This window comes from Solihabitans fulvus (assembly GCF_008386585.1).
Classification (GTDB): Bacteria; Actinomycetota; Actinomycetes; order Mycobacteriales; family Pseudonocardiaceae; genus Solihabitans; species Solihabitans fulvus.
The window spans coordinates 1-55,486 of the sequence record NZ_VUOB01000023.1 but is presented as its reverse complement, the minus strand read 5'-3'; the positions used below and the strand labels follow the sequence as shown (position 1 = coordinate 55,486).

Sequence of the window (55,486 nt, the reverse complement as noted above, 5' to 3'; positions counted from 1 at the left end):
GCCTTCACCCTGCCGGCCGACTACGACACGCGGCAGCTCCGCGAGCGCGTCGGGGCCGCCGTGCACTCCCTGGACGACCGCGCCGGCCTCGGCCTCAAGGCGTACCTCTTTCGCGACCGGGGCGTCGACGGCTCGCCGGTCAACGAGTACGCCTGCGTGTACCTGTGGAACGACACCGCGTCCATGAGCGATTTCTTGGTCACCGGCAGCGGCCGGTTCCAGAACATCATCCGCTTCTTCGGCCGCCCGAGCGTCGACCACTGGACCGGCATCGCCGCCGTGGCCGGGCCCGCCAGGGCCGCCGCGCCGAAGGCGGCCTCGCGGCGGCTCACCGCACTGCCGACCGACGCCGACGACACCGGGCTCGGCCTGGCCGCCAGGATCGAGCGGGAGACCGAGGAACTGGCGAAGCTGGCTCGACGCGAGGACGTGCACACCGCCGCCCTCGCCGTCGATCCGCGCGACTGGCGGCTGCTGCGGTTCGTCCTGTGGGCGGACGCGGTCCCGCCGGAGGAGGACGCGACGGAGCGGTACGAGGTGCTGCACGTGTCCACACCGGAGTTGGCCGAGCTTCGATAGCGTTGCGCGGTAAGTATGATCGTGAACCCTATGTCTGGTGTGGGTGGCGCATGCGGCCGTCTACGGCGGTCAGCAGGAACACGTCGCGCTCGACGGACTTAAGGCCGAGCGCGTCGGCCAGCGACCGCAGCGTGGCCACCGTGAGGCCGCCGTGGTCGCCGGACTCCAGTCGGCGCAAGGCACGCACGGAAACCCCGGAGCTTACCGCCAACTGCTCCTGCGTCAGCCCCGCACGCCTCCGCTCCCCGTAGAACATCGCACGGATCCACTCCTGCACGCCCTGCGCGCTGAACCCTTCCTCCATGTCCGCGCTTTCTCCGAATCCGGGCGTCTGGTGGAGGAGTCGCGGGCGGTCGTCTGCGGCGGCCAGCAGGAACGTGTCGCGTTCGGCGGGCGCCAGGTCCAGCGCCGTTGCCAGCAACCGCAGTGTGGCCACCGTGAGGCCGCCTCGTGCGCCGGTCTCCAGCCCGAGAATGGCGCGCGGGGACACCCCGGAGCGTTCCGCCAGCTGCTCCTGCGTCAGCGTTTCCCGCTCCCGCGCCCACTGGAGCAGCGCACCGAACTCCAACGCCCCTGTCGGATCCAGCCCGAAACCGGCCGTCCGGCGGAACCGGGCGCGTTCGGCGGGCTCCAGGCCCAGCGCCTCGGCCAGTAACCGCAGCGTGCTCAGCCGGGGGGTGGATTCGCCGGTCTCCAGCCGGCGGATGGTGCGCCCAGATAATCCACAGCGCCCCGCGAGCTGATTCTGCGTCAGCGCCCGCCGCTCCCGCGCCCGCCGCAGCAGCTCGCCGAACCTCTCCGCCTCCTCGGTGCCACCCTGGCCAGACTGAGGTCCCGGCTGCGGATTGGTGTTCCCCGGCGAGCCGCCCCAGGAACTGGCTTGGCCAACGGCCTTCCCGCCGTCCCCCGCGCTCGCCTCGTCCACCCTGGCTTCCTCTCCCGCCAGCGCAAATGCCCCGGAACGACCCGCTAGGACCGCAAGGACAGGAACGTGAACCGGCCACATATGGCGGGTGTTTGTCCGGTCTTTTTTTTGCCGGGCTTCAACTCCGAGCACCATGTCGCGAGGCCAAGCGCCGAGGTCATCGCCCCCAGCCAGACGAAATGCGCCACCGACAGCTGCCCGGTGTATGCCGCCAGAGCGCCGAACGTTGGGCCAGCGGACGCCAAAACCCCCATCACGGGCGCAGGAGGCCGACGCAGCTTCACTTGGCCAGTGTGTCAGATCACCACGTCACCACGCGCGGAATCGGCGCGGGTGTCGAGTACCCGGCGCTCCAGCAATCGAGCCCCGCTACCCGGCGTCGCGCGGCGGCAGCACCGCTGCGGGAGGCTCCCGGCTAGGCGGTCGCGCCGAGCAGGCGGCGCAGCTGGGTCAGCAGTTCGCCTCGGCTGGTGCAGCCGAGGCGCTGGCGCATCCGTGCCATGTGGTGTTCCACGGTCTTGGCGGAGATGAACAGGCGGTCGCCGATCTGCTTGTAGGTCAACCCGGACAGCACGAGTTCGGCGACCTCCCGCTCGCGGTCGCTGAGCCTCGTCGCGGCGAGGTCGTCGGTGGGGGCCGCGGCGCGCGCGGCCCTGTGCTCGTCGGCCGGGGTCGCCTGCGCGGCCCGGCCGGTCGCCTTGCCCTGCAACAGCCGCGCGCAGTCCAGCAGGCTCACCATCGCGGCACGGTCGGACGTGCGGATCGCCGCCTGTCCGGCCAGCCGCGCGCCGTCCCACCACAGGCCGACGCCGTGCAGCCCGCGCGCGGCGTCCTCCACCCGCGCGGGGTCGACATCGCCGCCGACCACGGCGATCCAGCTGTCGGCGGCGGCGGAGATGACCGCGCCGTAACGACTGTGGCCCGCGCAGGCGGTCAGCGCCCGCGCGTGTTCGGCCGCCGCGTCGGGCTGCTCGGCGATGATCGCGGCGTGCAGTCCGGCCCAGTGCAGGGTCGTCGCCCACAGCGGCGCGCCGCCGAGCCGCGTCACCAGGTCGAGCGCCTCGTGCAGGTGCGGCGCGAGGCGGTCCTGGTCGCGCAGGCGGGCGGCCACGATGACGAACTCGCCGAGCGGCAGCAGGGTGAACAGGTCGACCGGGTGCCGCATGACGGCCTCGCACGCGGCGCCCCAGGTGCGGTGCAGCGCGGCAAGGTCGCTGGTGCGGCGGGCCAGGCCGAGTTCGAGCGCGGTCGCGAACAGCCAGTCGCGCGGGCAGAGCGTCGGGGTCTTCGCGGTGGCCGAGGTGAGGAAGTCCCGTGCCGCCACGGTGTTTCCGCGCACCATGGCGATCCAGCCGAGCAGCAGCAGGTGCCGGACGGACATCAGCGGGCCGCCGGTGTTGGCCGCGACCGCGCGCTGGAGCACGGATTCGGCGATGCTCAGCTCGCCGCAGTGCACGGCGACGACGGCGGCCAGCGCGGCCGGGCTGTCGGGCAGCAGCGCCGCCCTGCCTGCGGGCTCCAGCAGCGCGGCCGACCGGAGCAGCGCGGACAGCGCGGTGGTCGCCGATCCGGTGACCGAGTCGTGAATCCCTTGCGACATCAGGGATGCCGCGCCGGCGAGCAGGGTCGGCGGCCCGTCGTCCGCCGAAGTCTCGGCGAGTTTCGCCGCGCTGTCGGGATGTCCGGTGCCGAGCAGGCCGACCGCGGCGAACGCGCGGGCGGAGTCCGTGCCGGCCCACCGGTACAGCTCTGCGCTGCGGCCGAGCTGTCCGCAGTGCGCGAGGGCGGCGGCGGCGACGTTCGCGCCGGCCGCCCGGTCCACCGGGTCCGGCGCGGCGATCAGCTGGTCGGCCAGCCGCAGCGCCGCGTCGAGGTCGCCGGACAGCGCGGCCGCGCCCGCCCAGCCGACCTTCACGGCCGAGGGTGGCTCGCCAGCCGCGACGGCAGCGGCGAACAGCCGCGCGGACAGCGCCGGTTCGTCCGGCAGCGCCTCGCGGGCCGCGACGTGGAAGACGGTGGCCACGCTGCCGCCGCTCGCGCCGCTGTCCAGCAGGGAGCTGGCAAGGCCGAGGACGGGCGCGCCTCGGTCGAGCTGGAGTTCGGCGAGCCGCTGCCGGACGCCGATCCGTTGTTCGGCCGGGATGAGCGCGGCGACCGCGCGCCGGCCGATCGGCAGCAGCGTGCCGTCGTTGCCGAGCAGCCCGGTCGCCCGGCAGGCCTGCATGACGTCGCTGACGGCGTCCTGGTCCCGGCTGAGGAGCTGGCCGAGCAGGTCGATGTGCAGGCCGACCCCTGCCTCGACCGCGAGCAGCAGCCGCTGCGCGTCCGGGTCGAGCCGGTCGAGGTCGGGGCCGAACGCGGCGATCGCGGCGGGCGGGAGGTGCGCGGCGGGCTCACCGGACGGGTCGAGCGCGGCGACGACGCGGTCCAGAAACCCTGGCACGCCACCGGTTTGGCCGCGCAGGAACTCCACGACGGCCGGGCCGGGCGGCAGGTGCAGCCGCGCGGCGAGGAAGTCCTCGGTCTGCTGGTGGTCGAGCGGCCTTGGTAGCAGCGGCGGACGGGTGCGGCTCAGCGCCGCCGTCAGCTCGGTCAGCGCGGCGGGCCTCGGCCACGGCCGGCAGGCCACGGCGATCCGCAGGCGTCGCGTGTCCACGAGTCCGCGCAGCTCGTCCAGCGTCGCGTCGTCGAGCAGGTGCGCGTCGTCGACCAGCAGCGCGGCGTCGTCGTCGGCTGCGGCCACCGCGTCCGCGAGGGACTCGAGCACCGGCACGCCGGCACCGCGGTAGACCTCGCCGAGCTCACGCAGGAACGTGGTCTTGCCGTGCCCGCCCGGCGCGAGGACGGCGACGCGCAGCGGGGCGAACGGGTCGGCCGCGATCTCGTCGACCAGTCCCCTTGCGGTCGCGTCGAGGATGGCCCGGGTCATGGTGCGCTGGCTCAACGGCCGCTGTCCTTGGTCTGGGAGGACTGCGCCGACGATGGCTGGATCGACGACGACAGCATCGACGGGTCCGCGACGGGGGTCTCCGGCGCCGTGTTCAGCACGGGCTTGGCCGGCCCGGCGCCGGACGTGCCGGCCGGCGACTGCTTGGGCGAGGTGCCGGCCTGGAAGAAGATCGTGAGCGCGACGCCCGCGACGACCAGCACCGCGCCGATCGCCTTCAGCGCGGCAGGCCGCACGCCGGGCACGAGCCGCGCAAGCGACCGCTTCTCCGGCAAGTCGAGCGGGGTGAGTTCGAAGGAGGGGCGCGGCGGCGGCACGTCCAGCTCGTCGTCGGGCCGCCGGACGAGCTCGGGCAGGTGCGGCGGCTCGGCCTCGACCACGGCCGGCAGCACGGTGGTCGGCTCGGCCGGCAGCGGCAGCGCGGCGCGCCCACCAGCCGACCTGGCCAGGCGGCAGGCGGCGAGGGCAGCCCCGCGCGCCACGGTGCCCTCGGGGGCGGCCTCGACGGCGACCCGGCAGGACAGCCGCGCGGCCACCAGCTCCGCGATCAGCGGGATGTTGGCCGAGCCGCCGACCAGCACGACGACGCGGGGCCGCGTCGCGGCGGCGCGCACGGTGCGCAGCAGCTGCGCCACGGTCGTGTCCACGGCGGGCCGGATCAGCTCCTCGAACTCGATCCTGGTGATGGTCAGGTCGGCGCGCAGTCCGGGCAGGTGGACGGGGATCGTCGCGGTGGGGGCCGTGGACAGGGCCTCCTTCGCCTCGACGCACCGGTCCCGCAGGTCGGCGGCGGCGAGCAGGGCCTGCGGGTCGGCGGGGTCGAGCGCGTCGATGGCGCGGCCGAACTCGCCGCGCAGCCGCTCGAACACGACGTCGTCGAACTGCGCCCCGCCGAGGTCGTCGGCGCTCTCCGCGCTCGCGACCAGCTCGAACGCGCCGCTCTCGGTCCGCAGCACCACCGAGGACTCGAACGGCCCGCCGCCGAGCCGGTAGCTGGCGACGGTGTCGCCGGACTCGACGCGGTCGCGGACGGTGAGGCTCTCGGCCGCCGCGATCGGCTCGGGCAGCAGGGTCGCGCCGCCGAGGCCGACCCGCCGCAGCGCCTCGTGCAGCAGGCCCCTGCGGTAGCCGCCCCAGCCCGCGCGGTGGGTGACGACGACGTGGTCGGCCGCGCCGCCCTCCCGCTCCGCGACCCGGTCGGCGATCCACCGGACGAACGCGGCGGTTAGGTCCTGGGCGGTGTCGCCGGTGGCCGCGGCGACGTCGTCGCCGACGCGACGGCTGAAGCCGCGCACGATCCGCTCGGGTTCGGCGAGGGACAGCCGTTCCGCGTCCTCGCCGACCAGGGCCGAGCCGTCGGCGGCGAGGTGCAGCACCGAGGGGACGGTGGCGGAGCCGACGCCGAGCCGGACGTCCTCCACGTCACCCCAGGTGGAGCCGCGCCGTCTGCTGACGGCAGCGCTCGCACGGCTGGTGCCCACGTCGACCCCGAGGACGTACGGCATACAGGTGATTCCTCCAGGTTTCGCTTGCGTCGCGCCGGTCGCATACCCAATCGGACCTCACCCGTCAGAGTGATGCCCGTGGACCCGATGTTCGTACCAGGGGTCGGCTCCCGAGGGGAACCTAGGTTTCCCGGATCCCAAAATCCCCTAATCCCCTAACGGGTGAGATCCCCTCACCCCATAGGGGAACGGATCCAAACTCGGAGTAATCCCCGATGTCCTGTCGCGGCGACCCGCCGTAGCGTCCCTACCTGCACTGGACCGGCACACGTCCAGCCCTCCCCCCACCGGCACGACTTCCTCAGGAGTAATTCCCCGATGGTCAACTCGGACCAGACCCTGCACGGCTTCGTCCTCAACCTGCTGAGCGACCCGCAGGCGCTGTCGGCCTTCCAACTCGACCCGGAGGGCACCCTCCACCACGCGGGTCTGAGCGACATCAGCGCCGAGGACGTCCAGGAGGTCATCCCGCTGGTTGTCGACTACGCGCCGGTGCACGGCCTCGGCGGCCTCGACCACGCGCTCGGCGACCTGCACGTCGACACGCTCCAGGCCGGCCACTCCGGAGCCGTCGCGCACCTCACCTTCGTCACCAAGGCGCTCAGCGGCCAGCTGCCCAGCCCCGAGTTCCGGGTCGGCGGTGTGGCGCACTTCGGTGACCACACCCATGGCTTCGACGCTGCCGGCGGGGTCAGGACTCCGCTCGGCCATGCCAGCGGGGTCGTCGGGTTCACTCCCGGCCACGGCCTGCACGCCGGCTTCGAGGCGGCGGGCGACGTGACCGACACGCTGGACTCCGGCGCGTTCGGCACTGCGGCCTCCACCGTCACCAGCGCGCTGGCCAACCCGACCGGCACCGCGCAGACCGTCACCAACGCCGTGACCGGCGCCACCGACATCGCGGCCGGCGCGCTGACCAACCCGGCGTCGGCGTTCAACGCGCTGGCCAGCCAGGTCGGCCCGCTCGGCGCCGTCACGCCGTTCGGCGTGCCGAGCCTGCCCGCCGCCGCGCTGCCCGCGCACCTGCCCACCGAGCTGCCGAGCAACCTCCCGGTGCACCTGCCGGCCGGCGTGCCCGCCCTGCCCGCCGACCCCGGCCAGGCGCTCCAGGCCGCGCAGCACGCCGCGAACGACGCCCTCAGCCACGCCCAGCACGGCTCGGTCACCGACCTGGTGACCAGCCACCTGCCGGTCGGGCACCTCCCGACCGACCCGACGCAGCTCGTCCACGACGTCACCTCGACCGTGACCGGCGTCGTCGGCCAGACCGGCCTCGGGGACGCCGTCGCGCACAGCCCCGTCGCCGACGTGGTCAACCACAGCCCGGTCGCGGACGTCGTCAGCCACAGCCCGGTCGGCGACTCGGCCAGCGCCTCCCCGGTCGGCACCGTGAACAGCGACGCGCACGCCGGTCTCGTCGACCACACCGTGCACGGCGTCCTCGGCGTTGACCTGCACCTCGGCCTCTAAGACCCCGTGGCGAAGGAGTCGGGTCCGCCTCCCTGGACGGGCCCGACTCCTGTCTGGCAGGGAAACGCACTGTTACACCTGAACGGGTTAAGACGGCACACTGACCGGGTGACAGCACCGCCCTGGCTCGAACTCCTGGACGACACGATCAGGGCATGCGCCGCGCACGCGCGCCCCGACCTCGCCCAACGGCTGCGCCGGCAGCGGGCGAGACTCCTCGATCCCGCGCTGCACATCCTGGTCATCGGCGAGTCCGGCCAGGGCAAGAGCCAGCTGATCAACGCGCTGGTGAACGCGCCGGTGTGTCCGGTCGGCGACGACCTGACCACCACGGTCCCCACCTTCGTGCGGCACGCCGAGTCGCCGGGCGCCACGCTCGTGCTCGACCCGGCCGCCCTCACGCCGAGAACCGCCACCGGGGCACTGCCCGCGCTGCGCCGGGTGCCGGTGCCCATCGACGAGATCCCCCGCCAGGTCGGCCGCAGGTCCGGCGCGCACCGCGACGCCGAGCTGGTCAGCGCCGAGATCGGCATCCCGCGCAAGCTGCTCGCCGCCGGGCTCGTCCTGATCGACACCCCGGCCTCCGGCCACCCGCACACCAGGCCGGCCGTCGACAGCCTCGCCGCGCTCGACCAAGCCGACGCCGTGCTGCTGGTCTCGGACGCGACGCACGAGCTGTCGGACACCGAGCTGACGCTGCTCCGCCGGGTCGCCGCGACCTGCCCGAACATCCTCGTGGTGCTCAGCAAGATCGACCTGTCGCCGAGGTGGCGGCAGGTCGCCGAGCGGAACCGGGCGCGGCTGGACAGCAACGGACTGCCCGTCACGCTGGTGCCCGCGTCGGCGACGCTGCGGCTGGAGGCCACCCGCACCGGCGACGCCGCGCTCAACCAGGAGTCGGGCTTCCCCAACCTGATCGGCCTGCTGCATCAGGAGATGACGGGCAAACCGGACGTGCTGGCGCGCCGGTCGGTCGCCGTCGTCGGTGGTTCGGCGCTCGCGCAGCTCGTGGTGACCCTGCGCGAGCAGCAGGCCGCCTCGGACTCCTCGCCAGCCTCCGCCGCGCTCGCGGACCGGGGCGACGTGCAGCGCGCGATCGACGAGCTGCGGCGGCGCTCCACCCGGTGGCAGACCATGCTGGCCGACGACATGGCCGACCTGGTGTCCGACGTCGAACACGACATGCGCGACCGCACCCGCAAGATCCTCCGCGAGGTCGACCGGGTCTTCGACGACGCCGACCCCGTGCTGTCCTGGGACGCGTTCGAGGACTGGCTGGCCGAGCACCTCGCGGACGCCGCCGACACGAACTTCGCCTGGCTGGTCGAGCGGTCCCGGTGGATCGCCGACCGGCTCGCGCAGTACTTCCCCGGCCGCCCCGGCGGCGAGACGTCGGCGGCGCGGCTGGTGTTCCCCGAGGACCTGACCGGCGGTGTCGGCGCGCTGGAACGGCCGCGCCTCGAGCGGTTCACCGCAGGACAGAAGGCGTTCACCGCGCTGCGCAACTCCTACGGCGGTGTGCTGATGTTCGGCCTGATCACCAGCCTCGCCGGGATGCCGCTGCTGAACGCGATCTCGCTCGGGGCCGGCGCGGCGTTCGGCGGCAAGGGCATCAAGGACGAGGCGGACAGCAGGCTCAAGCGACGCCAGGCGGCGGCGAAGGCCGCGGCGCAGCGGCACGTCGACGACTTCTTCCTGGCCGTCAGCAAGGACAGCAGGGACACCATCCGGCGAGTGCAGCGCACGCTGCGCGACCACTTCACCGCGCTGGCCGAGGAACTGCAACAGGCGCTCGTCGAGGCGGCCACCGAGGCGCGCAGGGCGGCGCTGACCGAGGCGGCGCAGCAGGAACGGCGGCAGCGCCAGGCGCAGCAGGGTGTCGCCGAGCTTGTCGCGCTGCACCAACGGGTCCAGTCGCTGGCGGGCCAGCAGGCCGCGCCGCAGCACCACGGCAGCCTGGAGATCTCCGCGTGACGCTGGACGAGGCGGTGTGGGGCGCGCTGAACGAGGCCGCGGCGCTCTACCGGGGGAACCCGAGGGCGACGAACTGGCTCGGTCACCAGCTGGAGCGGTTCGCCGAGCCGGTGCGGATTGCCGTTGCGGGCCAACAGAAGTCGGGCAAGTCGACGCTGGTCAACGCCATCGTCGGCGAGCAGATCGCGCCGATCGAGCTGTCCGACGGCACACAGGTGCCGACCTGGTACCGGGACGGCGCTCCGCCGAGGGCCAGCCTGGTCACCCGCAACGGCGCGGCGCAGGACGTGCCGGTGGACCGGGTGGACCGGCGGCTGCGCATCGACCTGCGGTCCTGGCCGCCGCCGCAGGTCGAGCGGATCTCGGTGGACTGGCCGAGCCGGGCGCTGCGCGGCGCGACCCTGATCGACACGCCGGCCTGCCCGCCGAGCGCGGCGGAGCGGCTGGCGCGCGAGGCGGACGCCGTGCTGTACCTGACCAGGCACCTGCACGGCACGGACACCCAGTCGCTGGAGTCGTTGCAGCATCCGCCGTTGGCGTCGGCCGGGCCGGTGAACGCGATCCTGGTGCTGTCGCACGCGGACGAGCTCGGCGCGAGCCGGATCGACGCGCTCAGCGCGGCCAAGCGGGTCGCCCGCCGCTACCGCGCCGACGTGCAGGTGAGCCCGTTGTGCCAGAACGTCGTCGCGGTGGCCGGGCTGCTCGCGCACACGGCGAGAACGTTGCGGGAGCACGAGTTCGGCGCGCTGAGCGCGTTGGCCGGCACACCCCGTGCCGCGCTGGACGGCGCGCTGCTGTCCGCGGATCGCTTCGCCGGCACCGATTTTCCCGCCGCGGTGTCGCAGGAGATCCGGCAGGAGCTGCTGAACCGGTTCGGCGTGTTCGGCGTGCGGCTGGCCGTCACGCTGATCCGCACCGGGTGCCACAACCAGGCCGCGCTCACCGCGGAACTGGTGCAGCGCAGCGGACTCGCCGAACTGCGCGAGTCGATCGGCCAGTGCTTCACCGAGCGGCGCGAGGTGCTCAAGGCGCGTTCGGCGTTGCTGGCGCTGGAGGACGTGCTGCGGATGGAGCCGCACCCTGGCGCGGCCAGGCTGACCGCGCACCTGGAACGGGTCCTGGCCAGCGCGCACGAGTTCCGCGAGCTGCGGCTGACGGCCGCGCTCCAGTGCGGCAGGACCACGCTGCCCGACGGTCTCGACCTGGAGGCGCAGCGGCTGCTCGGGGCCGCCGGCACGGGCGTGCACGCGCGGCTCGGGGTGGCCGAGGCGGCGACCGGGTCGGAACTGCGGCAGCTCGCGGTAGACGTGGTGGACCGCTGGCGGGTGCAGGCGGAGAACCCCCTGTTCACCGCGCGGCAGCGGCAGGCGGCGGCCACGGTGGTGCGCAGCTGCGAGGGGATGGTGGCGCGGCTGGTCGCCGAGCGTGGCTAGGCATCCCCGCTGGACGAATCGGACGAACGCCGTGCATGATCGGCCGGTGACCGCCCCGGAGACCGTCGTCGAACGCCAGCTCGCCGCGTACAACAGCCATGATCTCGACGCCTTCGCGGCGACGTACGCCGCCGACGTGCGCGTCAACCGCCGCGACGGCAGCCACTTCCTCGGGCGCGACGCCCTGCGGCAGCGATACGCCGAGCAGTTCGCGCTGGGTCGGTGCCGGGCCGAGATCGTCGGACGCCTCACCGAGGGAGATTGGGTGGTGGATCACGAGATCGCCCACGGCCTCGCGGACGACCCCCTCCGGGTGCTGGTCGCCTACCGGGTCCGCGACGGCCTGATCGACCGCGTCGACTTCCTCGGCTGACGCCCCCGAACGGACGTGACACGCACGGAACGGCCGGCAGCGGCGCGGTCCGGGCCTTCGTGGCCTTCGCCACGTCGGTGTCGGCCGCCAGAGCACCGCCTTCTCAGCGCCGTCTCAGGATCGGCCGCCCAGAATCTCGATCATGAGGTCGCGTGACATGACGAGGCGTCCCGGCTGGCCCGGATATGCCGCCGCCGTATGGGGTTTCGCGTTCGCCGTGCCGAGTTTCTACTGGGCGCTCGGCGGCGTGACCGGGGCGTCGTCCACCGTCGCGCCCGCGCTCGTCCAGCTTGCGCGGGACCGGGACCCGGCGTTCCTCACGGTGCTGTGGGTGACCGGCGCGCTCAAGGTCGTCGGCGGACTGCTCGGCCTCGCCCTCGCGCGCCGCCGCGCGTGGGGGCTGGGCATGAGCCGCCTCCTCCAGTTCCTGGCCTGGGGCGCTGGCGTGCTGCTGGTCTGGCACGGCGCGCTGTTCGTCGGGCAGGGCCTGCTGATGCAGGCGCACGTGATCGACCTCGACCCGGCGTTGCAGCCGATCAACCGCTGGTACACCTACCTGTGGGGCCCGTGGTTCCTGGCCGGCGGGGTCGCTCTCGTGCTCGCCGCGCGGGCCCGGTTCGACCGGACCGATCGCCGGGGTGCGACGATCGCGGGTGCGGTCGGCGGCCTCGGCGCGCTGCTCCTGTCGGCGGCCGCGCTGGTGCTCGGCGTGGGTTAGGTCGTATCCCGCGCGCCGCCCGTCGCGGTCAGCCAGCGGCCGGGTCGTCGTGGTCGGCCGGCCCGCTCGCGCCGAGCAGTTCGGTGGCCGACCGGTGGATCTTCGTCAGCGCGCTCATCAGGTGCTCGCGTTCGGCGTCGGTGAGGTCGGCGGTGACCGCGTCCTCCATCCGCCGCCGTTCCGACTCGACCGGGCCTTGCAGCGCGCGGCCGGCATCGGTGAGCCAGAGCCGGACGAGGCGGTTGTCCCGGTCGTCGCGGACCCGGGTGAGCAGGCCGGCCGCGGTCATCCTGGTCGCCATCTTGACGACGGTCGGCGTCGTGACGTGCAGCGCGGCGGCGACCTCGCCGGGGGTGCTGCCGTCGCGCTCCCACAGGGCCGCGAGCAGGACGTTCTGCCCGACGTGCAGCCCGTGCCGCCGCATGGCCTCGTCGGCGAGGGCACGCAGCGCCTTTCCGGTCCTGCCGTGCAGGTCGAGGAACTCGGGCACCGCGGGCCTCCCGGTGTCGTGCGGAACCGGCCGATCCGGCCTTCGACGGATCGCCCCGGACAGATCGATTGACGGCTAATCATTTCCCGGCTAACGTTCTTCCGGTAATCGTTAGACGGCAAACGACCTCAGGAAGCCTAATGATACTGATCACCGGAGCCACCGGGCACATCGGCCGCGAACTCAGCCGCGAGCTCGACGACCGGGCCGTCCCCTTCCGCGTCCTCGTCCGGGATCCCGCCCGCGCCACCGCCCTGCCCGCACGCGCCGAACGCGTGGTCGGCGACCTCGACGATCCGGCGACGCTGGCCCCCGCACTCGACGGCGTCGACGCGCTGTTCCTGCTCACCCCGGGCATCGGCACCGACCAGGCCGCCGACATCGTCGCCGCGGCGAAGGCCGCCGGGGTGCGCCGCATCGTGCACCTGTCCTCCAGCAACGTGCTCGGCGACCCGATGCCCGCCATGGGCCGCTGGCACCACGAGCGCGAGGAGATCGTCCGCGCCGCCGGCATCCCGGCCACCGTCCTGCGGCCAGGCGGCTTCATGACCAACGCACTGGAGTGGGTGCCGACCATCCTGGCCGGCGGCTTCGTCCTCGACCCGGTCGGCCCCGGCCGATACGCGCCGATCGACCCGGCGGACATCGCTGCGGTCGCCGCACTCGCCCTGACCGAACCGGGCCACCAGGACAAGGAGTACGTCCTCACCGGCGACGAGCCGCTGACCGTCACCGAGCAGGTCGCGATCCTCGCCGGGGCGATCGGCCGCGACCTGGAGGTCCGCGAGGTGGCCACCCCTGAGGAGGCCGTCCGGTCCCGGTTCCCCAACGGCGCGCCGCCCGCGCTCGCCGCCGCCATCACCGAGGGGTTCGCGCTCATGCGCGCCGACACGATCGGCCTCCGCACGGACACGGTGGCGCGGCTGCTCAGCCGCCGGCCGACGACATTTGCCGAGTGGTGCGCCCGCAACGCCGCTGGTTTCCCGACTGTTGCAGTGTGACGCAACGGGGTCTGTCGCTTCCGGTCCGTAGCGTTGATCATGGTTCCTGGACGTGACCATCACCAGGGAGGCGACCATGACCGCGTCGACGACCGGCTCCCGCGCGCCGGGGATGCCGTGCTGGATCGACCTTCCGTGCACGCGCCCCGGCGCGACGCGGCAGTTCTACACCGAGCTGTTCGGCTGGCGGTACGAGACGAAGCCCGACATCGCCGGCGGCGACTACACCTTCGCCCTGCTGGGCGACCAGCCGGTCGCGGGCCTCTACACCGCCCCGCACGGCCATCCCTCACAGTGGCGGATCTACCTGACCACTCCCGACGTCCTGGCCGTCGCCGCGCGCCTGCCCCGGCTCGGCGCGCAGGTGCTCACCGGCCCGCTCACGCTCCCGGGCCACGGCACCATGCTGGTCGTGCGGCATCCCGGCGGCGCATGCATCTCGCTGTGGCAGGCCGCCGCCGAGTGGCCGTTCCTGACGGGCGTGCCCGGCTCGTTCATCTGGGCCGAGCTGAGCACGCGGGACGGCCGAGGCGCCGACCACTTCTTCCGCGACCTGTTCGGCTACGAGCAGGAACAGCTCGGCGACGTCCGGCACTTCGACTACAGCGTCTGGTCGCTCGACGGTCAGGTCGTGCTCGGCCGGATCAGGATGGGCCACGCCGTGCCTGGCACGATCCCGCCGCACTGGCTGACGCACCTGGTGGTCGACCCGGACGTCGGCACCGACGACACCGCGCTGCACGCGGCCAGGATCGGCGGCCGCATCCGCGTTCGCCCCTACGACACGGAGTTCGGCCGGATCGCCGTCCTCGACGACCCGTCGCACGCCACCTTCGCCATCATCGACCCGACGCAGGCGATCATCGACGACGGCAGCGCCGAGGTGGACGACCCCAACGACGACTGAGGATCGCCGCCCTGTCACGGCAGGGCCGGCGGGCTATCTCACCGAACTCGGCGAGTCCACTGTGGACTGTCGGGCGCGCAGTTCCGCGACAAATCCGACGCGTCGTACATTCGCGTCGCGATCCGCCCTGTCGAAACCGAGAACGACGAACAGGCGCCGGCGCAGTTCGTCGCCGTCGAGCACCCGGACCCGCCGCCCGCGCTCGGCCACCGGCTCGGCGGCCCGGCGGCCCCTAGCAGCCCGTTCCGTGTGATCACACCTCGCACTCCGCCGCGAAAATCGTTGAATTCACAAAGCGAGAATTCGACGACAATGACGGTGGTATTCATTTGCCGACGCGCGGTTCGACAACAATCCCACCCGGCTCGCCGAACCGCATGAAACCACCTTGGGCATACTCCCGAGCGCCGATCATCAGCACGAGCGGCGCGTTGCGTCAACGATTCAGTATGCGCCGAGGCGCGCCGGCGGTCAGCACGGCGCCTACCGCACCGGGGTCGACGTTGCCGGTCCGCGCGGCGGTCGGCCCGCCGGCCACCGGGGCGACCGAACGGGCACCCCCACCCGACCGAAGGGGCGATCAGCCGGATCCCGGTCCGGATCCGCCGTCGTGCTCACCGGATCTTTACGCAGGTAGATCGGGTCCTCACAGTCGGATGATCCCACCGTTGACCTGACGACGCCCAGATCCGTCAGGTACCGCCGAAAGCATCAACATCGTACGATCAAATGCTGCCCCTTTCGGAGCATAAACGTCGCCGCTAGGCGCTGATCGGGTGAACGCCTCGCCGAACAGATGTATTTTCCACAGCAAGGAAGACCTATCCGACAGTCCGCCCCCCAACAGTGTTTCCTATGGCCTAGCCCCCTTGTTACAGGTTAGACAAAATGTCCCTTCCTATTCAGGGGACGCTGAGTTAGATTCACTCCTAGTGAGGCTCGAAGCTCGGACGACCGCCCAGCACAGGCGCCGTTCGACCGGGGCACTGGGGGCGTCATCGTGCGAGAAACAACGCGGCCTGTGGGTCGCGGCACACGGCTGCTCGAAACCGGCACGGCCGGACCGGGCGGCCGTGGCTCCGGCATGCCCGCCTGCGTGTACTGATCTGCACCTCCGCGCGGCGTCGAGGCGTCACCACGTCGATCGCCCGCGCGGAGGCTCCGTCGAGGTTTGACCCAACCGAGAGGAGCAAGCTCGCGTGACTGGGGGAACGTGCCAACTCACACATCTCGACACTCTTGAGGCGCAGTCCGTCCATATCCTGCGGGAGGTCGCGGCAGAGACGCAGAATCCCGGCCTGCTGTTCTCCGGCGGCAAGGACTCCATCGTCATGGTGCACCTGGCCAGACGCGCGTTCTGGCCAGCGCCGATCCCGTTCGCGGCCGTGCACGTCGACACCGGCCACAACTTTCCCGAGGCCATGGAGCTGCGCGATCGGCTGATCGACGAGGTCGGCATGCGACTGGTGGTCGGCTCGATACCCGAGATGCTCGCGGACGGCCGAATGCACGAGCCGATCGGCAGCGTGAGCCGCAACCAGCTCCAGAGCGCGGCGCTGCTGGACACCGTCTCGCAGCACCGCTTCGACGCGTTGCTCGGCGGCGGCCGGCGCGACGAGGAGAAGGCAAGGGCCAAGGAGCGGGTGTTCTCCTTCCGGGACAGCTTCGGCCAGTGGGATCCGCGCAACCAGCGTCCCGAGCTGTGGCACCTCTACAACGCCAGGATCCATCCCGGCGAGAGCATGCGGGTGTTCCCGCTGTCCAACTGGACCGAGCTGGACATCTGGCAGTACGTCGAGCAGCGCGGGGTCGAGCTGCCCTCGCTGTACTACTCGCACGAGCGCGAGGTGTTCGAGCGCGACGGCATGCTGTTCGCGGCCAACGAGTTCCTGACGCTGCGCGACGGCGAGCGGGTGCACCCCGAGCAGGTGCGGTTCCGCACGGTCGGCGACATGACCTGCACCGGCGCGTCGCTGTCGTCCGCGGCCACACCAGCCGAGGTCATCGCCGAACTGGCGAACACGAGGGTGAGCGAGCGCGGCGCGACCCGCGCCGACGACCGGTTCAGCGAATCGGCCATGGAGGACCGCAAGCGGGAGGGCTACTTCTGATGGAACTGCTCACGTTCGCCACGGCCGGCTCGGTCGACGACGGCAAGAGCACGTTGATCGGACGTCTTCTCTACGACTCCAAGGCCATCGCGGAGGACCAGCTCGAGGCGATCGAGCGGACCAGCCGCAGGCTGGGTCACGAGTACGTCAACCTCGCGCTGCTCACCGACGGCCTGCGCGCGGAGCGCGAGCAGGGCATCACGATCGACGTCGCCTACCGCTTCTTCGCGACCGGCCGCAGGAAGTTCGTCATCGCCGACGCGCCGGGCCACACGCAGTACACCCGCAACATGGTGTGCGGCGCCTCGACCGCGGACCTGGCGATCGTGCTCGTCGACGTCCGCAACGGGCTGACCGAGCAGAGCCGCCGGCACGCGTTCCTGTTGTCCCTGCTCGGAGTCCCGCACCTGGTGCTCGCCGTCAACAAGATGGACCTGGCGGACTACCGCGAGGAGGAGTTCAACAAGATCAGGGACAGCTTCGCCGAGTTCACCACCAAGCTGCGGGTGCAGGACCTCGCGGTGATCCCGATGTCCGCGCTCAGCGGCGACAACGTCGTCGAGCGGTCCAACCACATGCCGTGGTACGAGGGGCCGACCCTGTTGAGCCACCTGGAAAGCGTGCACATCGCGTCGGACCGCAACCTGATCGACGCGCGCTTCCCGGTGCAGTACGTGCTGCGGCCGCGCTCGGACGAGTTCCACGACTACCGCGGCTACGCTGGCCAGGTCGCCGGCGGCGTGCTCCGTCCGGGTGACGAGGTGGTGGTGCTGCCGAGCGGAAAGCACACCACGATCGCCTCGATCGACTCGCCGGACGGGCCGTTGGACGAGGCGTTCCCGCCCATGTCGGTCACCCTGCGGCTGGCCGACAACCTCGACGTGGCGCGCGGCGACCTGATCTGCCGGCCGCGCAACCGACCCGCCGTCCTACAGGACATCGACGCGACGGTCTGCTGGATGGGCGAGGAGCCCGTCACGCCGGGAACCCGGTTGCTGCTCAAGCACACCAGCCGGTGCGTGCCGGCCGTGCTCCAGGAGATCGACTACCGGATCGACGTCAACACGCTGCACCGCGCCGACGCGGATCGGCTGGGGCTCAACGACATCGGGCGAGTCCGCCTGCGCACCGCCCAGCCGGTGATGTGCGACGACTACCAGCTCAACCGGACCACCGGCGGCTTCGTCCTGATCGATCCGAGGACGAACCACACGGTGGCGGGCGGCATGGTGAAGAACACCGGGTCCGGCGGCACCTCCACCGAGAAGGGCCTGTGACAATGCCGCTACGGGTCTTGGTCTGCGACGAACTGCCGATCGTCCGCGACGGCCTGCGCACGCTCCTGGACGCCGAACCCGACATCGAGGTGATCGACACCACCGACAGCGGTATCCACGCGATCATGCTGGCCAGGACGCATCGGCCGGACGTGGTGGTCACCGGCCTGAGCCTGCACGGCATCCCCGGCCTCGAACTCATCCGCCGCCTCAACAAGGAGGCGCTGGAACCGGCGCCGCGAGTGGTCGTGTTCGCGATGAGCGACAGCGACGAGATGGTGACGAACGTGCTGCACGCCGGCGCGAACGGCCTGCTGGTCAAGGAGGCCACCAGGGAGGAGCTGGGGTCGGCGATCCGCGCGGCGGCGCAGGGCCAGACCATGCTGGCGCCGCAGGTCGCCCAGCGGCTGGTGGACTGGTTCCGGCAGCGCGACACCCAGCCGGAGGAGCTGCTCAGGCCGGTGGTGGCGGCGCTGACGCCGAGGGAGCGGCAGGTGCTGTTGCTGATGGCGCGCGGCATGTCCACCGACGAGGTGGCCGACGAGCTGGCGATCGGCATCACCACGGTCCGCACGCACGTGTACCGGTTGCGCTGCAAGCTCAAGCTCCGCGACCGCGCCCAACTGGTGTCCTTCGCCTACCGGGCCGGCCTGATGCAGCCAGCCTGACGCAGCCGGCCGACGCAGCCAGCCTGACGCGCCCAGCCCGACCTCCGAAAGGCGGCGGAGTTCGGTGGCCTGGTGGCGCACGCCGTGGCGGCCCGGATCGCCGTCGACGACCCCGCCGAGCTGGCGGGCTGACCCTCCGTCGAGGGCCGGGACGGTCGCCGGGGGAAGATGTCGGGTGTGAACGACGGGTCCGCGCCTTCCGGGCGGCATCAGCGACCAGGCTCCGCCGCCGGGAAGTCCGCCCGCGCGCCCGAGCCCCAGGCCGACGTCGGCCACGGTTCCGCCGGGCAACGCCCCACCAGGCGGGACGCCTCCGGCCGCGGTTCCACCAGCGGCAGGCCTACCGACGGCAGTTCGACCGGCGGCAGCTCTACTGGCGGCAGCTCTATTGGCGGCAGCTCTACTGGCGGCGGTTCCACCAGCCGCAGGCCCACCAGTCGCAGGCCTACCAGCGGCGGTTCCACCGACAACAGCTCCACTGGCGGCGGTTCCACCGGCAGAGGCTCCGCTGGCAAAGGCTCGGCTGGCAAAGGCTCCGCTGGCAAAGGCTCCGCCGAACAGGCCTCCGCAGGCGCTGCCTCCGGTGGCCCTGCCTCCGGCGACCGCAGCCCCACCAGGCGCAGCTCCACCGGGCGCGGCTCCACCGGACGCCGTTCCGTCGGCCGTCGGGCCGGTTCGCGCGGTTCCACCGATCTCGACCAGGGCCTCGATCTGGGCCACGGTCACGGCCATGGGCACGGTCACGGTCCGGCGGCTCCCGCGTCGGCCAGGGTGCGCCGGATCCTCCTGTTCCTCCTCCTGCCGTGCGTGCTGGCGACGGTCGTCGGCGCCCTCCTGCTGTACCCGTTCGGCCACGACCAGCGCACCGGCGCGGACCTCGGCCTGCACCAGACGGCCGTGCGCGGCGAGGTCACCGCCGTGGCCCAGCGCAGCTGCGTCGCGCAGAGCGTGCAGGTCGGCACGCCGCAGCCGGATGATCCGAACGCGAAGAAGTGCGCCACCGTGACGGTCGCGATGTCCGACGGTCCGGCCGGCGGCAGCAGCGTCGACACGCTCGTGCCGCTGGAACCGACGACGCCACGGTTCGCCGTCGGTGACAAGGTGGTGCTCAACTACACCGGCGGCGATGCGCACGACGGCCGCTCCTACCAGGTGGTCGACTTCCAGCGGAGCCTGCCGCTTGGCGTACTCGCGATCCTGTTCGCCCTCGCGGTGCTGGTGCTCGGGCGGTGGCAGGGCCTCGCGGCGCTCGGCGCGTTGGTGCTGAGTTTCGTGGTGTTGCTGGGGTTCGTGTTGCCGTCGATCCTGGCCGGCAAGGACCCGCTCACGGTCGCGGTGGTCGGTGCGGGACTGATCATGTTCGTCGTGCTGTACCTGACGCACGGGTTGTCAGCGAGAACCAGCACGGCCGTGTTGGGCACGCTGCTCAGCCTCGGCCTGATCGGTGGGCTCGGTTGGGGCTTCGCGGCGGTGTCCAGGCTGACCGGCCTTGACGAGGACACCGCCAACCTGGTCGGCTTGCTCGGGCACGGGATCGACACCAGGGGCCTGTTGTTGGCCGGCATGATGATCGGTGCGCTTGGCGTGCTCGATGATGTCACCGTGACGCAGACGAGTGCGGTGTGGGAGCTGCGGCGCGCGAACTCGGAGCTGAGCTGGCGCGAGCTGTACGCGGCGGGCCTGCGCATCGGCCGCGACCACGTGTCGTCTGCGGTGAACACGCTGGTGATGGCCTATGCGGGGGCCGCGCTGCCGGTGTTGTTGACGTTCGCGGTGTCGGGCAGGAACCTCGGCGAGATCCTGACCGCGCAGAACGTCGCGCAGGAGATCGTCCGGACGCTGGTCGGCAGCATCGGTTTGGTGGCGGCGGTGCCGATCACGACGGCGCTGGCCGCGTGGGTGGCCAGCCGGGAGAAGCTGCCCACGACGAAGCCCGCGGTCGCGCAGCTGGACGACGACCCCGTCACCGGACCGATCATCGGTTTGGCCGAGGTGGTGGCGAGGCCGCAGCCGGAGCCGCGGCGGCCGAGGCGGTAAGGATCAGGCGGTAGCGGTCAGGCGGTTCGAAGCGAGTCGAGGAAGTGCCGCCAGGCCGGTGCCGGGAAGGTGAGGACGGGCCCGTCGGCGTTCTTGGAGTCGCGCACCCCGGCGAGGCCCGGGACGGCGGACACCTCGACACAGCTGCCGTTCTCGGCACTGCGGCTGGACTTGATCCACCGCGCGGCGGTGAAGGCGTGGGTGGTCATGGCGACCTCCTGGTCTGGCTACAGCTCCTTGATCAGTGACGTGATCAAGGATGCGGTTTCACGCTGCCCCAGTGCAGCATCACGAAGGCTCATCGAGGACATCCTATAGGCCCTGGCCTGCGCCGGATCGTGCAGATGAACCGCATCCTCTTGCAGCTCCACGTAGACCGCGTCATCGAAGTCCGCGAAGCCGAGCAAGGTGAACTGACCGTTGTGCCCAACATGCACGCCAACATCGGTCCTGATCACCTGAAGATCCACATTGGGCAGCTCGGCGACCTTCAGAAGATTCAGCAGCTGGCCTCGCATGGCCCTGGGATCGCCGACAGGCCGATGGAGGACGGATTCCTCCAGCACGGCATGAAGTCGCAGCGAATCAGGCTCCTCGAAGATCCGCCGCTGACGTTCCATCCGGAACTGGACCACCTGATCGGCATCAGCAGGTCGCAGCCGGCGGGCCGACGCGGCGACCGCGTTGGCGTAGTCCTCAGTCTGGAGCAGCGCGTGCACAACCAGCGGTTCGTAGACGAACACCGAGTTGGCCATACCCTCCAAGCCTGAATACAGCCGCAACCACTCCGGCAGGATTCGGGACCACGGCGACCACCAGGTGCCCTCGTCCTCGGCCTCGATCAACTCGATGATGCGTTCGACGCGGTCGGATTCCGCACCATAGAAGGCAAACAGCTTGGCGACCTCGTCGGCGGGCTGCCCGTAGCGACCCGACTCCATGTTGCTGATCTTGCTGTCGGAGACACCGAGCAGGTCGGCGCTGTCCCGAAGGCTCTTGCGGGCGCCCTTCCGGTGGTTCCGCAGCGTCGCGCCAAGCAGCCACTTCAGCGCCGAAGTGTCCCGTCGCGGCATCGTCGGCCCGCCTTCCTGTGTGTCGGTCGCGCCGATCATCCTGCCTTCGCCGATGACACACGATCGAGCGATGGCCTGTCAAAGTCTTTGCCGTTACCTTTGCGATGCGGCCGTCGGCCGTGGTCGGCCGGGCGGTCGACGGCTCCCCGTAACCGTCCACATGAGACCGCAGGTGACGCTGCGCGCGCTCTCGCCCGGCCGATCTCCTTCCCACCCAAGGACTTCCGCATGCGCCGACACCAAACCATCCACCACCGCTACCGACCAACCACCCGCGTCCAGGACCAGTCGCTCGCCCGGCAGATCCTCTCCCGCCTGGAGAACTCCGCCACCGCCGTCACCACCCTCGCGCAGTCCGTCATCCCCGAACCGCTCCGCACCGAGGACTACGCGCGCGCCGAACTCCTCGTCCACCACCGCGAACGCGAACTCCCCGACGTCCTCGCCCGCCAGTGCCGCCTCCTCACCAGGCCCGGCGCGCCCGCCTACACCGCCTACCTCGACGAAAGCACCCTGTGGCGCAAGGTCGGCGGCACCCGCATCCTCGCCGACCAGCTCGCCCACCTGATCGAACTGTCCGCCCTGCCAACCATCACGCTCCGCGTCCTCCCCTTCCGGATCGACCCCTACACGGGCATGCGCTGCCCGTTCACGCTCCTCGAACCGCGCTCGGGCCCGCCGTCGACCTGCGTCCCGCTCCTCCTGGAAACGCTGTTCTCCGAACTCCCCAAGGACATCCACGAAGCCCGCGACACGCTCGCCGTCCTCGCCGACCGCGCCCTGTCCCCCGCAGACTCGCTCGACCTCATCGCCGGCCGCCGCGCGGCGCTCACCGCCGCCGAACTCGGCTAGGAGCGTGCGCCTTCTCCCCCGACCGCATGCAACCAAACGCGGTGCGCCGGCCCCGGGCCGCCGAGCACACCGCCCGCTGGTGACGGGGGCGACCAGAAGCGGTGTCGCGGCTCAGGCCGCGCTGGCGGGCAGGCCGTTGACGGGCCCGTTCTCCGGCTGGGACACCTCGTCGAGCCGGGCGGCCAACTCCTTCGGCAGGTCGAGGTCCAGTCCGGCCAGGTTCTGTTCGAGCTGTTCCAGCGTGCGAGGTCCGACGATGACCGAGCTGACACCGGGGCGGTCGCGCACCCACGCCAGGGCGACGGCCGCCGTGGTCGTGCCGAGTTCCGCCGCGACCTTGCCCGCCTCCTCGGCGATGCGCAGGTTCCGTTCGGTCAGCAGTTCCCGCGCCCACCTGTTCGCCTGCGGAGCCGGGGAGGCCAGCAGCCGGCCCATGCGACTCTCCGGCTCGGGTGTGACGTTCTCCTTGTAGCGACCGGTGAGCACACCCGAACCGAGCGGGCTCCACGTCATGAGGCCAAGGCCGTGCCGCTGCGCGGTCGGCACGATCTCCGCCTCGATCACCCTGGAGATCAGCGAGTACTGCGGTTGCAGCGCGACGAACGGCGTGCCCCCGGCACGCGCGGCGGCCCACTGGGCCTCGACCAGCTGCGCGGCGGTGAAGTTGGAGCAGCCGAGGTAGCGGACCTTGCCGGAACGGACGAAGCCGTCCAGCGTCGCCATGGTCTCCTCGATCGGCGTGCCCGAGTAGTCCCACTGGTGGCAGTAGTAGATGTCGATGTAGTCGGTGTCCAGGCGGCGGAGGCTCGCCTCCAGCGCGCGGGTCAGGTGCGCCCGCGACAGTCCCCGGTGGTTGGGTCCGTCGCCCTGGGGCAGGAACGCTTTGGTGGCGATCACCACGGAGTCGCGGCGGTCGCGCACGGCTCGGCCGACGATCCCCTCGGACTCGCCACCGGTGTAGCGGTCGGCGGTGTCGATGACGTTGTTGCCGGCGGCCAGGAACGCGTCGATGATCCGTCGGGCTTCGGGCTCGTCGCAGCTGGCGACATGCCCGGAGGTGCCGAAGTTCATCGCGCCAAGGCTGGCGCGGGAGACCTGAAGGCCGGACCGGCCAAGGGGCGAGTAGTGCACGGGGTCTCCTCGTGTCGGTACATTCGGAATCATGGTTCCGCTTAGAAGATACGGAATGAGGATTCCGCTTGTCTAGAGGCAAGACGGAATCCACGTTCCGCTTGTGCCCGTCCAGGTGGAACCCGGATTCCGGCTACCCTCTCCCCGAGACACGGGTGGGGCCGGCGGCACAGGCAGGGGTTGCGGAATGAGGGTTCCGGTTACCGGTGGCCGGGGAGGTCGTGCGTGGTGACCGCGAAGCCCTCGCAGGACCGGCCGTTGCGCGCCGACGCCCAACGCAACCGGGCGCGGCTGCTCGCGGCCGCCGAGACCGTGTTCGCCACCAGCGGGCTGGCCGTGCCGATCGAGGAGGTCGCCAAGGCGGCCGGGGTCGGCGTTGGCACCGTGTACCGGCACTTCCCCAACAAGGAAGCGCTGTTCGAGGCGATCGTCATCGCCAGAACGCGGCGGCTCGCCGACCAGACGCGCGCGCTCGTCGAGGACGGCGACCCGCACACCGCGCTGTTCGAGATCGTCGACCGCGTGGTCGGCGAGGCGGCCGTGAAGAAGGACTTCGCCGACGCGCTCACCGCGGCGGGCCGGGACGTGAAGTCCACCGACGAGATGACCGAGGCCTCCGCCGACATGCGCGCCGCGCTCGCCGACCTGCTCGCCGCCGGCCAGCGGGTCGGCGTGGTGACCGAGGACGTCACGATCGCCGAACTGTTCTCGCTGCTGTACGGGCTCTGCGTCGCCGCGGAGCACTACAACTGGGACGGCATGCAGCGCGCCCGCGCCGTGACACTCACGTTCAACGGCCTCGGCCCGCGCTGAACTGACCGCGGGACCCACGTGGCGGCGACTGCGGAAGCGCCCTGCGGCGTCGAACTGCGACGGCGCGAGGCCAGGCCGGGTATTTCGATGGCGTCCCGACCATCGCGGGTGATACCCCTGCCTGTCATGGACGATCTTGGGACAGCGCGGCTCGTGCTTCATCTGTTGAGCGTCGACGAGTCGCGGCGAGTGGCGGCCGGCGAGCCGGATGACGCCGCCCGATGGGCGCCCGGCTACCCGAGCCAGGGCGAGGTGTTCGCGGCAAGGCGCTTCCTGGAGACCTGCACGAACACCGGCGATCCCCGACCGTTCGGCAACTACGAGATTCGTCGCCGCGAGGACGGGCAGGCCATCGGCGGCGTTGGCTTCCACGGAACTCCGGACGAGAACGGCAGCGTCACGATCGGCTATGGCCTCGTCCCATCAGTGCACGGCAACGGATACGCGTCCGAGGCTCTCCGCGCACTGCTGGCGTTCGCGCGCGCTCGCGGTGTCACCCGCGTGGAAGGCGACACGGACCACGACAACACCGCATCCCAGCACGTCATGATCGCAGCCGGCATGCGGCTGACCGCAGAAGACGATCAGCTGAAGTACTACCGGATCGACTGGACCGACACCACAGCGAATACCGGCCTACCGCACTAGCTAGCTCTGATGGTGCCGCGTGTAGTGCCGGGATGCCTTGGCGCGGTTGCCACACGCGGTCATCGAGCACCAGCGCCGGGTGCCGCTCTTGGACACGTCGTAGAAGTACAGGACGCATTCGGGGTTGCCGCACGGCCTGATCCGGTCGGGCCGATCGTCGAGCAGCCGCAGGTAGTTCTCCGCGGCGACCCAGGCCGGCAGCCACGCGGGAGTGTCGACCTCCACGACCTGGACCGGGCCGTCCGCGCCGAGGACGGGCCGCACGCACCCATGGTGCAGCACCGCGTTGAGCGCCGCCGCGCCCGCCGGGTCCTCCGGTCGGCCGACGAGCGTCGCCAGGGCATCCCGCGCCTCGAGCAGGGCGTCCAGCGTGGCGCGGTCGGCCCGGACGGCGTGGCCGCGCAGGTCCCGCTCGACGGTCGGGCCGGCCAGCCACGCGGCCAGTCCCTCGACGGACTCGAGTAGGTCGTGCCGAACGCCTGCGTCCATCCACCGCGTGTTGAGCAGGTCGATCGACAGGGGCTCGCCGACCAACGGCCGTGGGTCCTCGACAGTCACGCTCGCTCCTCAGCTTCCAGACCCCGCGCAGTCTAACCGACTATCGACGCTTTGCCGGTTGACATCCATTCACCTAACCTTCTAACCTCTGCAACGAAGGTTAGAGGGTCGCTCTGACCTGCACAAATCCCCAGAGATGTGAGGGACCGTGAGCGCAGTGAGGTCGTTGCGGACCGGCCATGTCGGGCTGAACGTCACCGACGTGGATCGTTCGGTGGACTTCTACACAACAGTCTTCGGCTTCGAGGTCGTGGCCGAGGGCAAGGAGGCGGAGCGTCGCTTCACGTTCCTTGGCAGCGGGGGCGTGCCGACCCTCACGCTCTGGCAGCAGAGCACGGGCGGCCACGCCACGAACCTCGCCGGCCTGCACCACCTGTCCTTCCAGGTGGACTCGATCGAAGAGGTCGAGGCGGCCGAGCAGGTGCTGCGCGGCATCGGCGCCGAGTTCGCCTACGACGGCGTGGTGCCGCACGGCGAGGGCGCGGCGTCCGGCGGCATCTTCTTCACCGACCCGGACGGGATCCGCCTGGAGATCTACACCACGACCGCGGTCGACGGGACCGATGCGCCCACCTCCGGTGCGCCGACCTGCGGCTTCTTCTGATCCACCGCGACTGATCCACCGCGACTGATCCACCGCGACCGGAAAGGAACGCCGTGGCCACCTACCACCGTGGCGAACTCGCCGTCCAGCAGCGCGCCGGGCTCGCCACACCGGCCGCACACGCGTTGCGCGGCATCGGCTCGACCGTCCCGGCCGTCGCCGCGGCGTTCCTCGCCGAGCAGCCGATGATCGTCGTCGGGGCGGTGGACGGCGCGGGCCGGGCCTGGTCCTCGCTGCTCACCGGCGAACCGGGATTCCTTCGGGTGCCCGACCCGACCACCGTGCTCATCGACGCGCTGCCCCTCCCCGAGGACCCGCTCGCCTCGGTCCTCGGGGACGGCCCGGCCAAGGTCGGCATGATCGCCATCGAGCCGGCCACCCGCCGCAGGATGCGGGTCAACGGCACCGCGACACCACGGGACGGCGGCCTGCGCGTCGACACCGACCAGGTCATCTCCAACTGTCCCAAGTACATCCAGCAACGGAGCTTCGCCTTCGAACCGGCCGCGGAGTCACCGACGGTGCGCCGGGGCGCCGAACTCACCGTCGGACAACAGCTTCGACTGTCCACAACGGACACGTTCTTCGTCGCGACCGCATCGCCCGACGGCGACGCCGACGCCTCGCACCGGGGCGGCAACCCCGGCTTCGTCCGCGTGCTCTCGCCGACGCGGCTGCGGTGGCCCGACTACCGGGGCAACACGATGTTCCTGACCCTGGGCAACCTCGCGCTGCGCCCGACGGCCGGGCTGGTCGTGCCCGGCTGGGACACCGGGTCGGTACTCCAACTCACCGGCACCGCCCGCACCGACTGGAACCCCGACCTGGCCGCCGAGTTCCCCGGCGCGCAACGGATCGTCGACTTCGACGTGACGGAGGTGCGGGAGACCTTGCACGCGGTTCCGTTGCGCTGGACCGAACCCGGCTACTCCCGCTTCAACCCACCTGTCTCGCAAGCGAACTGAGCACGGCGGCCGGGCCGCCCGCCCGAGCAGGCGGCCAACCCCACGTCCGAAACACGCCAGCGCAACGCTCATCGCGAGCACACGATTGTCGGCGTGACCACCACGTACCCCGACAGCACCGCTCTCCGGCACAGCACCGCGCGGCGCGACTTCGGCTTCCTCTGGGCCGGCCAGTCCGTCAGCATGGTCGGCGACCAGTTCATGGCGCTCGCGCTCCCCCTCCTGGCGGTCACCGTCCTCGGCGCCTCCGCGTCGCTCGCCGCGCTGCTCCCCTTCGCGCTCTACGCGCCGTTCTGGGTGCTCGGACTCCCGGCAGGCGCGATCGTCGACCGCGTTCCCCGGCGCACCGCGATGCTGCTCTGCGACGGCGTGCAGGCGCTGGCCTTCCTGCTGATCGCGACGCTGGCCGCCACGCACGCCCTGTCCTTCCCGCTCCTGCTGGTCCTGGTCGTCGTGGCGGGCTGCGCCACCGTCTTCTTCCAGGTCGCCTACACCTCCGTGCTGCCGGAGATCTTCACCGACCAACAGGCCCTGCACCGGGGCAACACCCGGCTGTCGCTGTCCGAATCGGTCTCCCGGTCGGTCGGTCCGATCCTCGCCGGACCCGTCATCGCGTTGACCGGCGCGGTGGCCGCGATCGCGCTGGACGCCGGCAGTTTCGTGCTGTCCGCGCTGACGCTGTCGGCCATCCGCCGCCGCAGCGCCGCACCGGCCGGCCCGCCCCGCGAACGCGGCTGGCTGCGCAGGGACATCGCCGAGGGCCTGCGGTTCGTCCTGCGGCACGGCCAACTCCAGCCGGTCATCCTGTGCGGCACGGTCTACGTGCTGTTCCTGTCGATGATCGAGGCGAGCCTGGTGCTGTACTGCCGCAACGTGCTCGGGCTGGACACGTTCACGATCGGCCTGGTCGTCGGCGCGGCTGCCCTCGGCTTCCCGCTCGGCAACCTGGTGTCCGCCAGGCTGATGCGCCGCTTCGGGCCGCAGCGCGCGCTGATGTTGGGCGCGCTCGTGTCGGTGGCCGGGATCGTCGCCATGCCCGTCGCGGGCAGCGCGGGATCGGTGGTCGGGCTGGTCGTCGGCAGCGTCGTGCACGGTGTCGGCGAGGGCGCGTTCGGCCCGACCTCGTTGACGCTGCGCCAGACCGTCACCCCGGCGGCCCTGATGGGTCGGGTCGGCTCGGTGCAGCGGCTGCTCGTGATGGGCGCGATCCCGGCCGGCAGCCTGCTCGCGGCGGCGGTCATCCAGCTCGTCGGCCTGCCCGGCGTGCTGTGGGTCGGCGGCCTCGGCACGGTCCTGTGCCTGCCCGTGCTGGTCCGCCGGGACATCCGCGCCGCACTGCGCGCCTAGCTCCTACCCCACCATGATCCCCGGGGTCATGTCCAGCCGGCGAACCTCACAGAAGTGTTGCGGTGAAACAGGTTCTGAACCGTCCTCGTGCCGCCTAGCCTCGCGATCATGATCGAGCTGCGGTTCAGCTCCGCCGACCTCGCCAGGGTCCGGTTCGCACTGTCCCCGATGGAGGAAATGGCCAACAGCCTGGTGGCGATCGCCCACCCGGCCAACAGTTCCGCACACCGGCCGTGGCTGAACTCGGTCCGCAGACAACTGTCCGGACTGGACATCCGTCCGCTGCTCGCACTCGTGCGGAACCCGCACCTCTCCCCGGCCTTCCTGCGTCCTACGGCGGACGGCGTGGAGACCCGGTTCGCGGACGGGCTCGGCCAGTTCCGCGCCAGCACGGCGGACGACGTGCGCGACGGGCTTGAGAGGATCAGCGCGGGAGCGCCCCAGCCACCGGAACTCCGTGCGCTGTATGACGATCCGGAGCGGGAACTCGGCAGGCTGGCCGGGTTGCTGGCGGCCTACTGGAATTCCGCCGTCGAGCCGGTGTGGTCGCGGGTGCGCGCGCTGCTCGACGCCGACCTCGGCTACCGGGCGAGGACGTTGACCACGGGCGGCCTTGCCACCATGTTCGCCGGCCTGCACAGGGAGGTCGAGTTCACCGACGACCGGCTGCTCGTGCACAAACCGCACCACCAGTTCGCCAGGGACCTGCCGGGCAACGGACTGGTGCTCGTGCCGTCGGTGTTCACCTGGCCGACGTCCAGGGTCGTGTACGACAACAGCTCCGGCGTCCCCGGGCTGACCTACGTCCCGCGCGGCATCGCCGAGCTGTGGGGCGGCTCCGCCTCGACCACGGGTACGCCGCTGGTCGAGCTGGTCGGCCGCAGCCGGGCGGCGATCCTGGCGCAGCTCGACCTTCCCCTGTCCACCACCCAGCTCGCCGCGAACCTCGGCATCAGCCCGCCCTCGGTGAGCCACCACCTGTCCATCCTGCGGCGCAGCCAGTTGGTCAGCTCCCGGCGGACCGGCCGCACCGTGCTCTACGAGCGCACCCCGAGGGCCATCCAGCTGCTCAGGGCTGAGCGCGGCCGCTGACCCCACGGCACCAGCTCCCGTGGGGTCAGCGGATCAGGCTCAGAAGTCGCAGAACGCGCCGCTCGGGTTGCCGAACGTGGTCTGGACGTACGCCGCGCTGACGTAGCCGTTGTAGTCGGAGGCCCAGTACCAGACGTTGGTGGAGCCCTGAGTGCCGTTCTCCCAGTCGCCCCACACGTAGCAGCCGATGCCGAAGGTCGTGCCGTTGGACAACGTCTGGACGATGTACGAGCTGGCGCCGGGGCCGTTGCGGACCTTGAGCGTCGGCCCGCCGGTCACCGCGCGGCCGCCGGCGAAGTAGTGCGGGCTGACGACCGCCGGAGTGGCGGCCGCCTGCGTCGCCTCGCTGGCGCTCGCCATGGCGGGCTCGGCGAGCACACCCATCACCAACGCTCCGGTGACCGCAACGGCCGCTGCCAGTTTCTTGAACACGAGAACTCCCCCATCGTGAGTGTCGCCCCCTCCCTACTGGGAAGGTGCTGCGCTCAGCCTGCGATGCGGGCGGCCCGGCTCGCCACGATTCCATCAGGGTCTAATCCAACGCGGCTCTCCCGCGGTCCGGCCGCTACTCGTCGTCGAACAGCGGCCGGACCTCGACCGAACCGAAGAAGGCGACGGGGTGCCTGGCGGCGATCCCCTGCGCCTCTTCGAGGCTGTCGCACTCGAGCAGGTCGTAGCCGCAGATCTGCTCCTTGGTCTCCGCGAACGGACCGTCGGTCAACAGCACCTCGCCGCCGCGCGCCCGGACGGTCGTCGCGTCGCCCGGCCGCATCTGCGAGCCGTGCAGCCGCCGCTCCCCGACCTCCTCCAGCCACTGCTCAATGGTTGGCACGTCGCCCGGATCCTCGACACCGCCGCCGCCGGCGCAGATGAGCAGCATGTACTTCATGGTCTCTCCCGTCGTCATGGTCATCTCACCATCACGACGAACGGGAGGGGCCAATCGGGACACCCGCCCGTCAGAAACTCGCCCGGTGCCGCAGCGCCCAGTCGCGGAAGGAGCGGGCAGGCGAACCCGTGACCTCCTCGACTGTGGCGTGCACGACGGAGGTGAACTCGTAGAGCGCGGTGGCCCGCAGCGCCATGATGGCGTCGGCGAGTCCGGCCGGCACGCCGTGGTCGAGGATCGCCTGCCTGGAGGCCTCCGGAGACACCTCGACGTAGCGCAGCGGCCGGCCGAGCACCTCGGCGAGGATCTCGGTCTGCTCCGGCGCGGACAACGGCTCCGGTCCCGAAAGCGTGTGCACCCGGCCCTCGTGGCCTGGCGTGGTGAGCACGGTCGCGGCCACGGCGGCGATGTCCAGCGGGTCAACGACGGCGATGCGGCCGTCGCCGAACGCGGCGTGCACGGTGCCGGTGGCGCGGATGGTCGGCGCCCAGTGCAGCGCGTTGGACATGAACCCGAGCGGACGCAGGAACGTCCAGGCCAGCCCGCTGTCGATGACCGCCTGCTCGCCTGCGCGGTGCCAACTGGGGATGGGGTCGGTGGCGGTGGGGTCGCCGGCCCTGCCCACGGACAGCTTCACGATGCGGTCGACCCCGGCGCGGGCGGCCGCACGCGCGAGGTTGCCGTCGTGCACGGGAAGCTCCGGGCCGCCGGAGAGCAGGAAGACCTGCTCGACGCCGTCGAGCGCGGCCGGCAGGCCGGTCGGGTCGCCGAGGTCGGCGCGGACCACGTCGACGGCGGCCGGCAGGTCGGCGGTCGCGGGATTGCGGGTGGTCGCGCGCACGGTCGCGCCCGTGGCGAGGAGCTGGTCGACCACGGCGCGGCCAACGGTGCCGGTGGCTCCGGTTACGAGAATCATCTGCGAACTGCCTTCCGGCTCCGGGCGGGCGGGGTGCCCACCTCGTGCCGGAAGCCTGGCCGCGCCGCCGAGGACGTTCCACTCAGCTCGGCGGAAACAGCGGATTTGTTCCGTGGCGGGCGGCCAGCGTGCAGATTCGTTCCGGTTACGAGTCCAGCTTGGTCACGAACCGGGACACCGCGTCGGGATACAGATTCGTTCCGGCTACGAGTTCACCGTGGCCACGAACCGAGACACCGCGTTCGGGATACAGCTTCGTTCCGCCTATGAGTCCAGCGTGGTCACGAACCGGGACACCGCGTCGGGATGCAGCTTCTGCGCGAGCCGGCCGCCGGGAGCCAGCGAGCCGAGCCGGTACAGCGGGCGGTCTGCGGCCGCCTCGCCGCGCGCCTCGGCGCGCAGCTGGGCGACCAGCAGCTCCGAGTAGACCAGGCCGCGCGCGTCGCCGCTGCCGGCGAGCGTGTCGGCCAGCCGGCGCAGCGGGAACACACCCAGTTCCCGCCCGCCGGTGCCGGCGTAGATCGCCAACGCCAGGTTGATCGCCTTGCCGCCGGCCTGCATGAACAGGCCGACGGTCCTCGTGCCCCTGACGTCCGTGATCAACAGGTCGAGCTGGTCGGCGTGGTGCAGGTCGACCGAGCGGATCCCGAAGGCGCGCACCGAGACCGTGCTGCCCTGCAACCAGACCCGACGCCGCGACTCGCTCCAGGCCAACAGCAGCAACGGCACGAGCACGACCGCCGCCGTGATCAGTCCGGGTAGACGGCCGCCGAGCAGCCCGACGACCCCGCCGAACGCGGCGGCGACGATCACGCCGCCCGCCGCGACCAGCCTGGCGCGCTTGCGCACCGCCCCCGCGTCCAACAGGTCGAGCGGAATCCGCTCGGCAGCCCCCTCCTGCACCTGCTCGCTCACCGCTGCGCAGCCCCCAGCGACTCCAGCACGGCCGCCACGACATCCGACAGCGGCACCTCGCGCTGCTCCCGGCTGCCCAGTTCCTTCAGCTGCACGGTGCCGGCCTCCAGATCGCGCTCGCCGAGCACGATCGCGAACCGCGCCCCGGACCGGTCGGCCGCCGTCATCGCGCCCTTGAGCCCCCGGCCGCCGTAGGCGAGATCCACCCGCACACCGGCCGCGCGCAGGTCGCCCGCGATCGTGACCAGCCTGGCCTTGGCGGCCTCGCCCAGCGGCACCCCGAACACGTCGCACCTGGCCTGGTCGCCGACGTCGAGGCCCTCGGCCCGGCAGGCCAGCAGCGCGCGGTCGACGCCGAGGCCGAAGCCGACCCCGGACAGCGGCTGCCCGCCCAGCTCGGCCATCAGGCCGTCGTAGCGGCCGCCGCCGCCGATGCCGGACTGCGCGCCGAGACCGTCGTGCACGAACTCGAACGTCGTCTTGGTGTAGTAGTCGAGCCCGCGCACCATGCGCGGGTTCTCCACGAACTTCACGCCGAGGTCGTTGAGGTAGCCCTTGACCTGCTCGTAGTGCGCCCGCGCCTCCTCGGACAGGTTGTCGACCATCAGCGGCGCGTCGGCGAGCAGCTCCCGCACCTCGGCCCGCTTGTCGTCGAGCACCCGCAACGGGTTCAGCTCGACGCGCGCCCTGGTGTCCTCGTCCAGCGGCAGCTTCCGCAGGAACTCCTGGAGCTTGACCCGGTAGTCCGGGCGACAGGTGGAGTCGCCGAGCGAGGTCAGCTCCAGCCGGTAGCCGGTCAGGCCGAGCGCCCGGTAGCCGGCGTCGGCGACGGCGATCACCTCGGCGTCCAGCGCGGGGTCGTCCACGCCGATCGCCTCGACGCCGACCTGCTGGAGCTGCCGGTACCGGCCGGCCTGCGGGCGCTCGTAGCGGAAGAACGGCCCGGAGTAGTACAGCTTGACGGGGAGCTGGCCCCGGTCGAGGTTGTTCTCGATCACCGTGCGCATGACGCCCGCGGTGCCCTCGGGGCGCAGCGTCACGGAACGGTCGCCTCGGTCGGCGAAGGTGTACATCTCCTTGCGGACCACGTCGGTCGACTCGCCGACGCCGCGCGCGAACAGCGCGGTGTCCTCGAAGATCGGCAGCTCGACGTAGCCGTAGCCGGCCAGGCGGGCCTGCTCGGTGAGGGTGTCCCGCACGGCGACGAAGTCGGCCGACGACGGCGGGAAGTACTCGGGAACGCCCTTGGGGGCGGAGAACGTAGTCATGACGGTTGTTTCACAGTCCTCGGTGCGGGCCGGCGGGTGCGGCGTCGTCCACGTTCTCCTGGCGCAGTCGCAGCAGGTACGGGTTGCTCGCTCGCTCGCGGCCGATGGTGGTCGTCGGGCCGTGGCCGGGCAGGACCACAGTGTCGTCGTGGAGCGGCAGCACCTTGCTGCGCAACGACGTCACCATGCTCTGGGAACTGCCACCCGGCAGGTCGGTGCGTCCGATCGAGCCGGCGAACAGGGTGTCTCCGGACAGCAGCAGCCGTCCCCCGTCCTCAGTGCCGGTTCGGAAGGTCACCGACCCGCCGGTATGGCCCGGGGTGTGGTCGACGGTCAGCAGCAGGCCGGCGAGGTCCAGCTCGGCGCCGTCGGTCAGCTCGCGGACCTGCTTGGGCTCGCGCATGGTGAGGCTGCCGCCGAAGAAGGCCATGGACTCCCTGCTCACCCCGGCGAGGGGGTCGGAGAGCAGTTCCCGGTCGTCCGGGTGGATCCAGGCGGGCACGTCGTTGCCGTCGCAGACGGGCGCGACGGAGAAGGCGTGGTCGAAGTGGCCGTGCGTGAGCAGCACGGCGACCGGCGAGAGCCGGTGCTTGCGGATCGCGTCGGCGATCGGCTCAACCGCGTCCTGACCTGGGTCGACGACCACGCACGGCGCGCCTTCACCTGCGGCGAGCAGGTAGCAGTTCGCCTGTAGCGCGCCGGTCGGGAACCCGACGACGAGCACGAGGAGCACCTCCGGTGACGGTGGATTCGGCACGGCACCCGCCGCGACGGCGGCCGGGGACCACCGCACCAGCCTAGCGGGACGGGCGTTGGCCAGGCACAACACATAACCGCCACACAGTGGTCTCATACGGAACCCCTAGACTGCGCGCCTAGTGCCGGGTCCCCGGACGCCGCACTTGAGTCCACCATCGTATGAATCCCTGAGGAGGGAGCAGGTGCCGAGCAACGAGCAGCGTCGCCAGGCAGCCAAGCGGAAGCTTGAGCGTCAGCTGACCCGCCGGGCGGTACGGCAGAAGCGGCGCAGGCAGATCACCGTGCTCGCGACAGTCGTGGGCACGTTGGTGGTTGTCGGCGGCGTCTACCTCCTCGCCACGCAGACGGGCAGCAGCACCGACGCCTCGGCGTCGACGTCCAACAGCGCGGCGGCCGACCAGACCGACAAGCCCGCGTCCATCCCGACGGAGATCGCCGCGGCCCCCAAGCGGCCGACCCCGCTGGCCTCGACCGTGGCGTGCGACTACCCGGCCACGCCACAGGAGCCGGCCGCGAAGCCGGTGCAGGCCCCGCCGAAGGACAACATCTCCGCGCAGGGCACCGTGCAGGCCACCCTGGGCACCTCCGTCGGCGACCTGAAGCTGACGCTGGACCGCGCCCTCGCGCCGTGCACGGTGAACAACTTCGTCAGCCTGGCCAAGCAGGGGTACTTCAACGACACCACCTGCCACCGGATGACCACCGGCCAGGGCCTCCAGGTGCTCCAGTGCGGTGACCCCACGGCCAAGGGCAGCGGCGGTCCCGGCTACAGCTTCGCCGACGAGGTGTTCCCCGAGCTGAAGTACGGGCGGGGCACGCTGGCGATGGCCAATGCTGGCAAGGGCCAGAACAACGCCGGCACGAACGGCAGCCAGTTCTTCATCGTCTACGGCGATGGTTCCGGCCTCACGCCGAACTACACCGTGTTCGGCTCGATCGACGCGGACAGCCTGAAGCTGGTCGACAAGGTCGCCAACAACGGGGTCGTGCGGGGCACCAACCCGCAGGACGGTTCACCGACCCCCGGCGACGGCAAGCCGAAGACCCCGGTCGACATCAAGACGGCGACGATCGCCAACTGATCCGACGCGGACCACGAGCGGGGCATCCGGCCAGGCCGGGTGCCCCGCTCGTTTGCGTCACCGCATTATTCGAGCGCCTTTCACCCTATTCGCGGGCTCCATTGATATTCTTCGCGTAATATCACCAGTTCGGGGGACAACCGGCGCTGTCATTATGCGAGCGACTGCGGTGACAATTGATGAATGGGGAAACACGACCAGAACAAAATCACCAAGAACTGCGCCACCTGCAAGGGCGACGGCGTGCTGCGGGACGGCACGACCTGCGGGGACTGCTACGGAACCGGGAAGGGGATGTAGTGGCCCCTGTCCGACCGCGATCCATGGTGTACGTGCGGAGCGTCGACCTGTCGTTCATCTGGACGCGCGGCGACGGGTTCCAGTACGTGACGCGCGGTTTCTGGCGCGAGGGGCACACGATGACGCGACTCGACATCGGAAAGATCGGGAACATCGTCGACCGGCCGGCGACCCGCACGGCGGCCTGGGTGGACGACGTGGACATCTACCGCGAGATGAACGGCTGGCTCGCCGCGAACCGGCCGGACTGGTACAAGGACAACGGCCCGCTCCGTCCGGGGCCGGACGGTAATCCCACCCTCCGCTGGTACCAGCCACCCCCGCCGATGACGACGCTCGAGTTCGTCGGGCGGCGCTGAGCGCGGGCCTGCCGCACAATCGCCGAACACGCCGACTGACTCCCGTCGACCTATCCGTTTGTCGATTCGCACCGATCGACGAACTCGACCAACAATGATCGACCGGAAACGGTCGCGATCACGATCCCGGTTTCTCGACGGCGGAATCCGCCGCGATGAGTTCTGCCAGCCGCGTCGCCAGCTCCGACCCCGGTCGGACGAGATGGGCCACCAGGGTCCGGTCCTCGTCGGCGGCGTACATCTTCACGTACTCGAACGCGACCCGGCCGAGCAGCGGGTGGTTCCACTCCTGGCTGGCCGGCACGAACGAGCTCAGGTCGCGGCGCTCCCACAGCTCGCGGAACTCAGGGCTTGCCGCCAGCAGCCGCTCGACCAGCGCGACGAACTCCGGGCTGGACAACAACTCCCCGGCCTGCGACCGGAACAGGCCGACGCCGTAGGCCGCGGCGGCCGGCCAGTCGACGGCGAGCGCCCGCTGGGCCGGATCGGTGAACAGCAGCCACAGCATGTTCCGGTCGGCGGGCGCGAGCCGCGCGAAGTCGCCGTACAGCACGGTGTGCGCGCGGTTCCAGGCCAACACGTCGAAGCGCCGGTTGGACAGGAACGCCGGGCTCGGCTCCAGGTTCGCCAGCAGCAGCCGGTGCTGTGCAGCCACCTCCGGCACCGGCTCGGCGACCGCGCCGGGCGGCACGTGGCCGGCCAACTGGTACAGGTGCTCGGTCTCCGCGGGGTCCAGGTGCAGCGCCCTGGCCAGGCTGGCGAGCACGTCCGCCGACACGCGGATGTCCCTGGCCTGCTCCAGCCACGAGTACCAGGTGATGCTGACGCTGGCCAGCGTCGCGACCTCCTCGCGGCGCAGCCCCGGCGTCCGCCTGCGGCCGGGGACCAGGCCGAAGTCGACGGGGTCGCGGCGCTCCCGGCGGCTGCGCAGAAACGCGGCCAGCTCGCGCCGCTGTCGTTCCGTCGTCGCCATCGGTCTCCTCGGCCTGGGTGGTACTGCCACTACCAGCGTCAACGACGCCTGGTTAACCCGATCATCCCGGACGAGTCTTGAGTCATCCAACCAAGCACGAACTCTGGAGCCGTCTTGTCCACCGACACCATTTCCAAGACCCTGGCCGGATCCCACGTCGTCGTCATCGGCGGCAGCACGGGCATCGGCCGCGCGGTGGCCGCACAGGCGGTCGCCGCGGGCGCGGCCGTCACCGTCGGCTCGCGGTCAGCGGCCAAGCTCGCCGCGCTGCGCGCCGAGCTCGGCGAGGGCGTCAGCACCCGCACGGTCGACGTCACCGACGAGGCCGACGTCGCCGCGTTCTTCTCCCCCGTCGAGGACCTCGACCACCTGGTGGTCTGCCCCGGCGACATGGCCAACGGCTCGGTCTACGACCTGCCGATGGCCGACATCCTCGCCTGCCTGAACACCAAGATCGTCGGGCAGTTCCTGTGCGTCCGGCACGCCGGCCGCAAGCTCGCCCCGAACGGCTCGATCACCCTGCTCGCCGGCGCAAGCGGCTACAAGGCGTACGCGGGGATGTCGATCACCGGGGCGGCCAACGTCGGCATCGGCGGCCTCGGTCGTGCCCTGGCGGTGGAGCTCGCGCCGATCCGGGTCAACGTCGTGGTGGCCGGCATGGTCGACACCCCGCTGTGGGACGGGATCCCCGCCGAGGCGAGGGAGCAGCTGTTCGAGCAGGTCGCCGCAGCGACGCCGGTCGGCAGGATCGGCCAGCCCGACGATATCGCCGCGACCGTGCTGCATCTGCTCGGCAACACCTTCGTCAGCGGGTCCGTCATCCACGTCGACGGCGGCGCCATCCTCTAGTCACTATCACCGCGGTGCGCGGCCCCGGCCTTTCGCCGGGGTCGCGCACCGCGATACGCGCTGTCTACCGATCGGGGTAGTACTGGCCGTCGAACCACTGCCCCACGCCGTCATCGGAGTAGTTGTCGACGTTGAAGCTGTAGTTTTCCGTGTGTTTGTGCTGCGCGTATCCGATCCAACCCGACGGCGCGAGTTCGTCGCAGATGATGTCGTCGGCGCACAGCGACACGGTGGGCACGTTGCCGAAGAAACTGTCGACACCGACGAGCGGGTAGCCGACGATCGGGCCGAAAATGACAGAAGGCGCCTGACCAGCGAGCCCGTTTCCGCCGAGGCCATTGGGATTGCGCTTGGGATCGGCGATGAGCACCGCGTTGACGTTGTCGAAACTCTGCCAGTTCTCGGTGACCCAGATGTGCACGACCGCCGCGCCCTCGGAGAACCCGATAGCCTTGGCGTGCTGGCCGGGACAGGCCGCGCGCTGGTCGCGGATCAGCCGGTTCAGCTCGTCGACGCCCTGCCGCGCGCTCTGGCTGTTGAGCTCGGCCGAATATCCGACGCGCTGGCTGATGCTGTTGGATGGACTGTAGAAGATCGTCGAATCGCGGTCGGTGTATCCGCCGACCACGATCGTGTAAGTGCCGTCGCACGAAGCTGCGTGCGCGGCGGGCGCGGCCATCAGGGCAAGCCCTGTCGACGCCAGAAGGCCGGCCAGCAAGGCCGCAATCTTTCTCATCCCGACTCCCCACTCATGTGACTAGGCCAGATATGAAACCTGGCGCGCTGAGCGGTTTCGGACGTTAGTCGCATTCGCCACGGGACACCAGATCTCGAAGTGATGCGAGCCGAAAGGAGTAACGTTTCATCGGGATTTCATCGACCACAATTACAATGACGATTTCCCGAATATCCGGCGAGCCGATCAGGACGCGGACGTGACGCGATAGACGTCGTAGACGCCCTCCACGCTGCGCACCGCCTTCAGCACGTGGCCGAGGTGTTTGGGGTCGCCCATCTCGAAGGAGAACCGGCTCACCGCGACCCGGTCCCGCGAGGTGGTCACCGACGCGGACAGGATGTTCACCTTCTCGTCCGCGAGCACCTTGGTCACGTCCGAGAGCAGCCGGTGCCGGTCCAGCGCCTCGACCTGGATGGCCACCAGGAACACCGAGGACGACGACGGCGCCCACTCCACCTCGAGCAGCCGCTCAGGCGAGGCCAACAGCTCGTCGGCGTTGGTGCAGTCCGTGCGGTGCACGCTCACCCCGCCGCCCCTGGTGACGAAGCCGAGGATGTCGTCGCCGGGCACCGGGGTGCAGCAGCGCGCCAGCTTCACCCAGATGTCGGTGGCGCCCTTCACCACGACACCAGCGTCGCCGGTGACCCGCCGATGCGTGACCGTGGACGGCGTGGACCGCTCGGCCAGCTCGTCCTCGGCGTGGTCGACGCCGCCGAGCAGCGCGACGAGCCGCTGCACGACGTGCCGGCCGGAGGTGTGTCCCTCGCCGACCGCCGCGTACAGGGAGCTGACGTCCGGGTAGCGCAGCTCTCGCGACAGCGCCGCCATCGAGTCGGCCGACACCAGCCGCTGCAACGGCAGGCCGACCCGGCGGACCTCCTTGGCGATCGTGTCCTTGCCGGCCTCGATGGCCTCCTCGCGGCGCTCCTTGGCGAACCACTGCTTGATCTTGGCGCGGGCCCTCGGCGAGGCGACGAAGGACAGCCAGTCCCGGCTTGGACCCGCGCCCTCGGCCTTCGAGGTGAAGATCTCGACGACCTCGCCGTTCTCGAGCTTCCGCTCCAGCGCGACGAGCCTGCCGTTCACCCGCGCGCCGATGCACCGGTGCCCGACGTCGGTGTGCACGGCGTAGGCGAAGTCGACCGGCGTCGACCCGGCCGGCAGCGTCCGGACGTCGCCCTTGGGCGTGAAGACGAAGATCTCCCTGGTGGCCAGGTCGTAGCGCAGCGCCTCGAGGAACTCGCCGGGGTCGGCGGCCTCGCGCTGCCAGTCGAGCAGCTGGCGCATCCACGCCATCTCGTCGACCTCGACGCCCTTGCCGTTGTGGGTGCCCCTGGTCTCCTTGTAGCGCCAGTGCGCGGCGATGCCGTACTCGGCGGTCCGGTGCATGTCCTGGGTGCGGATCTGCACCTCGAGGGGCTTGCCGTCCGGGCCGATCACGGTGGTGTGCAGCGACTGGTAGACGCCGAAGCGCGGCTGGGCGATGTAGTCCTTGAACCGGCCGGGCATCGGCTGCCACAGCGCGTGCACGACGCCCATCGCCGCGTAGCAGTCGCGCACCTCGTCGACCAGGATGCGCACGCCGACCAGGTCGTGGATGTCGTCGAAGTCGCGGCCGCGCACGATCATCTTCTGGTGGATCGAGTAGTAGTGCTTCGGCCTGCCCTCGACCTTCGCGGTGATCCTGGCCGCGTCGAGCTGGCCGGACAGCTCGGTGGTCACGCCGCTGAGGTAGATCTCCCGCGACGGCGCGCGGTTGGCCACCAGCCGCACGATCTCGTCGTACTTCTTGGGTTGCAGGATGGCGAACGCCAGGTCCTCCAGCTCCCACTTCACCGTGGCCATGCCGAGCCGGTGCGCCAGCGGGGCCAGCACCTCGAGCGTCTCGCGGGCCTTACGGGCCTGCTTCTCCGGCGGCAGGAACCGCATGGTCCGCATGTTGTGCAGCCGGTCGGCCAGCTTGATCACCAGCACGCGCGGGTCGCGAGCCATCGCGATGACCATCTTGCGGATGGTCTCCGCCTCGGCCGCGGCGCCCAGCTGGACCTTGTCGAGCTTGGTGACCCCGTCGACCAGGTGCGCGACCTCGTCGCCGAAGTCCTCGCGGAGCAGGTCAAGCGAGTAGTCGGTGTCCTCGACGGTGTCGTGCAGCAGCGCGGCGACCAGCGTCGTGGTGTCCATGCCCAGCTCGCCTAGAATCGTCGCGACGGCCAGCGGGTGGGTGATGTAGGGGTCGCCGGACTTGCGGCGCTGCGCCCGGTGCTTCTCCTCGGCGACGTCGTAGGCGCTCTGGAGCAGGGCGAGGTCAGCCTTCGGGTGCAGTTCCCGGTGCACGGCGGCGAGCGGTTCGAGCACCTGCTTGACCGGGGCCGCGCGCTGCGCGGTGATCCGGCGGGCAAGGCGGGCCCGGACGCGCCTGGTTGCCGACGGCTGCCTCGCAGGTACTGGCTGCGGCGCCGCGGCGGGTTCCGTGTCCTGGCTCAACCACGCTCCCGGCCTGCTAGGGCGTCGGCCGGACTGGCGTGGCCGACGCACCATGTCCGAATCACGGCTGCGACCCGGATACCGAGAATAACCCTGTCGGAGCAGTCAAACTTCCCGCGGGGCGATGAACGCGCGGGTTCACACGCCCAGTAGCGCCGAAACCTTCCGCCCGACTAGTCGCTCGCGACCGCCGAGGGCACCGATCTCGAACACGACGGACACACCGGACACCGAGCAGCCGGCGCGTTCCACCAGCTCGCAGGCCGCCTCGACGGTCCCGCCGGTGGCCAGCACGTCGTCGACCACCAGCACCCGCTGGCCGGGCCGCAGCACGCCTGCCGGCAGCTCGAACGTGGCGGTGCCGTACTCGAGGGCGTAGTCGACCCGGTGCGCCACCTCGGGGAGCTTGCCCGCCTTGCGCACGGGAACGACGCCGAGGCCGAGCGAGTACGCCACGGCCGCGCCGAGCAGGAAGCCCCTCGCCTCGAGGGCGAGCACCACGTCCGGCACCGGGTCGGCGGTGGCGGCCAGCGCGTCGACCAGCACGCGCAGGGCGGCCGGGTCGGCCAGCACCGGGTTGATGTCCCGGAACAGCACGCCGGGCTGAGGGAAGTCGGGGACCTCCCTGATCAGCCCGAGCGCGCCGTCCAGGGTCGTGACCGCGTTCGTCAACGCCGCTTCTTGCCGGTCGGGCGCGCCGAGGATCGGCCGGTCGGCCGCCCTGCGCCGCGTCGTGCGTCCGACGCCCTCGGGGTGCGGGCCGGCACGCCGGCCGCCGCCGCGAACGCCTTCTCCTCGCGGAGCTCGGCGTCCAGCGTCTCGTCGTCGGTGGACTCCACGTCACCGGCTGCACCCGCGGCGGCCCGGCGGGCCAGGGTCGCCTTGCGCGCCGCGACGCGCTTGGCCTGCGCCTGGTACTTCGGGTCGCGCATCTTCAGGTCCACCGCGAGCGGCGTGGCCAGGCAGATGGACGACACCGTGCCGGTCAGGATGCCGGTGAGCTGCACCAGCGCCAGGTCCTGGAGCGTGCCGACGCCGAGCACGCCTGCGCCGACGACGAGCAGGCCGAGCACCGGCAGCAGCGCGATCAGCGAGGTGTTGATCGACCGCATCAGCGTCTGGTTGACCGCGAGGTTGGCCGCCTCGGGGAAGTCCCGCCTGGTCAGTCCGAGCAGGCCCCTGGTGTTCTCGCGGACCTTGTCGAACACCACGACCGTGTCGTACAGCGAGAAGCCGAGGATGGTCAGCAGGCCGATCACCGTCGCCGGGGTCAGCTCGAAGCCCACCAGCGAGTAGATGCCGGCGGTGATGATCACGACGCTCACCACGGACGCGAGCGCGGCCATCGCCATCACGCGTTCGAAGTAGACGGAGAGGAAGATCGTCACCAGGACCAGGAACACGATCAGCGCGATGAGCGCCTGCTTGGAGATCTCACCGCCCCAGGTCGCGCTGACCAGGCTGTCACTGACGTTGCCGTTGGGGTGCAGCTTGTCGGTCAGCTCACCCTTGAGCTTCGCGGTCTGCACCGTGTTCAGCGCGTCCGAGCGGATCTGGATACTGGCCGAGGAGCCGGAGCCGACGCTCTGCACCGCTGCCGCCTGCTTGCCGATGGCGTCCTGGTAGATGCTCTTGACCTGGTCGACCGTGATCGGGCCCGACGCGCTGGCGGCCGGCAGCTGGATCCGGGTGCCGCCCTCGAAGTCGATGCCGAGGTTGAAGTGCTTGATCGCGATCGAGCCGATGCACACCAGGATCAGCAGCGCGAAGAACGTGTACCAGCGCTTGCGCTTGCCGATGATGTCGAACGCGCCGGAGCCGACATAGAGCTTGTGGAACCAGCTCTCCTTGGCGGCCGGTGCGGCGCTCCGGACGGGCGTCTGGTCCGCCGAGGTCCCGGAGTCGGCCTTGATCCCGTTGTCTGGGGTGGACATGTCAGGCCTCCTTCGCGACGGCGGGCCGGCTGCTGGCGGCGGCGGCACGCTGGGCTGCGCCAGAGCGCTGCACGGCGCCGAGGCCGGAGAACTTCGGGTTGGACCAGAACTTGGACTTCGAGGCCAGCGCCACCAGCGGGTGGGTCACCAGGAAGACCACGATGAGGTCGAGCACGGTGGACATGCCCAGGGTGAAGGCGAAGCCCTGCACCTGGCCGACCGCGAGCACGTACAGCACGGCGGCGGCCAGGAAGCTCACCGCGTCGGCGGACAGGATCGTCCGCCGCGCCCTGACCCAGGCGCGCGGCACCGCAGAGCGGAACGTGCGTCCCTCGCGCACCTCGTCCTTCATTCGTTCGAAGAACACGACGAAGGAGTCGGCCGTGATACCGATCGCGACGATGAAGCCCGCGATGCCGGAGAGGTCCAGCGAGAGCCCGACCCACCGACCGAGCAGCACCAGCACGCCGAACACGATCACGCCGGACAACCCGAGCGAGAGGATCGTGAGCACGCCGAGCGCGCGGTAGTAGATCAGGCAGTAGACGAACACCAGCGCGAGGCCGATGCCGCCGGCGATCAGACCGGCCTTGAGCGAGGCCGCGCCGAGCGACGCGGACACGGTCTCGGCCTCGGAGGAGGTGAAGGACAGCGGCAGCTTGCCGAAGTTCAGCACGCCGGCCAGGTCCTGCGCCTCCTTCATGCTGAACTTGCCGCTGATCTGGGTGTTGCCGCCCAGGATGGCCTCGTTGATCCTCGGCGCGGACATCACCCTGGTGTCGAGCACGACCGCGACCTGCTTGCCGACGTTCGCCGAGGTGAAGTCGCCCCAGACCTTGGTGCCGTTGCCGTTGAAGTTCAGGTTCACCACGAAGCCCGCGCCCTTGGGGTCGGCCGCCTCCGAGGCGCTGGAGACCTGGTCACCGTCGAGGAAGACCTTGTCCAGCACGTACTTGAACTGGCCGTCCTTGTCGCAGGTGACCAGCGGCAGGTTCGGGTCGTCGTTGCCGGCGAGCGGGTCCGGGTGCTTGGGGTCGACCTGGCAGCTCAACAGGGCGAGCGCCTGCTGCTGAATCTGCGGGTCGGTGCTCTGCCGCAGCGCCTTGGCCTGCGCGATCTCCTCGGCGACCTTGGGGTCGACGCCGTTGCTGCTCGGGGCGGGCGAACTCGGCGCAACCGAGCCGCTCGTGGGCGGGGTGCTCGCCCCGCTGCTCGGCGCGGGCGGGGTGCTGCTGCCGGCCTGCTCCAGCGCCGGGGCGGGACGGCCCTGCGGCGCGCCGGAACTCGGCTGCGAGCCCGCGGAGGGCGTCGTCGAGGAGCCCGATGGCTGACTGCCTGAGGAGGGGGTGCCGCTCGGTGGCGTGCTCGACTGGGTGTTCGGCGTTGGCTGGGCCTGCGCCGGGACCGGCTGGCCGAGCACCGCGCGGAACCCGAGCTTGGCTGTCTGGCCGACGCTCTTGGCCTGGTCGCCCTGCTCGCCGGGCACCGTGATGACCACGTTGCTGCCGTCGACCACGACTTCCGCGCCAGAGACACCGAGACCGTTCACCCGTTGCTCGATGATCTGCCGAGCCTGGTCAAGGGCTTCCTTGGACGGGTCTTTACCGTCCGGGGTGCGAGCGGTCAAAGTGACCCGCGTGCCGCCCTGGAGGTCGATGCCCAGTTTGGGTTTCAACTGGTGGTCACCGGTGAGAAACACCAATGCGTAGAGCGCGACCACGATAAGGGCAAAGCCCGCGAGATAACGCGCAGGGCGGATTTGCCCGGCCGGAGGTGCCACGGTCCGTCCGTCTCCTCAAGCATCCGTTGTTGTTGACGCGCGGCCGAAACCGGTCTTGGTCACGGCCGTGCGCCCTCACCCACAAGTGTCGATGCGGGCGAGGGCGCACTGTACCCCGCACGGTGTGAGGCGAGCGTCACTGACGGGAGTCAGCTTTGCCCAACCGTGACCCAACCGTGCAGAAGTGGGTTCAGCTCTTGGTCTTGTCGTGCTCCAGCTCGGCCGCCGCCTCGTGCTCGGGCGCGGTCACCTGCTCGGTCGCGACGTGCTCGGGGGCCGCGTCGGCGACGACCGGCTCGACGACCTCCTCCTCGACGACGGTCTCCTCGACGTCGGTGACGATCCGCTCACGCACGGCGGCGCGAACCCAGGTGGTCACCACGCCGGGAGCGATCTCCAGGTCGATGGTGGCGTCGTCCTCGGTGCTCACCACGGTCGCGTGCAGACCGGAGGTGGTCATCACCCGGGTGCCGGGCTCCAGCGAGTTCTGCAACTGCTGCTGCTCCGCCACGGCGCGCTTCTGCTTGCGGGCGCTCAGGAACAGCGGCACCGCGAGCAGCACGAGCAGCAAGGGGAACATCAGGGACGAGAGGTTCATCATTCTCCGTTCGGCGGGACGCCGCTTTGGTGCTGAAACGTCCGGTATTTCTGCGTGCCTGCCATCGAGTGTGCCAGGTCCACCCAGGTGGCCACGCATCGGCGCACCTCACCAGTGTGCCCCGCCTCACTCCACCGGCGGCCAGCGCGTCCCCTCGCCGGGTGCCTGCGGCGGCGGCGTCAGCCCGAGATGGGCCCAGGCGAGCGCCGTGGCGACCCGGCCGCGCGGGGTGCGGGCCAGCATGCCGGCGCGCACGAGGTAGGGCTCACAGACCTCCTCGACGGTGGTCGGCTCCTCGCCGACGGCGACGGCGAGGGTGGACACCCCGACCGGCCCGCCGCCGAAGGACCGCACCAACGCGGACAGCACCGCCCGGTCAAGGCGGTCGAGGCCGAGGTCGTCCACGTCGTAGACCTTGAGGGCGGCCCGCGCCACCTCCCTGGTGACCTCGCCGTCGGCGCGCACCTCGGCGAAGTCCCTGACCCGGCGCAGCAGCCGGTTGGCGATCCTCGGCGTGCCCCTGGACCGGCCGGCGATCTCCTCGGCGCCCTCGGGCCGCAGGTCGACGCCAAGGATGGTCGCGGAGCGCCGCAGCACCTGCTCGAGCTCGTGCGGCTCGTAGAACTCCATGTGGCCGGTGAAGCCGAACCGGTCGCGCAGCGGCCCGGTCAGCTGCCCCGACCTGGTGGTCGCGCCGACCAGCGTGAACGGCGCGATCTCCAGCGGGATGCTGGTCGCGCCGGGGCCCTTGCCGACGACCACGTCGACCCGGAAGTCCTCCATCGCCAGGTACAGCATCTCCTCGGCGGGCCGGGCGATGCGGTGGATCTCGTCGATGAACAGGACGTCGCCCTCGACCAGGTTGGACAGCATCGCGGCGAGGTCGCCCGCCCGTTCCAGCGCGGGCCCCGAGGTGATCCGGATGGCGCTGCCAAGCTCGGCGGCGATGATCATCGACAGGCTGGTCTTGCCGAGGCCGGGCGGGCCGGACAGCAGCACGTGGTCCGGCGGCTGGCCGCGCCGCTGCGCGCCCTCCAGCACCAGCTCCAGCTGCTCGCGCACCCTCGGCTGGCCGACGAACTCGCTGAGCCGCTTCGGCCGCAGCGTCGACTCGTCGTCGCGCTCGGTCGGCTCGGCCAGCGCCGACAGCATGTCCTCGTCCCAGCCGGACTCGTCCGCCACGGTGTCCACCCGCGCCTACCGCTTGCGCCCGAGGACGGCCAGCGACCTGCGCAGCGCGTCCGAGGTGTCGGAGACGCCGTTCTCGGCGAGCACGCCGTCCACGGCGGCCTCGGCCTGCTTGGCCGGGAAGCCGAGGCCGAGCAGCGCCTCGGTGACCTGCGTGCGGATCTGCCCGCGCCCCTCGGTCGGGACAGGGCCGCCCTCGGCGGCCGGCAGCGCGCCGACCTTGTCCCGCAGCTCGATGATCAGCCGCTCCGCGCCCTTGCGGCCGATGCCGGGCACCTGGGTGAGCACGGTGATGTTGCCGTCGGCGAGCGCGGCGCGCAGCTTGTCCGGCTCCAGGACCGCCAGCGTCGCGAGCGCGAGCCTCGGCCCGATCCCGGACACGGTCTGGAGCAGGCGGAACAGCTCGCGGGCGTCGGCGTCGGCGAAGCCGAACAGCGTCAGCGAGTCCTCGCGCACCACCAACGCGGTGGCCAGCGCGACCTCCTCGCCGCGCCGCAGCGTGGCCAGGGTCGTCGGGGTGGCCTGCACGGCGAACCCGATCCCGCCGACCTCGATGACCGCGTGGTCCAGTCCGACGGCGAGAACCGGCCCGCGCACCGAGGAGATCACCGGCCCGCACCTCCAGATCGTTGACGTGATGGTTGACCAACAGACTTCGCGCCGACGGATTTCGCGCCCACGGCCTTTGCTGCTCCGGCCTTCGCGGCCGATTGGCCGGACTGCACGGCCGCCTTGGCCGCCGAGGCGCGCGCCGCCGCGGCCAGCCGGGCCTTGTGCTTCCTGGCCAGGTCGGCCGCCTGCGCCCTCGCCTCCTCCAGCCGGGAGCGCATCGGCGCCCGCCACAGGTGGCAGATGGCCAGCGCGAGGGCATCGGCCGCGTCGGCGGGCCTCGGCGCCTCGACGAGCCCGAGCAGCTTGGTCACCATCGTGGTGACCTGCGCCTTGTCCGCCCGGCCCGAGCCGGTGACGGCGGCCTTGACCTCGCTGGGGGTGTGGAACACGACGGGCAGCCCACGCCGCGCCGCGGCCAGCGCCACGATGCCGCCGGCCTGCGCGGTGCCCATCGCGGTGCGCACGTTGTGCTGGCTGAACACCCGCTCAACGGCGACCGCCTGCGGCTGGTAGCGATCCAGCCAGACCTCGACGGCGTCGGCGAGCTGGAGCAGCCGGATGGCCAGGTCCGCATCGACCGGCGTGCGGACGACGTCCACCGCGACGCAACGGACCGTGCGGCCCGCCCCGCCGTCGACGACGCCGAACCCGCACCGGGTAAGCCCCGGGTCAACGCCGAACACCCGCACGCCGCCCCTCTCCCCCGCCACCGTCGAACCGCCGGACCGCAAACTCGTCCGTCGCACCTGCCGCCCGCGTCGGGGCGACCAGGACGAACATCCGTTCGAATCCTACGGGGTCGGCCTGCGCCGGCCACGCCTGACACGCACGTCCTGCCGACGGGACGCGTGATCGAACTCGGCGACCGCGTGACCGAACTCCGCGATCGAAGGTCGACACAGAGTCATGGCCTCACTACAGTGGCTCGGTCCCCGTTCGACCAAGCCACTGCACCACCTGGAGCGATGACCCAACGACGATTCGGCGCCGTGACCGTCGTCGCCGGTGTCTTGCTTGTCGGCACGGTGTTAGCGGTGTCCTCGGGGGCCTTCGGCCGGCAGGGCTCCGTCGCGGCGGACAAGCTGCTCCAGCTGGTCGCCGCGGTCCTCGCCATGATCGGCTTCCTGCGCGGCGCGCGCCGGGCCGACGGGGCCGAGCGGCTGTGGCGGCTGTGGTTCGGCGCGGCGATGGCGAGCCTGACCGTCGGACTGTCCGCGTGGATCTGGGGTCAGCAGATCCTCGGCGTGCAGCTGCCGTCCTCGACGTTGGCGCCGCTGGGTTTCCTGATGACGCCGGTGCTCGCCACGTGCGGGATCGTCACGCTGGCGCACGGCGGCGGCGAGGGCCGCGCCGAGACGCGGCCGAGGCCCGCCGTGATCGTGCTGGACACGGTGATCGTCATCGGCTCGCTGTTCGTGCTCGCCTGGACGTCGGCGATCGAGTCGATGGTGCGGACCTGGGAGCGCGACGGCGCCGGCTTCGCGACGGCGGTCGTGGCGCACCCGGCCGCCTACCTCGTGGCGATCGTGATCCTGGTGGTGCTGTCCTGGACGCACCGCACCATCCGCAGGCTGCCGATGTTGTTGGTGGCGCTGGCCTTCGTGGCGCAGTCGACCTCGGGCTGGATCTTCGCCTATCTGGTCAACCATGGCGTCGGCACGATCCCGCCGCTCGCGGACGCGGGCTTCATGACCTGCCCTGTGCTGTTCGCGTTGGCCTCCGTCGCGCCGACCAGGACGCCGCGCGGCGAGTATCCCGAGGGCCGGCTGCGCACCGGGCAGTTGCTGCACCTGGTGGTGCCCTATCTGCCGCTGCTGGTGACCTGCCTGTTCGTGGTGGTCGGCACGGCGACCGGGGTCGCGCTGAGTCCCACGGAGATCTACGTCGGGCTCGCCGTGATCGTGCTGGTGATCCTGCGCCAGCTGATCACCTTGATGGACAACATCCGCCTGCTCGAACGGCTGCACGACAGCCAGCGCAGGCTCGCGCACCAGGCGTTCCACGACCCGCTCACCGGCGTGGCCAACCGGAGCCTGTTCCAGGAGCGGCTGGCCGCCGCCGTGGCTGGCCGGCACGGCACGTGCCGGCCGCTGGCGCTGCTGTTCGTCGACGTGGACGGCTTCAAGGCGGTCAACGACGGCTTCGGGCACGCGACCGGGGACGCGGTGCTGCGCACGATCGCGGCGCGGCTGAAGGGATGCGTGCGCGCGGTGGACATGGTGGCGCGGCTCGGCGGGGATGAGTTCGGCGTGCTGCTGGACGGCGACGACAGCACGCCGGAGCAGATCGGCGAGCGGGTGCGCGGCACGCTCACGCTGCCGCACCTGATCGAGGGCCAGCAGCGCGAAGTGCACGCCAGCATCGGGATCGTGCACCTGAGCACGCGCGAGCCGGACATCACCGCGGACGAGCTGCTCGGCAGGGCGGATGCGGCGATGTACGCCGCCAAGCGGCTCGGCAGGGGCCTCGTCGTCGTGCACGGCGCGGCGTCGATGCCGAACAACTGAGCTGGAGGGTCTGCCAGGATGCGTGCCGACGAGGTCATCAAAGCCCTTGGCCTGCAACAACTTCCGGTCGAGGGCGGCAGCTGGGCGCAGAGCTGGCGCAGCGCGGAGTGCTCCGCGATCCACTACCTGTTGGCCGCGCCGGAGTTCTCGGGCGTGCACCGGCTGAACCGGTTGGAGATCTACGCCTTCCACGGCGGCGCGCCGGTGCGGATGCTGCTGCTGCACCCGGACGGCACCGTGACCGAACCCGTGCTCGGCATGGATCTCGGCGACGGCCAGCGGCCGCAGGTGGCGGTGCCGGCCGGGGTGTGGCAGGCGAGCGAGACGCTCGGCGAGTGGAGCCTGGTTGGCACGGTCGTGGTGCCGCCCTACCAGGACGACAGCGTGGAGTTCGGCAGGGCCGACGAGCTGTGCGCCGAGTATCCCGCGCACGCGGCCAGGATCAGGGCGCTGTCGCGGGCCTGAGCCCGGCGAGTCGGGCGGCGTGCCATAGCTGTCCGTGCCGGGGTTGACGTTCCGGACGAAGGGGGCCAATATTCGGGATCCGCCGCCACAGTATGGAAAGTTTCCTAACTGAGAGAGGTGGCCATGCGCAAGTTCTCCTGGCTCGTCGCCGGACTGCTGGCGCTGTGCGCCCTGTGCGCATCCCTGCTGGTCTCCACCGGGGCACAGGCGGCCCCGGCACAAGCCCCCGCGAAAGCCGCGGCGGCGCCAACGGCCGGCGAGCTGCTGGCGAAACTGACTAGCTGTAGCCAGATCTCCAAGGGCAAGTACGCGACCGACGAGGGCTCGCCGGCGACCGTCCCGGTCTGCGGCAAGAAGGGCGCGGTGTTCTTCAAGGCAGACATGGACATCGACTGCGACGGTCAGCGCACCGCGCAGTGCAACGAGAAGACCGACTGCTGCTTCCAGCCGGACACGGCGTTCCCGCAGTCCGACGGCAAGCCGCTGAACGCGGCCAAGCTGCCGTACGTGGTGATGCCGAGCCCGAGCGCCATCTGGGACTACCGCAAGTCGGGCATCCAGGGCGGCTCGGTCGTCGCGGTGATCTACAACAACAAGGTCACCTACGCCGTGGTCGGCGACACCGGCCCGAACAAGATCATCGGCGAGGCGTCCTACGCGACGGCGGTGAGCCTCGGCATCGACCCGAACCCGAAGACCGGCGGCGTCGACTCCGGCGTCACCTACATCGCCTTCCAGAACTCGAAGGTCTCCCCCATCGAGAACCACGACAAGGCGACCTCGCTCGGCCAGAGCCTGGCGCAGCAGTTCATCAACAACAACTGACCGGTCGCTTGGTGGTGGGCGTCGCCCACCACCGAGTGCCGCTACTGACCCGAGTCGCGGCTGATCTGCATCGCGATCTGGCCCTGCAATCCCGGCGAGACCGCCTCCGCCCTCGACGTGGATCACCGTCACGGGCTCGATTCGACCGGCCGATCGAGGCGGTATTCCACTTGGCGTGGCCGGACTGGCTCCGCCGGTTGGGACACCCGGCGCAGCATCCCGTGGCGAACGCGCGGCCGGTTGGGACATCCAGGTGACTAACGGTGTGTCGCGCGAAGCGGGGCGGTAGTCAGTTGGTATGCGAGCAACGTGGAGAGGCGCGATCTCGGTCGGACAGGTGACCATCGCCGTCCGACTGTTCGCCGCCGTGGACCAACACGACCTCCGGTTCCACCATGTGCACCGGGCCGATGCAGGGCGGATCCAGCACCGCAGGGTGTGCGCCTCCTGCGGCGAGGAGGTGGACGCGGCCGACGTCACCAAGAGCTACGAGCTCGACGACGGCCGGATGGTGCTGCTGGAACAGGAGGACTTCGAGCGGCTGCCGAGCCCGACCAGCCACACCATCGACGTGGTGCAGTTCGTGTCGCCGGAGGACATCGACCCGATCTACTACCGGCGCAGCTACTACCTCGAACCGGACGACGCCGCGGTGCAGGCGTACGTGCTGCTGCGGCAGGCGCTGGAGCGCGCCAGGCGGATGGCGATCGTCCGGATCACCGTGCGGCAGCGCGAGATGCTGGCGACGCTGCACACCAGGGGCGACCTGCTGGTGCTGCACACCATGCTGTGGCCAGACGAGATCCGGGTGCCCGACTTCGCCTTCCTCGACCGCGACGTCACCGTCCGGCCCGCCGAGCTGACGATGGCCACCTCGCTGGTCGCGACGATGAGCGCGCCGTTCACCCCCGGCGAGTTCGCCGACCGCTACCGCGACGCGCTCGCCGGGCTCATCGAGGCCAAGGCGGCCGGCGCGGACCTGCCGGCCATCCCGGAGCCGCGCGACGCGGACACGCACGTCGACCTCGCCACCGCGCTGCGCGACAGCATCGACCAGGCGAGGGCCACCAGGACCTAATGGCCCAGCTGCTTCTCCAGCAGGGTGATGGCGACGCCGACGGAGTCCTTCCGGTCGGCGACCCTGCGGTAGCCGGCGCGCTCGTACATGCGCAGGTTCTGCACGCTGTCCGCGCCGGTGATCAGCCACAGGGTGCGCACGGTCGCCGGCACGGCGTCGTGGATCGCGTCGAGCAGGGCGCGGCCGACGCCCCGGCCCTGCATGTCGGGGGCCACCACGAACCTGGCCACCTCCATGCGGTCGCCGTCGAGCCTGCCGCGCACCGCGCCGACCAGCCTCGGCCCCAGCCACGCGCCGAACGCCAGCACCGAGGACGCCTCGATCTCCGCGCGCAGTTCGTCGAGGGTCTCGGTCAGCGGCGGGATGTCGGGCGCCGAGTAGCGCTGCGCCTCGGTGACGTACGCGGCCCGCTGCACGGTCAGCGCCTCGCCTGCGTGCTCGGCGGTCAACGCTCCGATGTGGACCGTCCCGGACTGGACCGTCACAGGCTGGGCCGTCACGGGCCGTTCACTCCCGGCGTCCAGCTCTCGGGTCTGCCGCTCGCGGTGAGCAGGAGCTGCCAGTCGGCGAAGCCCTCCGGCGCGGCCGGGTGCCACGGCCACGCGCCCTCCGGCGTCGGCACGATGATCTGCACGGCCGGGAAGTCGCCCTTGCCGTAGAGCAGGAAGGCGCTGCCGAAGAACTCCGGGTAGTAGCCGCCGGAGACCCGCTCGAAGGTGATCGGCACACCCTCGAAGAAGTCGTGGTACAGCCGGCCGGGCAGGAACCGGTGCCCCTGGCTGGCCCGCTCGACGTACGCGGCGATCAGCACCTGGGCTATCTCGGCCGGCAGGCCGACGACGACCGCCTCGGCCACCCCGAACCGCCGCCACGCGCCGACCGAGAACGAGTACGGCGCGCCCTCGTCATCCTCGGCGACATGCACCACGGCGTGGCCGTGCTCCTCGGCGTCGCGCAGCAGCCTGGCGCGAAGCCTCTGGTCCTCTTCGGTCAGCCCCTGAATCGGCACGGGGTCCATTCTGCCCGGACGCGGACCGGGAAAGGCAAGCCCTACCCCGCCAGGAGGTAGCGAGCCACTTCGACCACATACTGCCGAAAACCAGTGTGTGCGAGTGGAACGGCCCTGGCCACGATGGACAGATCGATGGTGACGTACTCGTGTGTGAGGACGTTCCGAAGCCCCGCGCTGGGGGCCAGCTCCTGTGCGAGATCGGTGGAGATCGCGCCGACAGCGGCCAACGCGCCGAAGGACTCCCGATACGTCCTGGGGACCTCGCCTCGCGTGGCAGCGACGATGTGGCTGTTGATCGACACCGACAGGTCGACGAGCTGAGTGACGATCCGCTCGATCGCGTGCCGAATGATCCGATCCGCGCCAAGCCGCTCCACAGTCACCTGACCGATCTCGTCAAGATCGGTCAGGAGATCACGCATCAGCCGTAGGCGCTCGTGCACGACGTCCCGGTTGACGTTCATCGAGCCAACTGCTCGAGTTCAAGCCTCCGCAGCCAGTCGGTGTCCATCCGCTCCGTGATCGCAGCCATCTGCTCCCGCGCAAAGGCCCCGACCGGTTCCTCGAACAAGGCCACTCCACCGACCAGCGCCTGCTCACGTGCCACGGGACCAGCCCGGTCGAGATTCATCAGGTCGACGCGCATCGTGCCGGCGAGCGCGCCGACCTGATCAAGGAATCCGAGCACGTCGGAGTGGTTCGAAAAACGCACAGCGATATCCAGATCGCGCGGCGTGCCGTCCGGTCGGACAGCACTGCCGAACACAACCAGCAGAGTCACCCCGAATCGTCGGCACAGCACACCGAGCTCCCCTGTGGTCGCCGCACCACAGAGTCGCTCGAACGCCTCGCGCGATTCGGACATGGCCCCAACCGTACCTCGTGCACCCCTGTCGAGCCGCCGCGACGATCAGGCGTCGAGTTCCACCATGACCTCGTCGGAGATGTCGATGTTGGTGAAGACGTTCTGCACGTCGTCGCAGTCCTCGAGCGCGTCGATCAGCTTGAAGACCTTGCGCGCGCCCTCGGCCTCGAGCGCGACGCTCACCGAAGGGAGGAAGTTCGCCTCGGCCGACTCGTAGTCATGGCCCGCCTGCTGCAACGCCGTCCGCACCGCGACCATGTCGCCGGCCTCGGACACCACCTCGTAGCTCTCGCCGAGGTCGTTGACCTCCTCGGCGCCCGCGTCGAGGACCGCCATCAGCACGTCGTCCTCGGACAGCTCACCCTTGGGCAGCAGGACGACGCCCTTGCGGTTGAACAGGTAGGACACCGAGCCGGGGTCCGCCATCGAACCGCCGTTGCGGGTCATCGCGGTGCGCACCTCGGAGGCCGCGCGGTTGCGGTTGTCGGTGAGGCACTCGACCAGCACGGCCACGCCGTTGGGGCCGTAGCCCTCGTACATGATCGTCTGCCAGTCGGCCCCGCCGGCTTCCTCGCCGCCGCCGCGCTTGCGCGCCCGCTCGATGTTGTCCAGCGGGACCGAGTTCTTCCTGGCCTTCTGGACCGCGTCGAACAGCGTCGGGTTACCGTCGGGGTCGCTCCCGCCGGTCCGCGCCGCGACCTCGATGTTCTTGATCAGCCTCGCGAAGAGCTTGCCGCGCTTCGCGTCCTTGGCGGCCTTCTGGTGCTTGGTAGTCGCCCACTTGGAGTGGCCGCTCATCTTTCCTCCGTCAACTCTCCGAGGGTCCGGATCGGGGCCGCGATGCCGCGGCGCCGCTCAGGCAGCTCGGACGGTTTCCACGAACAGGCGGTGCACCCGCGCGTCGCCGGTCAGCTCAGGGTGGAACGCGGTGGCGAGGACGGGCCCCTGCCGAACCGCGACGATCCTACCGGCGGCTTCGCCCGCGATCGGGGATTCGGGCACCCTGGCGAGTACCTCGACGTTGTCGCCGACCGACTCGACCCACGGCGCGCGGATGAACACCGCGTGCACCGGGCCGTCCTCGACCCCGGCGAGGTCGAGGACGGCTTCGAACGAGTCCACCTGGCGGCCGAAGGCGTTGCGCCGGACGACCACGTCGAGCGCGCAGAGCTGGTGCTGGTCGGCGCGCGCGTCGATCGCCCTGTCGGCGAGCAGGATCATGCCGGCGCACGAGCCGTAGGCGGGCAGGCCGTCCTTGAGCCTGGCGCGCAGCGGCTCCAGCAGCTCGAAGGTGTCCAGCAGCCGGCTCATCGTGGTCGACTCGCCGCCGGGCAGGACCAGCCCGTCCACCTCGGCCAGCTCCTCGGGACGGCGGACCGGCCTGGCCAGCACATCGCACTCGGCGAGCGCGACCAGGTGCTCGCGGACATCACCCTGCAAGGCGAGCACGCCGACGACGGGCTGGGCTATGGACACGGCTGACAACCTCCCCTAAGTACTGCTTACCAGCCTATGTCCCCCGGCTGAACAGGCCGGGACCGGGTGGCGGCCCACCCGGTCCCGGCCTGCGCGGCTAGTAGCGTGTCGCTGC

At 71.0% G+C, this 55,486-nt stretch carries 56 protein-coding genes and 2 pseudogenes (1 of these 58 cut by a window edge); 26 read left to right on the top strand and 32 right to left on the bottom strand.

From position 1 onward, the window contains the following. Positions 1 to 579 carry the 3' portion of a DUF4865 family protein gene (locus F0L68_RS14715; protein WP_149850113.1) on the top strand. 18 nt of this gene lie to the left of the window's left edge, so 579 of the gene's 597 nt are visible here — the last part of the coding sequence; its start codon lies off the left edge, out of view; it ends in the stop codon at positions 577 to 579. Positions 580 to 607: 28 nt separating this feature from the next. Here the strand turns inward: F0L68_RS14715 and F0L68_RS43520 are convergent, their stop codons facing one another. From F0L68_RS43520 to F0L68_RS14690, 3 genes are all read right to left on the bottom strand, one after another. Then, the gene (locus F0L68_RS43520; RefSeq protein ID WP_223198798.1) at positions 608 to 1,504 is read right to left on the bottom strand and encodes a helix-turn-helix domain-containing protein; all 897 of its coding nucleotides are present in this window, start codon (positions 1,502 to 1,504) and stop codon (positions 608 to 610) included. Between the two features lie 415 nt (positions 1,505 to 1,919). Beyond that, positions 1,920 to 4,433, bottom strand: coding sequence for a helix-turn-helix transcriptional regulator (locus tag F0L68_RS14695; RefSeq protein ID WP_149850177.1), 2,514 nt, complete (start codon positions 4,431 to 4,433; stop codon positions 1,920 to 1,922). Positions 4,434 to 4,444: 11 nt separating this feature from the next. Next, on the bottom strand, positions 4,445 to 5,956 hold the full coding sequence (locus tag F0L68_RS14690) for an Hsp70 family protein (protein WP_149850112.1): 1,512 nt from the start codon (positions 5,954 to 5,956) through the stop codon (positions 4,445 to 4,447). A 318-nt stretch (positions 5,957 to 6,274) separates the two neighbouring features. Between F0L68_RS14690 and F0L68_RS14685 the strand changes: the two genes are divergently transcribed. From F0L68_RS14685 to F0L68_RS14665, 5 genes are all read left to right on the top strand, one after another. Further along, positions 6,275 to 7,426: an IniB N-terminal domain-containing protein gene (locus F0L68_RS14685; protein ID WP_149850111.1), complete on the top strand. Its 1,152-nt coding sequence runs from the start codon at positions 6,275 to 6,277 to the stop codon at positions 7,424 to 7,426. A gap of 108 nt (positions 7,427 to 7,534) precedes the next feature. Beyond that, complete coding sequence (locus F0L68_RS14680; RefSeq protein WP_149850110.1) at positions 7,535 to 9,400, top strand: dynamin family protein; 1,866 nt, start codon at positions 7,535 to 7,537, stop codon at positions 9,398 to 9,400. Then, entirely contained in the window at positions 9,397 to 10,833 is a 1,437-nt protein-coding gene (locus tag F0L68_RS14675; RefSeq protein WP_149850109.1) for a dynamin family protein, read from the top strand. Before F0L68_RS14680 ends, F0L68_RS14675 begins: the two co-directional genes overlap by 4 nt. Positions 10,834 to 10,879: 46 nt before the next feature. After that, the gene (locus tag F0L68_RS14670) at positions 10,880 to 11,206 is read left to right on the top strand and encodes a nuclear transport factor 2 family protein (protein ID WP_149850108.1); all 327 of its coding nucleotides are present in this window, start codon (positions 10,880 to 10,882) and stop codon (positions 11,204 to 11,206) included. A 157-nt stretch (positions 11,207 to 11,363) separates the two neighbouring features. Continuing rightward, positions 11,364 to 11,924 carry a DUF3995 domain-containing protein gene (locus tag F0L68_RS14665; RefSeq protein ID WP_223198797.1) on the top strand — a complete coding sequence of 187 codons (561 nt, stop codon included), beginning with the start codon at positions 11,364 to 11,366 and terminating at the stop codon, positions 11,922 to 11,924. A gap of 28 nt (positions 11,925 to 11,952) precedes the next feature. Here F0L68_RS14665 and F0L68_RS14660 read toward each other — a convergent pair whose 3' ends face one another. Continuing rightward, positions 11,953 to 12,414 (bottom strand): MarR family winged helix-turn-helix transcriptional regulator, encoded by a 462-nt coding sequence (locus F0L68_RS14660; RefSeq protein ID WP_149850106.1) that lies wholly within the window; start codon positions 12,412 to 12,414, stop codon positions 11,953 to 11,955. A gap of 140 nt (positions 12,415 to 12,554) precedes the next feature. Here F0L68_RS14660 and F0L68_RS14655 point away from each other — a divergent pair, with 140 nt between their 5' ends. Together F0L68_RS14655 and F0L68_RS14650 are read left to right on the top strand one after the other, a co-directional pair. Further along, positions 12,555 to 13,415, top strand: a complete 861-nt coding sequence (locus F0L68_RS14655; protein ID WP_149850105.1) for an NAD(P)H-binding protein — start codon at positions 12,555 to 12,557, stop codon at positions 13,413 to 13,415. A gap of 52 nt (positions 13,416 to 13,467) precedes the next feature. Next, positions 13,468 to 14,322 carry a VOC family protein gene (locus F0L68_RS14650; protein ID WP_149850104.1) on the top strand — a complete coding sequence of 285 codons (855 nt, stop codon included), beginning with the start codon at positions 13,468 to 13,470 and terminating at the stop codon, positions 14,320 to 14,322. Positions 14,323 to 14,355: 33 nt separating this feature from the next. On the opposite strand, the gene F0L68_RS14645 is transcribed toward F0L68_RS14650, so the two are convergent. Beyond that, a complete protein-coding gene (locus F0L68_RS14645) occupies positions 14,356 to 14,532 on the bottom strand; it encodes an adenylyl-sulfate kinase (RefSeq protein WP_223198796.1) in 177 nt (58 codons plus the stop codon). A 989-nt stretch (positions 14,533 to 15,521) separates the two neighbouring features. On the opposite strand from F0L68_RS14645, the gene cysD reads away from it, so the two are divergent. From cysD to F0L68_RS14625, 3 genes and pseudogenes are all read left to right on the top strand, one after another. Then, positions 15,522 to 16,433 (top strand): sulfate adenylyltransferase subunit CysD, encoded by a 912-nt coding sequence (cysD, locus tag F0L68_RS14635; protein ID WP_149850102.1) that lies wholly within the window; start codon positions 15,522 to 15,524, stop codon positions 16,431 to 16,433. Beyond that, positions 16,433 to 17,665: pseudogene (locus F0L68_RS14630) on the top strand (sulfate adenylyltransferase subunit 1); the annotation flags it as partial. The gene cysD and the pseudogene F0L68_RS14630, both read left to right, overlap by 1 nt. A gap of 47 nt (positions 17,666 to 17,712) precedes the next feature. Continuing rightward, on the top strand, positions 17,713 to 18,378 hold the full coding sequence (locus F0L68_RS14625; protein WP_149850100.1) for a response regulator: 666 nt from the start codon (positions 17,713 to 17,715) through the stop codon (positions 18,376 to 18,378). A gap of 209 nt (positions 18,379 to 18,587) precedes the next feature. Here F0L68_RS14625 and F0L68_RS14620 read toward each other — a convergent pair whose 3' ends face one another. After that, on the bottom strand, positions 18,588 to 18,872 hold the full coding sequence (locus tag F0L68_RS14620; protein WP_149850099.1) for a hypothetical protein: 285 nt from the start codon (positions 18,870 to 18,872) through the stop codon (positions 18,588 to 18,590). A 277-nt stretch (positions 18,873 to 19,149) separates the two neighbouring features. On the opposite strand from F0L68_RS14620, the gene F0L68_RS14615 reads away from it, so the two are divergent. Further along, positions 19,150 to 20,415, top strand: coding sequence for a YibE/F family protein (locus F0L68_RS14615; protein WP_149850098.1), 1,266 nt, complete (start codon positions 19,150 to 19,152; stop codon positions 20,413 to 20,415). Positions 20,416 to 20,432: 17 nt separating this feature from the next. Here the strand turns inward: F0L68_RS14615 and F0L68_RS14610 are convergent, their stop codons facing one another. Then, a complete protein-coding gene (locus F0L68_RS14610; RefSeq protein WP_149850097.1) occupies positions 20,433 to 20,624 on the bottom strand; it encodes a DUF397 domain-containing protein in 192 nt (63 codons plus the stop codon). 18 nt (positions 20,625 to 20,642) lie between these two features. Beyond that, complete coding sequence (locus F0L68_RS14605; protein WP_149850096.1) at positions 20,643 to 21,527, bottom strand: helix-turn-helix domain-containing protein; 885 nt, start codon at positions 21,525 to 21,527, stop codon at positions 20,643 to 20,645. A 189-nt stretch (positions 21,528 to 21,716) separates the two neighbouring features. Here F0L68_RS14605 and F0L68_RS14600 point away from each other — a divergent pair, with 189 nt between their 5' ends. Continuing rightward, a complete protein-coding gene (locus tag F0L68_RS14600) occupies positions 21,717 to 22,340 on the top strand; it encodes a DUF5753 domain-containing protein (protein ID WP_149850095.1) in 624 nt (207 codons plus the stop codon). 111 nt (positions 22,341 to 22,451) lie between these two features. Here the strand turns inward: F0L68_RS14600 and F0L68_RS14595 are convergent, their stop codons facing one another. Further along, entirely contained in the window at positions 22,452 to 23,471 is a 1,020-nt protein-coding gene (locus F0L68_RS14595; protein ID WP_149850094.1) for an aldo/keto reductase, read from the bottom strand. 225 nt (positions 23,472 to 23,696) lie between these two features. Between F0L68_RS14595 and F0L68_RS14590 the strand changes: the two genes are divergently transcribed. After that, positions 23,697 to 24,284 carry a TetR/AcrR family transcriptional regulator gene (locus F0L68_RS14590; RefSeq protein ID WP_188316582.1) on the top strand — a complete coding sequence of 196 codons (588 nt, stop codon included), beginning with the start codon at positions 23,697 to 23,699 and terminating at the stop codon, positions 24,282 to 24,284. A gap of 87 nt (positions 24,285 to 24,371) precedes the next feature. Continuing rightward, positions 24,372 to 24,932 (top strand): GNAT family N-acetyltransferase, encoded by a 561-nt coding sequence (locus F0L68_RS14585; protein WP_306463152.1) that lies wholly within the window; start codon positions 24,372 to 24,374, stop codon positions 24,930 to 24,932. Here F0L68_RS14585 and F0L68_RS14580 read toward each other — a convergent pair whose 3' ends face one another. Further along, entirely contained in the window at positions 24,933 to 25,490 is a 558-nt protein-coding gene (locus tag F0L68_RS14580) for a CGNR zinc finger domain-containing protein (protein ID WP_223198795.1), read from the bottom strand. A 148-nt stretch (positions 25,491 to 25,638) separates the two neighbouring features. Here F0L68_RS14580 and F0L68_RS14575 point away from each other — a divergent pair, with 148 nt between their 5' ends. The 4 genes from F0L68_RS14575 to F0L68_RS14560 all read left to right on the top strand — a co-directional run bounded on the left by F0L68_RS14575 (position 25,639) and on the right by F0L68_RS14560 (position 29,498). Then, positions 25,639 to 26,094, top strand: coding sequence for a VOC family protein (locus F0L68_RS14575; RefSeq protein ID WP_149850092.1), 456 nt, complete (start codon positions 25,639 to 25,641; stop codon positions 26,092 to 26,094). A 53-nt stretch (positions 26,095 to 26,147) separates the two neighbouring features. Next, positions 26,148 to 27,059 carry a pyridoxamine 5'-phosphate oxidase family protein gene (locus tag F0L68_RS14570; RefSeq protein WP_149850091.1) on the top strand — a complete coding sequence of 304 codons (912 nt, stop codon included), beginning with the start codon at positions 26,148 to 26,150 and terminating at the stop codon, positions 27,057 to 27,059. A 93-nt stretch (positions 27,060 to 27,152) separates the two neighbouring features. Continuing rightward, positions 27,153 to 28,406 carry an MFS transporter gene (locus F0L68_RS14565; RefSeq protein WP_188316581.1) on the top strand — a complete coding sequence of 418 codons (1,254 nt, stop codon included), beginning with the start codon at positions 27,153 to 27,155 and terminating at the stop codon, positions 28,404 to 28,406. Between the two features lie 108 nt (positions 28,407 to 28,514). Then, positions 28,515 to 29,498: an ArsR/SmtB family transcription factor gene (locus tag F0L68_RS14560; protein ID WP_149850090.1), complete on the top strand. Its 984-nt coding sequence runs from the start codon at positions 28,515 to 28,517 to the stop codon at positions 29,496 to 29,498. 39 nt (positions 29,499 to 29,537) lie between these two features. Here the strand turns inward: F0L68_RS14560 and F0L68_RS14555 are convergent, their stop codons facing one another. The 6 genes from F0L68_RS14555 to F0L68_RS14530 all read right to left on the bottom strand — a co-directional run bounded on the left by F0L68_RS14555 (position 29,538) and on the right by F0L68_RS14530 (position 34,210). Then, positions 29,538 to 29,930, bottom strand: a complete 393-nt coding sequence (locus F0L68_RS14555; protein ID WP_149850089.1) for an SH3 domain-containing protein — start codon at positions 29,928 to 29,930, stop codon at positions 29,538 to 29,540. A gap of 133 nt (positions 29,931 to 30,063) precedes the next feature. Then, on the bottom strand, positions 30,064 to 30,405 hold the full coding sequence (locus F0L68_RS14550; protein WP_223198794.1) for a YciI family protein: 342 nt from the start codon (positions 30,403 to 30,405) through the stop codon (positions 30,064 to 30,066). A 52-nt stretch (positions 30,406 to 30,457) separates the two neighbouring features. Then, positions 30,458 to 31,303, bottom strand: a complete 846-nt coding sequence (locus F0L68_RS14545) for an SDR family oxidoreductase (protein ID WP_149850088.1) — start codon at positions 31,301 to 31,303, stop codon at positions 30,458 to 30,460. Between the two features lie 264 nt (positions 31,304 to 31,567). Beyond that, positions 31,568 to 32,218, bottom strand: a complete 651-nt coding sequence (locus F0L68_RS14540; protein ID WP_223198793.1) for a hypothetical protein — start codon at positions 32,216 to 32,218, stop codon at positions 31,568 to 31,570. Further along, on the bottom strand, positions 32,215 to 33,486 hold the full coding sequence (gene hisS, locus F0L68_RS14535; protein ID WP_149850087.1) for a histidine--tRNA ligase: 1,272 nt from the start codon (positions 33,484 to 33,486) through the stop codon (positions 32,215 to 32,217). Before hisS ends, F0L68_RS14540 begins: the two co-directional genes overlap by 4 nt. Positions 33,487 to 33,496: 10 nt before the next feature. Continuing rightward, positions 33,497 to 34,210: an MBL fold metallo-hydrolase gene (locus F0L68_RS14530; protein WP_149850170.1), complete on the bottom strand. Its 714-nt coding sequence runs from the start codon at positions 34,208 to 34,210 to the stop codon at positions 33,497 to 33,499. A gap of 217 nt (positions 34,211 to 34,427) precedes the next feature. Between F0L68_RS14530 and F0L68_RS14525 the strand changes: the two genes are divergently transcribed. Both F0L68_RS14525 and F0L68_RS14520 read left to right on the top strand, forming a co-directional pair. Continuing rightward, entirely contained in the window at positions 34,428 to 35,327 is a 900-nt protein-coding gene (locus tag F0L68_RS14525; protein ID WP_149850086.1) for a peptidylprolyl isomerase, read from the top strand. Between the two features lie 299 nt (positions 35,328 to 35,626). Then, on the top strand, positions 35,627 to 35,986 hold the full coding sequence (locus tag F0L68_RS14520) for a hypothetical protein (RefSeq protein WP_223198792.1): 360 nt from the start codon (positions 35,627 to 35,629) through the stop codon (positions 35,984 to 35,986). A gap of 118 nt (positions 35,987 to 36,104) precedes the next feature. On the opposite strand, the gene F0L68_RS14515 is transcribed toward F0L68_RS14520, so the two are convergent. Next, positions 36,105 to 36,959, bottom strand: coding sequence for a helix-turn-helix transcriptional regulator (locus tag F0L68_RS14515; RefSeq protein WP_149850084.1), 855 nt, complete (start codon positions 36,957 to 36,959; stop codon positions 36,105 to 36,107). 114 nt (positions 36,960 to 37,073) lie between these two features. Between F0L68_RS14515 and F0L68_RS14510 the strand changes: the two genes are divergently transcribed. Continuing rightward, the gene (locus tag F0L68_RS14510; protein ID WP_188316580.1) at positions 37,074 to 37,808 is read left to right on the top strand and encodes an SDR family oxidoreductase; all 735 of its coding nucleotides are present in this window, start codon (positions 37,074 to 37,076) and stop codon (positions 37,806 to 37,808) included. A 64-nt stretch (positions 37,809 to 37,872) separates the two neighbouring features. Here F0L68_RS14510 and F0L68_RS14505 read toward each other — a convergent pair whose 3' ends face one another. The 9 genes and pseudogenes from F0L68_RS14505 to ruvC all read right to left on the bottom strand — a co-directional run. Then, complete coding sequence (locus F0L68_RS14505; RefSeq protein WP_149850082.1) at positions 37,873 to 38,544, bottom strand: cutinase family protein; 672 nt, start codon at positions 38,542 to 38,544, stop codon at positions 37,873 to 37,875. 186 nt (positions 38,545 to 38,730) lie between these two features. After that, entirely contained in the window at positions 38,731 to 41,085 is a 2,355-nt protein-coding gene (locus F0L68_RS14500; RefSeq protein ID WP_149850081.1) for a RelA/SpoT family protein, read from the bottom strand. Positions 41,086 to 41,169: 84 nt separating this feature from the next. Next, positions 41,170 to 41,703 (bottom strand): adenine phosphoribosyltransferase, encoded by a 534-nt coding sequence (locus F0L68_RS14495; protein ID WP_223198791.1) that lies wholly within the window; start codon positions 41,701 to 41,703, stop codon positions 41,170 to 41,172. Next, entirely contained in the window at positions 41,700 to 42,965 is a 1,266-nt protein-coding gene (gene secF / locus F0L68_RS14490; protein ID WP_149850080.1) for a protein translocase subunit SecF, read from the bottom strand. The genes F0L68_RS14495 and secF overlap by 4 nt, the downstream gene beginning before the upstream one ends. 1 nt (position 42,966) lies before the next feature. Then, on the bottom strand, positions 42,967 to 44,745 hold the full coding sequence (gene secD, locus F0L68_RS14485; RefSeq protein ID WP_149850079.1) for a protein translocase subunit SecD: 1,779 nt from the start codon (positions 44,743 to 44,745) through the stop codon (positions 42,967 to 42,969). A gap of 190 nt (positions 44,746 to 44,935) precedes the next feature. Further along, positions 44,936 to 45,343, bottom strand: coding sequence for a preprotein translocase subunit YajC (gene yajC / locus F0L68_RS14480; RefSeq protein ID WP_149850078.1), 408 nt, complete (start codon positions 45,341 to 45,343; stop codon positions 44,936 to 44,938). A 126-nt stretch (positions 45,344 to 45,469) separates the two neighbouring features. After that, positions 45,470 to 46,495, bottom strand: coding sequence for a Holliday junction branch migration DNA helicase RuvB (gene ruvB, locus F0L68_RS14475; protein WP_149850168.1), 1,026 nt, complete (start codon positions 46,493 to 46,495; stop codon positions 45,470 to 45,472). 45 nt (positions 46,496 to 46,540) lie between these two features. Next, positions 46,541 to 47,140, bottom strand: coding sequence for a Holliday junction branch migration protein RuvA (gene ruvA, locus F0L68_RS14470; protein WP_149850077.1), 600 nt, complete (start codon positions 47,138 to 47,140; stop codon positions 46,541 to 46,543). A gap of 110 nt (positions 47,141 to 47,250) precedes the next feature. Next, positions 47,251 to 47,832, bottom strand: a pseudogene (ruvC, locus tag F0L68_RS14465) (crossover junction endodeoxyribonuclease RuvC); the annotation flags it as partial. 276 nt (positions 47,833 to 48,108) lie between these two features. Between ruvC and F0L68_RS14460 the strand changes: the two are divergent. The 4 genes from F0L68_RS14460 (at position 48,109) to ku (ending at position 52,018) form a co-directional block, all read left to right on the top strand. Then, the gene (locus F0L68_RS14460; RefSeq protein ID WP_149850076.1) at positions 48,109 to 49,650 is read left to right on the top strand and encodes a GGDEF domain-containing protein; all 1,542 of its coding nucleotides are present in this window, start codon (positions 48,109 to 48,111) and stop codon (positions 49,648 to 49,650) included. Positions 49,651 to 49,668: 18 nt separating this feature from the next. Further along, entirely contained in the window at positions 49,669 to 50,115 is a 447-nt protein-coding gene (locus tag F0L68_RS14455) for a cupin domain-containing protein (RefSeq protein ID WP_149850075.1), read from the top strand. 123 nt (positions 50,116 to 50,238) lie between these two features. Next, positions 50,239 to 50,940, top strand: a complete 702-nt coding sequence (locus F0L68_RS14450; protein WP_149850074.1) for a glycoside hydrolase family 75 protein — start codon at positions 50,239 to 50,241, stop codon at positions 50,938 to 50,940. Between the two features lie 298 nt (positions 50,941 to 51,238). Beyond that, a complete protein-coding gene (gene ku / locus F0L68_RS14445) occupies positions 51,239 to 52,018 on the top strand; it encodes a non-homologous end joining protein Ku (RefSeq protein WP_149850073.1) in 780 nt (259 codons plus the stop codon). Here ku and F0L68_RS14440 read toward each other — a convergent pair. Genes F0L68_RS14440 through pdxT form a run of 6 tightly spaced genes read right to left on the bottom strand, consistent with a single transcriptional unit; the run spans position 52,015 to position 55,371 of the window. Continuing rightward, a complete protein-coding gene (locus tag F0L68_RS14440; RefSeq protein ID WP_223198790.1) occupies positions 52,015 to 52,518 on the bottom strand; it encodes a GNAT family N-acetyltransferase in 504 nt (167 codons plus the stop codon). The two genes, ku and F0L68_RS14440, sit on opposite strands and share 4 nt — an antisense overlap. Beyond that, positions 52,515 to 53,036, bottom strand: coding sequence for a DUF4262 domain-containing protein (locus F0L68_RS14435; protein WP_149850072.1), 522 nt, complete (start codon positions 53,034 to 53,036; stop codon positions 52,515 to 52,517). The genes F0L68_RS14440 and F0L68_RS14435 overlap by 4 nt, the downstream gene beginning before the upstream one ends. Positions 53,037 to 53,068: 32 nt before the next feature. Continuing rightward, entirely contained in the window at positions 53,069 to 53,494 is a 426-nt protein-coding gene (gene hepT, locus F0L68_RS14430) for a type VII toxin-antitoxin system HepT family RNase toxin (RefSeq protein WP_149850071.1), read from the bottom strand. Further along, positions 53,491 to 53,895: a nucleotidyltransferase family protein gene (locus F0L68_RS14425; RefSeq protein WP_149850070.1), complete on the bottom strand. Its 405-nt coding sequence runs from the start codon at positions 53,893 to 53,895 to the stop codon at positions 53,491 to 53,493. Before F0L68_RS14425 ends, hepT begins: the two co-directional genes overlap by 4 nt. Positions 53,896 to 53,940: 45 nt before the next feature. Then, complete coding sequence (locus F0L68_RS14420; RefSeq protein WP_149850069.1) at positions 53,941 to 54,693, bottom strand: YebC/PmpR family DNA-binding transcriptional regulator; 753 nt, start codon at positions 54,691 to 54,693, stop codon at positions 53,941 to 53,943. Positions 54,694 to 54,750: 57 nt separating this feature from the next. Further along, positions 54,751 to 55,371 (bottom strand): pyridoxal 5'-phosphate synthase glutaminase subunit PdxT, encoded by a 621-nt coding sequence (gene pdxT / locus F0L68_RS14415; protein WP_438672283.1) that lies wholly within the window; start codon positions 55,369 to 55,371, stop codon positions 54,751 to 54,753. Positions 55,372 to 55,486: the final 115 nt, after the last annotated feature.

What these genes read in the sequence shown, in the direction of transcription:
- F0L68_RS14695 (WP_149850177.1), bottom strand. Translation starts at nt 4,433, where the DNA reads ATGACCCGGGCCATCCTCGACGCGACCGCAAGGGGACTGGTCGACGAG.
- F0L68_RS14690 (WP_149850112.1), bottom strand. Translation starts at nt 5,956, where the DNA reads ATGCCGTACGTCCTCGGGGTCGACGTGGGCACCAGCCGTGCGAGCGCT.
- F0L68_RS14685 (WP_149850111.1), top strand. Translation starts at nt 6,275, where the DNA reads ATGGTCAACTCGGACCAGACCCTGCACGGCTTCGTCCTCAACCTGCTG.
- F0L68_RS14665 (WP_223198797.1), top strand. Translation starts at nt 11,364, where the DNA reads ATGACGAGGCGTCCCGGCTGGCCCGGATATGCCGCCGCCGTATGGGGT.
- F0L68_RS14655 (WP_149850105.1), top strand. Translation starts at nt 12,555, where the DNA reads ATGATACTGATCACCGGAGCCACCGGGCACATCGGCCGCGAACTCAGC.
- F0L68_RS14625 (WP_149850100.1), top strand. Translation starts at nt 17,713, where the DNA reads ATGCCGCTACGGGTCTTGGTCTGCGACGAACTGCCGATCGTCCGCGAC.
- F0L68_RS14610 (WP_149850097.1), bottom strand. Translation starts at nt 20,624, where the DNA reads ATGACCACCCACGCCTTCACCGCCGCGCGGTGGATCAAGTCCAGCCGC.
- F0L68_RS14605 (WP_149850096.1), bottom strand. Translation starts at nt 21,527, where the DNA reads ATGATCGGCGCGACCGACACACAGGAAGGCGGGCCGACGATGCCGCGA.
- F0L68_RS14600 (WP_149850095.1), top strand. Translation starts at nt 21,717, where the DNA reads ATGCGCCGACACCAAACCATCCACCACCGCTACCGACCAACCACCCGC.
- F0L68_RS14585 (WP_306463152.1), top strand. Translation starts at nt 24,372, where the DNA reads ATGGCGTCCCGACCATCGCGGGTGATACCCCTGCCTGTCATGGACGAT.
- F0L68_RS14560 (WP_149850090.1), top strand. Translation starts at nt 28,515, where the DNA reads ATGATCGAGCTGCGGTTCAGCTCCGCCGACCTCGCCAGGGTCCGGTTC.
- F0L68_RS14550 (WP_223198794.1), bottom strand. Translation starts at nt 30,405, where the DNA reads ATGACGACGGGAGAGACCATGAAGTACATGCTGCTCATCTGCGCCGGC.
- F0L68_RS14545 (WP_149850088.1), bottom strand. Translation starts at nt 31,303, where the DNA reads ATGATTCTCGTAACCGGAGCCACCGGCACCGTTGGCCGCGCCGTGGTC.
- hisS (WP_149850087.1), bottom strand. Translation starts at nt 33,486, where the DNA reads ATGACTACGTTCTCCGCCCCCAAGGGCGTTCCCGAGTACTTCCCGCCG.
- F0L68_RS14515 (WP_149850084.1), bottom strand. Translation starts at nt 36,959, where the DNA reads ATGGCGACGACGGAACGACAGCGGCGCGAGCTGGCCGCGTTTCTGCGC.
- F0L68_RS14505 (WP_149850082.1), bottom strand. Translation starts at nt 38,544, where the DNA reads ATGAGAAAGATTGCGGCCTTGCTGGCCGGCCTTCTGGCGTCGACAGGG.
- F0L68_RS14500 (WP_149850081.1), bottom strand. Translation starts at nt 41,085, where the DNA reads ATGGTGCGTCGGCCACGCCAGTCCGGCCGACGCCCTAGCAGGCCGGGA.
- secF (WP_149850080.1), bottom strand. Translation starts at nt 42,965, where the DNA reads ATGTCCACCCCAGACAACGGGATCAAGGCCGACTCCGGGACCTCGGCG.
- yajC (WP_149850078.1), bottom strand. Translation starts at nt 45,343, where the DNA reads ATGAACCTCTCGTCCCTGATGTTCCCCTTGCTGCTCGTGCTGCTCGCG.
- ruvB (WP_149850168.1), bottom strand. Translation starts at nt 46,495, where the DNA reads ATGCTGTCGGCGCTGGCCGAGCCGACCGAGCGCGACGACGAGTCGACG.
- F0L68_RS14460 (WP_149850076.1), top strand. Translation starts at nt 48,109, where the DNA reads ATGACCCAACGACGATTCGGCGCCGTGACCGTCGTCGCCGGTGTCTTG.
- F0L68_RS14455 (WP_149850075.1), top strand. Translation starts at nt 49,669, where the DNA reads ATGCGTGCCGACGAGGTCATCAAAGCCCTTGGCCTGCAACAACTTCCG.
- F0L68_RS14450 (WP_149850074.1), top strand. Translation starts at nt 50,239, where the DNA reads ATGCGCAAGTTCTCCTGGCTCGTCGCCGGACTGCTGGCGCTGTGCGCC.
- ku (WP_149850073.1), top strand. Translation starts at nt 51,239, where the DNA reads ATGCGAGCAACGTGGAGAGGCGCGATCTCGGTCGGACAGGTGACCATC.
- F0L68_RS14435 (WP_149850072.1), bottom strand. Translation starts at nt 53,036, where the DNA reads ATGGACCCCGTGCCGATTCAGGGGCTGACCGAAGAGGACCAGAGGCTT.
- hepT (WP_149850071.1), bottom strand. Translation starts at nt 53,494, where the DNA reads ATGAACGTCAACCGGGACGTCGTGCACGAGCGCCTACGGCTGATGCGT.
- F0L68_RS14425 (WP_149850070.1), bottom strand. Translation starts at nt 53,895, where the DNA reads ATGTCCGAATCGCGCGAGGCGTTCGAGCGACTCTGTGGTGCGGCGACC.
- F0L68_RS14420 (WP_149850069.1), bottom strand. Translation starts at nt 54,693, where the DNA reads ATGAGCGGCCACTCCAAGTGGGCGACTACCAAGCACCAGAAGGCCGCC.